Annotated in this window: 33 protein-coding genes and 1 riboswitch (1 of these 34 running past the window's edge); of the genes, 23 read left to right on the forward strand and 10 right to left on the reverse strand. The window is 67.6% G+C overall.

Translation table 11 applies throughout. From position 1 onward, the window contains the following. The 3 genes from ACFMO7_RS15480 to ACFMO7_RS15490 form a co-directional block, all read left to right on the forward strand. Positions 1 to 304, forward strand: a 304-nt coding sequence (locus ACFMO7_RS15480; RefSeq protein ID WP_376796394.1) for a glycoside hydrolase family 6 protein, incomplete at its 5' end; no start/stop codon positions are given. 389 nt (positions 305 to 693) lie between these two features. After that, positions 694 to 1,164 carry a hypothetical protein gene (locus tag ACFMO7_RS15485; protein WP_376796395.1) on the forward strand — a complete coding sequence of 157 codons (471 nt, stop codon included), beginning with the start codon at positions 694 to 696 and terminating at the stop codon, positions 1,162 to 1,164. 301 nt (positions 1,165 to 1,465) lie between these two features. Continuing rightward, the gene (locus tag ACFMO7_RS15490) at positions 1,466 to 3,535 is read left to right on the forward strand and encodes a PAS domain S-box protein (RefSeq protein WP_376796396.1); all 2,070 of its coding nucleotides are present in this window, start codon (positions 1,466 to 1,468) and stop codon (positions 3,533 to 3,535) included. A gap of 197 nt (positions 3,536 to 3,732) precedes the next feature. Here ACFMO7_RS15490 and ACFMO7_RS15495 read toward each other — a convergent pair whose 3' ends face one another. Further along, positions 3,733 to 5,046: a multicopper oxidase family protein gene (locus tag ACFMO7_RS15495; protein ID WP_376796397.1), complete on the reverse strand. Its 1,314-nt coding sequence runs from the start codon at positions 5,044 to 5,046 to the stop codon at positions 3,733 to 3,735. A gap of 563 nt (positions 5,047 to 5,609) precedes the next feature. On the opposite strand from ACFMO7_RS15495, the gene ACFMO7_RS15500 reads away from it, so the two are divergent. Continuing rightward, entirely contained in the window at positions 5,610 to 6,272 is a 663-nt protein-coding gene (locus tag ACFMO7_RS15500) for a DoxX family membrane protein (protein ID WP_376796398.1), read from the forward strand. Positions 6,273 to 6,547: 275 nt separating this feature from the next. Here the strand turns inward: ACFMO7_RS15500 and ACFMO7_RS15505 are convergent, their stop codons facing one another. Together ACFMO7_RS15505 and ACFMO7_RS15510 are read right to left on the reverse strand one after the other, a co-directional pair. Beyond that, on the reverse strand, positions 6,548 to 7,267 hold the full coding sequence (locus tag ACFMO7_RS15505; RefSeq protein WP_376796399.1) for a response regulator transcription factor: 720 nt from the start codon (positions 7,265 to 7,267) through the stop codon (positions 6,548 to 6,550). Between the two features lie 72 nt (positions 7,268 to 7,339). Continuing rightward, positions 7,340 to 8,779, reverse strand: coding sequence for a sensor histidine kinase (locus ACFMO7_RS15510; protein ID WP_376796400.1), 1,440 nt, complete (start codon positions 8,777 to 8,779; stop codon positions 7,340 to 7,342). Between the two features lie 386 nt (positions 8,780 to 9,165). Between ACFMO7_RS15510 and ACFMO7_RS15515 the strand changes: the two genes are divergently transcribed. From ACFMO7_RS15515 to ACFMO7_RS15545, 7 genes are all read left to right on the forward strand, one after another. Further along, positions 9,166 to 10,041: a class I SAM-dependent methyltransferase gene (locus ACFMO7_RS15515; protein ID WP_376796401.1), complete on the forward strand. Its 876-nt coding sequence runs from the start codon at positions 9,166 to 9,168 to the stop codon at positions 10,039 to 10,041. Between the two features lie 288 nt (positions 10,042 to 10,329). After that, on the forward strand, positions 10,330 to 12,156 hold the full coding sequence (gene uidA, locus ACFMO7_RS15520) for a beta-glucuronidase (RefSeq protein ID WP_376796402.1): 1,827 nt from the start codon (positions 10,330 to 10,332) through the stop codon (positions 12,154 to 12,156). Positions 12,157 to 12,632: 476 nt separating this feature from the next. Further along, entirely contained in the window at positions 12,633 to 14,168 is a 1,536-nt protein-coding gene (locus ACFMO7_RS15525) for a DNA mismatch repair protein MutS (protein ID WP_376796403.1), read from the forward strand. Next, the gene (locus tag ACFMO7_RS15530) at positions 14,165 to 15,700 is read left to right on the forward strand and encodes a DNA mismatch repair protein MutS (protein ID WP_376796404.1); all 1,536 of its coding nucleotides are present in this window, start codon (positions 14,165 to 14,167) and stop codon (positions 15,698 to 15,700) included. Before ACFMO7_RS15525 ends, ACFMO7_RS15530 begins: the two co-directional genes overlap by 4 nt. Before the next feature lie 1,312 nt (positions 15,701 to 17,012). Then, positions 17,013 to 17,076: riboswitch (Fluoride riboswitch) on the forward strand. A gap of 99 nt (positions 17,077 to 17,175) precedes the next feature. After that, positions 17,176 to 18,219, forward strand: a complete 1,044-nt coding sequence (locus ACFMO7_RS15535) for an AAA family ATPase (RefSeq protein ID WP_376796405.1) — start codon at positions 17,176 to 17,178, stop codon at positions 18,217 to 18,219. Next, entirely contained in the window at positions 18,216 to 19,625 is a 1,410-nt protein-coding gene (locus ACFMO7_RS15540; RefSeq protein ID WP_376796406.1) for a DUF58 domain-containing protein, read from the forward strand. The genes ACFMO7_RS15535 and ACFMO7_RS15540 overlap by 4 nt, the downstream gene beginning before the upstream one ends. Further along, the gene (locus ACFMO7_RS15545; RefSeq protein WP_376796407.1) at positions 19,546 to 21,075 is read left to right on the forward strand and encodes a DUF4129 domain-containing protein; all 1,530 of its coding nucleotides are present in this window, start codon (positions 19,546 to 19,548) and stop codon (positions 21,073 to 21,075) included. Before ACFMO7_RS15540 ends, ACFMO7_RS15545 begins: the two co-directional genes overlap by 80 nt. A 99-nt stretch (positions 21,076 to 21,174) precedes the next feature. On the opposite strand, the gene ACFMO7_RS15550 is transcribed toward ACFMO7_RS15545, so the two are convergent. The 4 genes from ACFMO7_RS15550 to ACFMO7_RS15565 form a co-directional block, all read right to left on the reverse strand. Then, a complete protein-coding gene (locus ACFMO7_RS15550) occupies positions 21,175 to 23,862 on the reverse strand; it encodes a family 78 glycoside hydrolase catalytic domain (RefSeq protein ID WP_376796408.1) in 2,688 nt (895 codons plus the stop codon). Positions 23,863 to 24,018: 156 nt separating this feature from the next. Then, complete coding sequence (locus ACFMO7_RS15555) at positions 24,019 to 24,969, reverse strand: carbohydrate ABC transporter permease (protein WP_376796409.1); 951 nt, start codon at positions 24,967 to 24,969, stop codon at positions 24,019 to 24,021. Between the two features lie 62 nt (positions 24,970 to 25,031). Then, positions 25,032 to 25,916: a carbohydrate ABC transporter permease gene (locus tag ACFMO7_RS15560; RefSeq protein WP_376796410.1), complete on the reverse strand. Its 885-nt coding sequence runs from the start codon at positions 25,914 to 25,916 to the stop codon at positions 25,032 to 25,034. Between the two features lie 236 nt (positions 25,917 to 26,152). After that, entirely contained in the window at positions 26,153 to 27,484 is a 1,332-nt protein-coding gene (locus tag ACFMO7_RS15565; protein ID WP_376796411.1) for an ABC transporter substrate-binding protein, read from the reverse strand. Between the two features lie 581 nt (positions 27,485 to 28,065). On the opposite strand from ACFMO7_RS15565, the gene ACFMO7_RS15570 reads away from it, so the two are divergent. From ACFMO7_RS15570 to ACFMO7_RS15595, 6 genes are all read left to right on the forward strand, one after another. Then, positions 28,066 to 29,343 carry an ROK family protein gene (locus ACFMO7_RS15570; protein ID WP_376796412.1) on the forward strand — a complete coding sequence of 426 codons (1,278 nt, stop codon included), beginning with the start codon at positions 28,066 to 28,068 and terminating at the stop codon, positions 29,341 to 29,343. A gap of 325 nt (positions 29,344 to 29,668) precedes the next feature. Continuing rightward, positions 29,669 to 30,997 (forward strand): MFS transporter, encoded by a 1,329-nt coding sequence (locus ACFMO7_RS15575; protein WP_376796413.1) that lies wholly within the window; start codon positions 29,669 to 29,671, stop codon positions 30,995 to 30,997. A 119-nt stretch (positions 30,998 to 31,116) separates the two neighbouring features. Further along, a complete protein-coding gene (locus tag ACFMO7_RS15580; RefSeq protein WP_376796414.1) occupies positions 31,117 to 31,932 on the forward strand; it encodes a putative hydro-lyase in 816 nt (271 codons plus the stop codon). Between the two features lie 106 nt (positions 31,933 to 32,038). Further along, complete coding sequence (locus ACFMO7_RS15585; RefSeq protein ID WP_376796415.1) at positions 32,039 to 34,141, forward strand: hydantoinase/oxoprolinase family protein; 2,103 nt, start codon at positions 32,039 to 32,041, stop codon at positions 34,139 to 34,141. Then, positions 34,135 to 35,733: a hydantoinase B/oxoprolinase family protein gene (locus tag ACFMO7_RS15590; RefSeq protein WP_376796416.1), complete on the forward strand. Its 1,599-nt coding sequence runs from the start codon at positions 34,135 to 34,137 to the stop codon at positions 35,731 to 35,733. Before ACFMO7_RS15585 ends, ACFMO7_RS15590 begins: the two co-directional genes overlap by 7 nt. Before the next feature lie 154 nt (positions 35,734 to 35,887). Continuing rightward, positions 35,888 to 37,687 (forward strand): NB-ARC domain-containing protein, encoded by a 1,800-nt coding sequence (locus ACFMO7_RS15595; RefSeq protein WP_376796417.1) that lies wholly within the window; start codon positions 35,888 to 35,890, stop codon positions 37,685 to 37,687. Here the strand turns inward: ACFMO7_RS15595 and ACFMO7_RS15600 are convergent. From ACFMO7_RS15600 to ACFMO7_RS15610, 3 genes are read right to left on the reverse strand one after another with little or no spacing between them, the layout of a single operon-like run. Continuing rightward, entirely contained in the window at positions 37,624 to 38,976 is a 1,353-nt protein-coding gene (locus ACFMO7_RS15600; protein ID WP_376796418.1) for an MFS transporter, read from the reverse strand. The two genes, ACFMO7_RS15595 and ACFMO7_RS15600, sit on opposite strands and share 64 nt — an antisense overlap. A 26-nt stretch (positions 38,977 to 39,002) precedes the next feature. Continuing rightward, on the reverse strand, positions 39,003 to 40,148 hold the full coding sequence (locus ACFMO7_RS15605) for a rhodanese-like domain-containing protein (RefSeq protein WP_376796419.1): 1,146 nt from the start codon (positions 40,146 to 40,148) through the stop codon (positions 39,003 to 39,005). After that, entirely contained in the window at positions 40,136 to 40,831 is a 696-nt protein-coding gene (locus ACFMO7_RS15610; RefSeq protein WP_376796420.1) for an ArsR/SmtB family transcription factor, read from the reverse strand. Before ACFMO7_RS15610 ends, ACFMO7_RS15605 begins: the two co-directional genes overlap by 13 nt. A gap of 519 nt (positions 40,832 to 41,350) precedes the next feature. Between ACFMO7_RS15610 and drmD the strand changes: the two genes are divergently transcribed. The 6 genes from drmD to ACFMO7_RS15640 all read left to right on the forward strand — a co-directional run. Next, positions 41,351 to 44,656: a DISARM system SNF2-like helicase DrmD gene (drmD, locus tag ACFMO7_RS15615; RefSeq protein WP_376796421.1), complete on the forward strand. Its 3,306-nt coding sequence runs from the start codon at positions 41,351 to 41,353 to the stop codon at positions 44,654 to 44,656. 268 nt (positions 44,657 to 44,924) lie between these two features. Continuing rightward, positions 44,925 to 49,340: a type IIL restriction-modification enzyme MmeI gene (locus ACFMO7_RS15620; protein WP_376796422.1), complete on the forward strand. Its 4,416-nt coding sequence runs from the start codon at positions 44,925 to 44,927 to the stop codon at positions 49,338 to 49,340. A 350-nt stretch (positions 49,341 to 49,690) separates the two neighbouring features. After that, positions 49,691 to 53,392 carry a DISARM system helicase DrmA gene (gene drmA, locus ACFMO7_RS15625; RefSeq protein ID WP_376796423.1) on the forward strand — a complete coding sequence of 1,234 codons (3,702 nt, stop codon included), beginning with the start codon at positions 49,691 to 49,693 and terminating at the stop codon, positions 53,390 to 53,392. Continuing rightward, a complete protein-coding gene (gene drmB / locus ACFMO7_RS15630; RefSeq protein WP_376796424.1) occupies positions 53,389 to 55,395 on the forward strand; it encodes a DrmB family protein in 2,007 nt (668 codons plus the stop codon). The genes drmA and drmB overlap by 4 nt, the downstream gene beginning before the upstream one ends. Before the next feature lie 1,007 nt (positions 55,396 to 56,402). Then, positions 56,403 to 56,609 carry a hypothetical protein gene (locus ACFMO7_RS15635; RefSeq protein ID WP_376796425.1) on the forward strand — a complete coding sequence of 69 codons (207 nt, stop codon included), beginning with the start codon at positions 56,403 to 56,405 and terminating at the stop codon, positions 56,607 to 56,609. A 262-nt stretch (positions 56,610 to 56,871) separates the two neighbouring features. Further along, on the forward strand, positions 56,872 to 57,671 hold the 5' portion of the coding sequence (locus ACFMO7_RS15640) for a protein kinase (protein ID WP_376796426.1). 1,393 nt of this gene lie beyond the right edge of the window; the window shows 800 of its 2,193 coding nt (coding positions 1-800); its start codon is at positions 56,872 to 56,874; its stop codon lies beyond the right edge, outside the window.

Below are 57,671 nucleotides of genomic sequence, written 5' to 3' on the forward strand. Positions count from 1 at the left end.
GGGGAACTGGTGCAACCAGCCGGGCGGGATAGGAGCGCGCCCGCAGGCCAACCCGGCGAGTGGGTTTGACGCCTTTGTGTGGATCAAGCCGCCCGGGGAGTCGGACGGGTCGAGCAGCCTGATCCCGCAGGGACCCAACAATCCGACGGGCAAGGGCTTCGACGAGATGTGCGACCCCAACTACGGGGGCAATGCCATGAACAACTATCAGCCGACGGGAGCGATGCCGAACGCGCCGGTGGCAGGGGCCTGGTTCCAGGCGGGCTTCGATACCCTGGTCCAGAACGCCTATCCTCCCTTCTAGTCGTGCGCACAAGGCACAACAACCCCGGAAGAGTGCAGATACAACTCTTTCTCCCGGGGACTCCTCGTTCGGTCAGAGGCGGGTGCCGTGGCTGACTCCTTCGGTGCAGTCACGGCACCATCCTTTTTGGTAGACGCGCCCCGCACGCTGGCTGCCGCCCTGATCCTCCCGATCCTTTTCGGACCGCTCCCCCCGCCTGCCCTGGCCCTTCTTTTCCCTTCCCTGAGCCTGATCTCGACGCTTATCATTTATCGTGTGAACGGAAGTGGCCTGCTCCGCCGGAGAGGGCAGGACAGGGCGCGGCAGACCTGGCTGACTGCTCCACGTCCTTCCTCCTCTTTCCGGCGGCAAGTAGAAAAACAAGCGAAAAAGGAGAAAGAATGCTTATCATGAGATTAAGGGTGCTGGGACCAGGGCGCTGGCTGGCTTCCATGGTCATCTTGTCTCTCTCCCTCTTGCTGGTGGCCTGTGGTGGGCCTGGCTCAAGCTCAACGGCCTCGTCCACCGCTCCGGCTGGGGCCCAGACGGTCGAAATCACTGAGACGGACTTTGCGATCCGCTCTTCGCTCACGACCTTCAGACCTGGCGTCCCCTATCACTTTGTGATCCGCAACCAGGGAGTGGTCGCCCATGAGTTTCTGATCATGCCGCGCTCCGAGGGAGCGATGGGCCAGCATGACGCCATGGAAGAGATGCATCACATGGCCCTGGCCATGGTTGACAACATCCCGCCGGGGGCCAGCGTCACCCTGGACTATACCTTCCCGTCCAGTGCAGCAGGCTCGCGGCCCGAGTTCGCCTGTTATCTCCCCGGCCACTATGAAGCCGGCATGAAGCTGACAGTGGCTGTGGCTCGATAGGGAGGGGGGGAAGGCCGGAAGGCGCCGGCCCGTCCCGCGGTCTGGCCAGCCGCCAGACCGCGCCTGCCGGAGCTGGCGGCCCCCTGCCTTGTCGCTGGCAGGCGGCGATGCTATAATCCTGATGGGGAGAGCTTTGAGTGCAGATGCAGGCAAAAAGCGGAAAGAGCGGCACCTGCGCGCCGAAGGTGGCCCTGAGCATCTTCGGGCCGAAGTGGCTGACAGGTTGCCGGCTCAGCGACCTATCTCGCCGGGCTGGGCCGGGCCGGTGCTCGCCTGGTGAGCGAGCGGAGGAGCGTGAGTAATGGACGATTCCCAGGGAGTCCCGGGACCAGAAGCAGGAACAGCTCAGTCTCTGCCGGTGGGCTTTCCCCCGGAGCTGGTTGACGTCTCTTCGCCGCTCTTTTGTCAGTTCCTCGATCTGCTGCCCGATGCCCTCATCGTCGTCGACGAGCAGGGGCGTCTCGTGCAGGCCAACGCCCAATCGAGCGTTGTCTTTGGCTACAGCCGGCAGGAGCTGCTCGGCCAATCTCTTGATCTCCTGTTGCCGGAGCGCTTCCGTGATATCCATCGTCTCCACGCGGCTCACTACTTCAAAGCCCCGCGCCTGCGCCCGATGGGGATAGGACTGCACCTCTTCGCGCTCCGCAAGGACGGCGGCGAAATCCCGGTCGAGATCAGCCTCAGCCCTTTGCGCCTGGGGGACCGGCTCTACGTGATTGCCGCCGTGCGCGACATGACGGCCCAGCGTCGGGCCGAGCGCGAGCGGGCCCTCCTGCTGCAGAACCTGACGGTGCAGGGCGAGCTGCTCAACCAGGCTTATGATGCCATCATTCTGCGCGATCCTCTCGACCGTATCCTGCTCTGGAACCGCGGAGCCGAGCGCCTCTACGGCTGGTCTGCCCAGGAAGCCCTGGGGCGTATCAGCACCCGCCTGCTCAGAACCGACGTGCCAGGCGGAGAGAACGCTGTACGCGCGGCGTTGGAGCGTGAAGGCCAGTGGGAAGGCGAGCTGACCCAGGTCTGCCGCGACGGGCGTCTAGTGGTGGTGGAGAGCCGTCAGGCGCTCGTGCGCGACCAGCAGGGCCAGGTCCTGGCGACCCTCGAGATCAATCGCGACATCAGCGAGCGTCGTCGGCGCGAGCGCGAAGCGCGGGCCATGCTGGCCGGGCACCTGTCGCTGCTGGAGCAGCTCTTCGAGGAGATGCCCTTTGCCGTAGCGCTGGTGGCCGGTCCGACAGCCCGGCTGCTGCTGGCCAACCAGGCCGTGCGGAGAGTCTGGGGAGCCGAGTGGGAAGCGGGTCAGCCCTTTCTTGCTTTCCTGCGCTCCCACAAGATCGCCATCAGCGATCTGCGCGGCAAGGAGCTGGGTCCCGAGGAGCTGGTGACGCTGCGCGTTCTGCGGGAGCAGCAGGCCATCTCGCTCTACCAGGAGCAGATCCGGCGGGCCGATGGCTCGCTCTTGCCGGTGCTGGTCAGTGCCCTGCCGCTGCGCCTGGCCCCGGAGGCCCTGCAGGGCGAGCGGCTGCGCCAGGTCGCGGCGGAGGAACCCCTGGCCCTGGTCATTCACCAGGATGTCACCCCCTTGAAAGAGGCCGACGAGCTGAAAGATGAGTTCATCAGCATCGCCGCCCACGAGCTGCGCACCCCGCTGGCAGCTCTGACCGGCTACGCCGAGATGCTGCTGCGGCAGACCGAGCGCGGGCACGGCCCCCCGCTGGCCCCCTGGCAGCGCGAGGCCCTGGAAGAGATCCAGCAGGGCACTCTGCGCCTGGCGGCTCTGACCGAGGAGCTGCTCGACCTCAGCCGTCTGCAGGCCGGACGCCTCCAGTTGCAGCGCTTGCCTGCGGACGTTGTGCCCCTGGTCCGCCAGGTGGTGCGTCGTCTCCAGCCGACGACCACGCGCCACCAGTTGGAGGTCGAGGCCCCGGCGCAGCCGCTGGTGGCCCTCATCGATCCTCACCGCCTGGAGCAGGTGCTCACCAACCTGGTGGAGAATGCCATCAAATACAGTCCCCAGGGCGGTCCGGTTCGCCTGCGCATCTGGCCAGACGGCCAGCAGGCCGTAGTGATTAGCGTCGAGGACCATGGCATTGGCATTCCGCGTCATCAGCAGGGCCAGATTGGCGGGCGCTTCATGCGAGCCGAGAACGCGCGCGCCTGGGGCATCGAGGGGACGGGTCTGGGCCTCTACCTGGCACGCGCTCTGGTGGAGCAACACGGGGGACGGCTCTGGTTCGAGTCGGAGGAGGGCCGGGGCTCGACCTTCTTTGTGCGTCTGCCGCTCCTGTGCGAGGAGGGTGGCGATCAGTTGGAGTCGGGTGACACAGGGGGTGAGGCCGCGGCCTCGCCCAGCCCGGAAGCGGGAACTTGACGGAGGCTGGGCTAAGCCGCTCGCTCTGGCCTCCGCCAGTCCAGACAGCGCCTGGAGCAGGCGCCGCTGGCCACCCTGTGGCCAGCCTCCCTTGCGGCAGGCTGGCTACCTTTCCCTCCCTCTGCTCCAGACGCTTCTTCGCTCGTCGGGATGGACCGCCTCTGGCGGCTTCAGCGTCGGGCGGGTCGGCGGCTGGCCTAGCGGTCGTAGATCACCAGCATCACGAGACCACCCATCTCGCTGGCGTTCTGTCCCGGATTCATCAGGTGCGAGAGAATGTGGCAGTGGAAAGGATAGATGCTGCCCGGGGCGGCCCAGGCCGTGAAGATCAGGTCATAGGTCTCGCCAGGGGCCACCTCCAGCGTGTCGCGCTGGTAGGGCTGCGTCAGGGGATGGCCATCCTGGGCAATCACTGTGAACGTGTGCCCGTGCAGGTGCATCGGGTGCGTGGTCAGGGTATCGGCGCCAATCAGGCGCAGACGCACGCGCTGGCCGTGCTTGACATGCAGCGGCGGCACATCGGGGAAGCTCTTGCCATTGATCACGTAGTAGCCGCCGGGCAGGGTGCCGATGAAGAGCGTCCTGTCGATGTCGACCTGGGGCGCTGCCTGCGCCTGGGGCGAGCCGGGACGTGGGTCGACGATGAAGGCCCCGTAGCAGCCGCCGGCCACCTCGTTCAGGTCGTTGTAGTGGCTGTGGTACCAGTGCGTGCCCACGTCCTGATCATGAACGGTGAAGTCGTAAACGTAGCTCTGGCCGGGCTGAATGGGCTGCTGGCCGATCCCTGGGACACCGTCCTGCTGGCTGGGCACCTCTAGCCCGTGCCAGTGGATGCTGGTGGCTTCGTGGAAATGGTTAATAAAGGTGATGCGCACGTGGTCGCCAGCCGTCACGCGGATCATCGGTCCCGGCACGCTGCCGTTGATGGTGTAGGCTGGCACCCAGGTGCCTTTGACGACTTCCCACAGCATTTGTTCTGCAACCAGGGTGAAGTGTTTGGCCCCGTCGGGATCGCGTACGTAGGTGGCGAGCTGGTTGCCCTGGCTCTGGGTGGCCCGCGGCAGGGCTGCCGTCGTGGCGGTGGCGTTGGCATCCTGCCCGCTCATGTTCATGTTGCCCATGCCGCTTGAGGCGGCGCTCTGATCCTGGCTGCTGGGGCTGCCAGCGCTGGCCAGGGTGCTGCCGAGGCCGAAGCTGAGCACGGCCACCATGATCACCAGGGCCCCTACAAGTACTGCCAGTGGGACCATCGCCCGGCGCCAGGGATAGGCGGACCCGGACCGGGGCCGGCGGCGACGCACAAAGATCACCTCCTTCCCTCCCGCGGCAAGCTGACGATAAATCTCCTCGCGATAGTTCCCCGCCTCTAGAATGAGCGGCCGGGCTTCCTGCGCTGCGGCTGTCGCGGCGCTGGCGGCTGGGGCCTCTTCCTGCGCCGCGGCGGCTGGGACCTGCTCCTGACACGAAGCCTCCGGCTGCCTGGGTAGCGCACTTTGCTCTTGGGCTGCCATGGTCATGCTCTCCTCTTCTTCTATCGTTCACAGGTGATGAGTTGGCGTGTTCTTTCTGTTGCTCCTGAGCTGATGGACCTGAAGACCTGGGCCGGTGCGGCTCTCCTTGCCGACCCACCTCCAGGTCGCTGCCAGAACAGTAGCGCGCTCAGTTGTCGGCTGGCTCACAACCTGCTCTGTTCTTCTCTCAACGGCCTCACAACTCTCCCCCTTTCCTGGTCCCCCTGCAGCAGAGGGAGCGAGCAGCGGTGCCGCCCTGCCTGCCGCCAGCTCACCAGCTCTGGCCTGGAAGAGGAATGTCTTATAGTCATGGTCACTGAAGCGCTCGCCTGCCGCGGGAAGGTTGGGGTGAGCCGGCCGGGGTGGCCAGCTCTGGTCGGCATGGCGGAGGACCAGGGGGTCGTGATGGCTCTGTGAGGGAAGCGGGGGGCGCCGTGAACTGGCCGTGAGCCGGGCGGGCTATAGTCTCTGCAGAGGCAGATGGAAGGCGAGGAAGAGGAGGAGAGAGGGAGAGAGAAGCATTCGGAGTTATCGCTCACTGTTTCTGGAACAGGAGGGAGAGCATGAAAGTGATCAGCGCTTTAAAGCCACGGACAGTGACCCAGATCCCTGAGCCGCCGGTGGCGCGCTTCCTCTTCGCCGACACGCGCATGGCCTGGCTCTGGCTGCTGGTCCGTCTCTACGTCGGCTACGAATGGTTGACCGCGGGACTGGAGAAGCTCACCGGCTACAACTTTGCCTTTGGGGCCGGCTTTGGCCAGCGCGTCAGCAGTCCCTGGGTCTTTAGCGGGCACGACGGCGTCGCCATCCAGGGCTTCGTGAAAGGGGCTTTGGCCCTCAGCAGCGGAGCGCATCCGGCGGTCCAGGGCTGGTACGCCGCCTTCTTGCAGCAATTTGTCCTGCCCAACGCCGGCCTCTTCGCCTACCTGGTGACCTTCGGCGAAGTTTTGGTTGGGCTGGGCCTGATCTTCGGGGCCCTGACGGGTATCGCTGCCTTCTTCGGCGTCTTCATGAACCTCAACTTCATGCTGGCGGGGGCCGTCAGCATTAACCCGGTCCTGGGCACGCTCGGCCTGCTGCTCATGCTGGCCTGGCGCATCGCCGGCTACTATGGACTGGATAGCATCCTGCTCCCGCTGCTCGGCACTCCCTGGACCGGCTCGCTGCTGAGCCGTCTGCGCGCGCAGCGCACGCAGCCGCTGGAAGCCGGCTCAGGCAATCGCTGAGCGCTGCCTGCCGGCTGCGGCGGCTGGGGGGGAGAGGGCCTGCCTGCTCGTCCTTTCCGCCTGCCCTGCTCTGGGCGACTGCTCGCGGTCCAGGAGTGGTAATCCAGGCTGGGCAGGCGGGGCCTCTGTTCAGACCGGGGCAGATCGGGACGGAGCAGAGAAGCCAAAAGGAGCCAGACGCTACGGTGTCTGGCTCCTTTTGGCTTCTCTGGCCTGCTCGCTTCCTCTGCTCTGCTCTGACTGGAGGCCGTGGAATGCAGGTCTGTCTGGCCGGATCAGGTCGACAGGTCCTCGGGGGCGGCCAGCATATAGCCCACCCCGATTTTCGTGCGGATATAGCGCGGGTGGGCCGGGTCGTCCTCGAGCTTGCGCCGCAGGCGATTGATATTCACCTGGAGCATATGGCTCTCTCCCACGTACTCGGCGCCCCAGACGCGCTCGAGCAGCAGGTCCTGGGTCACCACCCGCCCGGCATGCTGGGCCAGATAGGCCAGTAGGCGATACTCGGTAGGCGTCAGAGCGATCTCGCGCCCAGCCCGCGTCACGCGGTGGCGCGTATCGTCGATCGTCAGGTCGCCCACGCTGATAATCGAGCGCAGCCCACTGATGCGCTCCCCGCTGCTGAACTGGGCGCGGCGCAGCACGGCGCGCACGCGCGCCAGCAGCTCTTCGATGCTAAAGGGCTTCGTCAGATAGTCGTCTGCGCCCAGGTCCAGGCCGCGCACCTTATCCTGATCCTGGCCGCGCGCCGTCAGCAGGATAATCGGCACGCCCGAGAACTCGCGCACACGCTGGCAGACGCTGAAGCCGTCGAGGCGCGGCATCATCACATCGAGCAGCATCAGGTCGGGCTGCTGCTCGCGCATCAGAGCAAGCGCCTGCTCGCCGTCGCTGGCGGTCAGCACGCCGTAGCCTTCCAGCTCCAGGTTGCGCGAGACCAGGCGCAAGAGGTGAGGATCATCGTCCACGCAGAGAATCGTCGTCTTACGCACCATACTCCTGTCTTCCTTCCTTCTACCTCTGACTGACAAGCGCGCGAGAGGAGGTGAGACGCGCGGGGCGGCAGCTCAGCCAGTCCGGTCCTGGTTTGGTCCCTCATCTGTGGGAGCGGCTGGCAGGGCCGGCAGCCAGAGATAGAGGCGGCTGCCCTGGCCCGGCTCGCTCTCGGCCCAAATCTGGCCGCCCTGCAGCTCAACCAGGTACTTGCACAGCGTCAGGCCCAGGCCCAGGCCACCGGCCTCGCGCGCCAGGCCGGTACTGCCGCGATAGAAGCGTTCAAAGATCTGCGAAAGCTGCTCCGGGGGCATCCCGCGGCCCTGATCGCTGACGCAGATCTCCACCGCGGGCGCCGGCTGCTCCGCTGCCCCGTCCGTCGGAGGCGGGATGATCCGCGGGCGCAGGGTCAGGCGAATCTCGCCACCCTGGGGCGAGAAGCGAATAGCGTTCTCCAGCAGGTGATCGAGAACCTCGCGCAGGCGGCGGCGGTCCGCCAGGACCGGGGGCACGCCCGAGGCCGGGGCGCCGCTGGCATCCTGAAGCACGACCTGGAAGGAGAAAAGCGAGGCCTGCTCTGCCGCAAGCCCCTGCTCGGCGGCCAGCACGGCCTCGCGCGCCACGCTGGCCGGGTCAACGGCGCTTGGCTCCAGATGCAGCAGGCCCGCCTCCAGCTCGCTCAGTTCGAGGAAGCGGTTGCAGAGCAGCGTCAGGCGCTCGCCCGCCTCCAGGATGGCCTCCAGAAGCTGGCGCCGCTCCGTCAGGGGCAGGCGGCGCTCGTGGCGCAGCAGCGTCGAGGCCGAGGCGCTGATGATGGCCAGCGGGCTGCGCAACTCGTGGCTCAGCGTGGCGAGCAGCTCGCCCTGTGGACCAGCGGGCGCCCCTTGACCTCTCATTCCCTCGCTGGTACTGGCCGGCGGCAGCGAGAGCGTTCGTCCGGCCAGCAGCTCGCTCAGGAGGGCCTGGCGGATCAGGGCCGCCAGCAGGGACTGGTTCGCCTCGATTGCTCGCCCGCTCTGCTCCTGCCAGCGTGCCAGAGGCTGGGGCCGGCCCTCCCTGCCTAGCAGGATCAGCAAGAGCCATCGGCTCTGTGACAGGCGCTCTGCCTGCTGAGCCAGCAACGGCAGCGACAGCAGAAGCCAGCAAGCGTCGGCGGTGTAGACGCTCTGCCAGGGCAGACTCTCGGCGGCGCCAGTGGCGAGCATTGGGTTGCCCGAGCCAGCAAGGCTGACAACGGCGCGGGCGCGCTCCTCATCGCTGCGCTGCAGGGCCAGCAACTGCAGGGCCTCCGCCCTCTGCCGACCCTCCGCCAGCGTATAGCGCTGCAGAAAGAGCGCCCCGTACTCTGCGCCGGTGCCCTCACGCAGCACCTGCAGCATGGCCGCCGCGACCTCGCTTAGCGGGGCCGTAACCAGCGCCGGCCACAGCCCCAGCAGCTCCCGCTGGAGCGCTACGGCCTCCGCGGCCGGTTCAACTTCATCGGTGTGCCACGGGGGGCGATCGCCATAGCTCATAGTGGCTCCTTCAGGGGCGGCGCACGAGCGCCTCGCTCGGAAGCAAGAGTGTAACAACCAACCTTGTCGGGCGCCTTGCGTCGCCTTGCTTTGCGTTGCAGTGCCTTGCGTTCTCTTCATTCTAGCAGAGGCTGGCTCACGGGGCCGTCACGCTCCTGCCCTTCTCCCTCACAAAAGGATCACAGCCCTCGGCCCTCTGTCGCCCTCAAGGCTGTCCGGTTCCGGCTGGGCCGCATTACCAGCCGAAAGGTACTGCTGCCATCCTCTTGTTCCCGTCTTGTCGGCATGATACCATGCTAACAAGGCCAGACCATGCATCTGCGGAGAGAGCTGTCGTTGGATCACATCAGATCGATCAGGCATGACCCGAGAGGAAGGAGCCGTGAATGAGCGTGCAGAGCGAGAGCGAGGCCCAGCAGGGCCATAATACCTACGTCATCGACTCCGAGCAGGCTGCCGAGCTGGCCCGTCTGATGCAACAGGACCGGATCTTGACCGAGGCTCTGGGGGGACTCTTCCCAGAGGGGCAGCAGCTTCCCGAAGATGGGAGCTTGCTCGACCTGGCCTGTGGCCCGGGCGGCTGGACCCTGGAGGTGGCCTATCGCTATCCACATGTCGAGGTGGTCGGCGTTGACATCAGTCCCCCGATCGTCGAATATGCCAACGCTCAGGCCCGTTCGCGCCGGCTGACCAACGTTTACTTTCGCGTCATGAACGTGATGGAAGCCCTGGATTTCCCCGACTCCTCCTTTGATCTGATCAACGGGCGCCTGATGTGCGGCTTCATGCGTCCCGAGGCCTGGCCGCGGCTGCTGGCCGAATGCCGGCGCCTGCTCAAGCCGGGCGGGGTCCTGCGCCTCACGGAGATGGAGCCAACGCTGACAAGCAGTCCGGCCTTCGAGCGCTTCGCCGCCCTCGGCTCGCTGGCCATGAAGCGCGCCGGTCAAAGCTTCTCCCCCGATGGGCGCCACTTCGGCATCACCCCCGTGCTGCCTCGCCTGGTGCGCCGCGCCGGCTTCGTCGACGTCCGCCTGCGTCCCACCGCCATCGAGTGGTCGGCGGACACGCCCTACCACTATCCCTTCTTCAAGGATTACCTGGTCTTTCTCGACCTGATTCAGCCGTTCATGGTGCGCACAGGCGTGGCCAGCCGCCAGGAGCTGGCCCACCTCTACCAGCAGGCCGTGGCTGAGATGCAGCAAGACGATTTCTGCGCCATCTGGACCTTTCTGACGGTCTGGGGCCACAAGCCGGAAGGCTGATCTCACGAGCACGCTGGCGAGCTGAGCACGCTGGCGGGCTGACTCTTCGCCCGGCTGGCTCCGGCTCCCATGAGCCAGCCAGATCGAGCAGGGAGAGAAAAGGGAGCAGAGGGATTGAGCAAACAGGGATGGAGAGAACTACCGGCTACCTGCCTGGCCTGGGAAGCTGGCTACGGGCGGACCCTTGCCGCCGGTAGCCGCTTCTGAGGGGTCGGCGCTCCGGCCGGCAGCGCTCAGCTCAGCGACAGAGAAAGAGAAGAGGAGAGAAGAAGGAGAGAACTGCCCATCATGCTCTACCCCATGATGACCGCCACGCGGGAGGTCGTTGATCTCAATGGTCTCTGGCGGTTTCGTCTGGACCCGGGCCAGGGTCTGGCCGAGCGCTGGTATGAGCGGCCCCTGCGCGAAGCCGTGCCCATGCCGGTACCCGCTTCCTTCAACGAACTCGGCGAGGAAGTCGCTTATCGCCAGCACGTGGGGCGTGTCTGGTACGAGCGGGAGCTGATCATCCCGCGCCGCCTGCTGGAGCAGCGCCTTGTTCTGCGTTTTGGGGCCGTGGCCCATGCCGCCCAGGTCTATCTCAACGGGCAGCCGCTGGTTGCCCATCGGGGCGGCTTCACCCCTTTCGAGTGCGAGATCAACGCGCTGGCGCAGCCGGGCAAGAACCGGCTCACCGTACTGGTTGATAACACCCTCGACTACAGCAGTCTGCCCGTGGCCCACTATCGCGAGGAGCAACTGCCCGACGGCAGTCGCCTGGTTACCAATACCCCCAACTTCGATTTCTTCAACTACGCCGGCATCCACCGCCCTGTCAAGCTCTACACAACGCCCGCCACCTACATCCGCGAGATTATCCTGACCAGCGCTCTGGCCGGGAGCGCCGGCCTGATCAGCTACCGTATCGAGGTAGCCGGTCCCGCGCGGGAGGCCGTCGCCGTCCGCCTGACCCTGCTCGACGCCGAGGGACGGACCGTCGCCCGGGGCGAGGGCCAGCAGGGACAACTGCGGGTGCCCGACGTGCTGCCCTGGGAGCCAGGCCATCCCTATCTCTACACCTGCCTGGTTGAACTCTGGCAGGGCGACGAGTGCCTTGACAGCTACGAGGAGCCATGTGGAGTGCGCACGGTCGCCGTTGAAGATGGGCAGTTCCTTCTCAACGGCAAGCCCTTCTACTTCAAGGGCTGCGGCAAGCACGAGGATTTTCCCATCCACGGACGTGGCTTCGACGAGGCGGTCTGCCTCAAAGATCTCAACCTCTTGCGCTGGCTGGGGGCCAATTCCTTTCGCACCTCGCACTACCCCTACGCCGAGGAACTGATGCGCCTGGCCGACCGTCTGGGGCTGGTCGTCATCGACGAGGTGCCGGCGGTCGGCCTCCACCTCAACCTGGGTCCCAGCCCTGTGGCCGCGCGGCGGGCTACCTGGCAGACCCTGGCGACCGCCGCCCAGCATGAGCAGGCCCTGCGCGAGCTAATCGCGCGCGACAAAAACCATGCCTGCGTCGTCATGTGGTCGCTGGCCAACGAGCCGGCCTCAGAAGAAGAGGGGGCGCGGGCCTACTTCGAACCCCTGCTGCGCCTGGCGCGCGAGCTTGATCCGCAGCGCCGTCCCCTGACGATCGCCCTGCAGATGCTGGCGACGCCCGCTAGCGATACCGTGGCCGACCTGCTCGATGTCATCGCCCTGAACCGCTACTATGGCTGGTATGTGCATGGGGGACGCCTGGAGGCCGCGCGGGCCTTGCTGCGAGCCGAGCTGGAAGCCTGGATGAAGCGCCTCCCGGGCAAGCCGATCCTCTTGAGCGAGTACGGGGCCGACGCCATCGCCGGCTTCCACGACGAGCCGCCAACCATGTTCTCCGAAGAATATCAGGCGGCCTGTCTGCGGACCTATCATGAGGTGCTCGATGGCTGTCCCGCCGTTGTCGGTGAGCATGTCTGGAACTTCGCCGATTTTCAGACAGAGCAGAGCATCACACGCGTGCAGGGCAATCGCAAAGGGATCTTTACCCGGGACCGGCGCCCCAAGCTGGCAGCCCATCTCCTGCGGGAGCGCTGGCGGGCCATTCCCGATTTTGGCTACAAGCGCCGCCCGCCCGCTAGCCCGGCTTGACGTTCCTTAAGGCTCGGGGCTATACTAACAGCGTCACCCGTCTCTGGCGAGCAAGCAAAAAAGAAAGAGACGCCGGTGTCAGACAGAGCACAAGTGTATAGCGATGAGGCCCGCTAAGCGCCAGCTCGTTGACGCCCTCCTCCGCTGATGGAGAGAGAGGAGAGGAGGGCCGCGAAGCCTGGCTGATGGCTTCTACTCACGGCCTTGAGCGCCGGTCCCTGCCGGCGCGCGGTGAGGCTGGTGCGTAGGAGCTATTTTTATTGAGGCCACCTCGTGACCTGCCCTCACCTATGCGGGGCGCCTGCCTGGCCGCACCCTGCCGCTCCGCAGTGCCCGCTAAGCCCGCCCAAGGCCTGGCCGTGACCCTGATCCGACGATCCTTCTGCCTTTCTCCTCTCTCGCCTCCTCTGGGCCGGAAGGCATCCTGGCTCGGGAAACGGGGGAGGAGCAGTCCATCCCGGAGGCTTGCCAAAACGATGGTCTTTCGCAGCATCCTGTTTGCTGACAGCGAGCAAGGTCGCCAGGCTGAGGCCAGCCCTCAGCCTCCCTGCTTCAGCGACCTTCAGCTTGAGCGCCTCATCGAGTCGATCATCGCCCCCAAAGCCGATTATCAGCTCGAACCATTCTTCCACTTTCCCCTGCGCGATCTCGACCTCATTGCCTACCGCCAGGAGGTCATGCGCGATCTCGAAAAACCGGCGATCTTCGCTCTCTTCGAGGACTTTTCGCGTAAGATGCGCGATATGCATAGGTGTCGGGAGCAGGCCGAGAAGCTCTACTACCGTCGCCAGCAAGAGCGCTGGTGGCTGGATGCCATTGATCACTACTGTCACGCCCTTCTCGGCCTGGAGCAGGAGCTGAGGCTGCTCCCCGTCGAGTCGCGTGGCCTGCGAGCCTTCCAGGGCTACCTGCGGGACTATCTGGCCTCGCCCGCTTTTCTGGCCCTGCAGCGCGAGACCGAGGCACTCAAGGCGGCTCTGGCCCAGGTGCATTACTGCCTGCGCATCAAAGGCGAGACGATCACGGTGCAAGCCTACGCCGGCGAAGAGGACTACAGCGCCCAGATTGAGGAGACCTTCGCCCGCTTCAAGCAGGGGGCAGTCAAAGACTACAGCGTCAAGCTGATCGAGTGGCAGGAGATGAACCACGTCGAGGCTCAGATTCTCGAGCTGGTGGCTCGTCTCTATCCCGCGGTGTTCGCCCAGCTCACCGACTACTGTCGCCGCCATCAGCACTATCTCGACGCGACCATCGCTACCTTCGAGCGCGAAATTCAGTTCTACCTGGCCTATCTCGACTATATAGCCGCTTTCCGCCGGCGGGGTCTGCCTTTCTGCTATCCTCAGCTCTCGCTGGAAGACAAGACAAGCGTGGCCGAAGATTGTTTTGATCTGGCCCTGGCCGGCCTGCTCCAGCGAGAGCAGGGTCAGGTTGTCTGTAACAGCTTTGCCCTTGAGGGGCGGGAGCGCCTCCTGATCGTCACTGGTCCCAACCAGGGCGGCAAGACCACCTTTGCCCGCGCCATAGGCCAACTGCACTACCTGGCCGCCCTCGGTTGTCCCGTGCCGGCGCGCAAGGCCCGCCTCTTTCTGCCCGACCGCATCCTCACCCATTTCGAACGAGAGGAGAGGATCGAGAACCTGCGCGGCAAGCTCGAAGACGATCTCGTACGCCTGCGCGCCATGCTGGAAGAGGCCACGCCGGCCAGCCTCATCATCCTCAACGAGATTTTCAGCGCCACCACGCTGGAGGATGCCCTCTTCCTCTCGCGCCAGCTTCTGCAGCGCCTGTTGGCTCTGGATGTGCTCGCTGTCTGGGTGACCTTTCTTGACGAGCTGGCTTCCTACAGCGAGCAGACCGTGAGTATGGTGGCGGAAGTGGATCCAGAAGATCCGGCCCGCCGCACCTTTCGTCTGCAGAGGCGGCCAGCCGACGGCCTGGCTTATGCTCTGGCCCTGGCCCAAAAATATCGCCTGACCTATGCCTGTCTCAAGGAGCGTCTGCAAGCATGAAAGCTCATCTTCTCTATCGCGACCGCGACCTTGACAGCGCGCAGCCCTTGCCGTCGCAGGCTGCTGATCTCATCCAGGATTTGGCGCTAGAGACCCTGCTAGGGGCGATGGCCCGTGGCGATCGCTTCCTGTTCGAAGTCGCCAGGCGAGTCCTGCTCTCCAGTCTGACCAACGACCTGGAGACTGTGCTCTATCGGCAAGCTGTGCTCAAGGACTGTCTGCGCCAGCCGGCCCTGATTCGCTCCCTCTACCAGCTCACCATCGAGGCCCTGGAGAGTGAGCGCAAAGCCACCTTCATCTTTTTCAAAGATCCTGGTCTGATCCTGATGCGCTCGGTCCAGATTCTGGAGCAGCTCTTGGCAGTCTTGCGCAGGCTGCGCGCCCTGGCCGATGAGCGGGCAGAAACCTTCGATTCAGAGGGCTTTCGCGAGCTGTGGGCCATGCTGCGCCGCGAGCTGAGCGATGCCTATCTGGAGCGCATCGCTCAGCACCTGCGTGAGCTGCACCTTCGCCATGGGGTCCTGTTGAGCGCGCGTCTGGGCCAGGGGAACAAAGGTCGTGATTACACGATGCGCCGCCCTGCCGCGCCGCAGGGTACCTGGTTCGCCCGCCTCCTGGGTCTGGGCGGGCGCACGGCCAGCTATACCTTCCACATTCCTGAACGCGATGAAGCCGGAGCCCGCGCCCTGACCGAGCTGCGTAACCGTGGCCTCAACCAGGTAGCCAATGCTCTGGCGCGTTCTACCGAGCACATTCTGAGCTTCTTCGAACTGTTGCGCCGCGAGCTGGCTTTTTATGTTGGCTGCCTCAACCTGGCAGAGGAACTGACAGCCCGTGGCCTGCCGATCTGCTTTCCTACGGTGGCCTCCCCGGAGGAGGAACAGCGCTCATTCGAGGGACTCTACGATCCCGCTCTGGCCCTCACTCAATCAACGCCCATCGTCGCCAACGATTGCCAGGCTGATGGCAAGCGCCTGATCATCATTACGGGGGCCAACCGTGGAGGGAAGTCGACTTTTCTGCGCAGTCTGGGCCTGGCCCAACTCTTACTGCAGAGTGGCATGTTTGTGCCAGCGCGCGTCTTCAGGGCCAGCCTCTGCTCGGGCCTCTTCACCCACTTCCGCCGGCGTGAAGATGCCGCCCTCAGGCGCGGCAAGCTTGAGGAAGAGCTAAGCCGCCTGAGTGCCATCGTCGACCAGGTCAGGCCGCGGGCCTTGCTCCTCCTCAACGAGTCCCTGGCTGCCACCAATGAGCGCGAGGGTTCTGAGCTGGCGCGCCAGATCGTGACAGCCCTGGTCGAGCACGGTGTGACGGTCTGCTACGTGACCCATCTCTATACGCTGGCCCACGACTTCGCCAGCCAGCGCGAGCGCCGGCCCGAGATGCTCTTCCTGAGGGCCGAGCGTTTGCCGGACGGCAGGCGCACCTTCCGCATGGTAGAGGGGGAGCCGGAAAGAACAGGCCACGCGCGCGACCTCTATGCGCGGGTCTTTGCTTCGGCCTCGCCAGTGACCGAGGAAAGACTCGCCTGAGCGGCAAAAGGTCCCTTCCCTGTCCCGGTCTGAAGAGCTGGCGAGCAAGCAGACGAACAGGGAGAGGCTGGGCCGGCTTTGGGGAGGACCAACGTGCGGCTGGGAGCCGTTGCCACCTGGGCAGGAGAGGAAGGGGAGAGCCGCCTCCCAATGGCCCCAAAGAGACGGCTCCCCTATGAGCAACCGCGGCCCATGAAAAAAGGCTTCTACTCAGCATGGACCCCTTTTCCATGCCGGGTAGAAGCCATCAGCCTTGCGGCGATAAGCGGGCTTCATCGCAAGTTGCTATATTCCTCACGGGAAGAATAGCATACCAGCCGCAGGGTGTCAAGGGTGCTTTCGGGCTATCTCTCAGGCAAGACGGGCGGCTTCCCTTTGAGAAGTGCCGTGAGCTATCAGGCTGATCTGTCGAACCCTTCGCTTCGGCGGTAGAGATAGAAGGTGTCTTCCCTGTTAGAGGCTGATTGAGGAGATTGCTTGACATGAAGGAGCACGTTGCCGTATGATGCCTGGATAGACACAAAGATAGCCTGCCAGTCAAACCGGCATGTCTGCTGCTCCTGCAAGTATCAGGTCGTCTGGTGTCCCAGATAGCGACGGGAGGCGCTGGTAGGGAAGAGAGGCGACAGCCCAGTTGAAACAGACCATTGTTGAGGTGTGCCAGGAACAGCAAGAGACGTGTTGAGTTTGGAAGGCAATGCCGATCCGATCACGGGCATCCCCCGCTGAAGGCAGAGCCGCGGGTTCGGTGTCCATCGGCATGATGCGGTGGCGAGGGGCGGCTTACAGAGCCTGCTGCCAGGCTGCCAGAAACCACCCCGTCATTCACGTGGGGGATGGATGCCGTAAAAGTGCTGTCGATGGTGGTTGGGCGATGGGACAACGGTGCTCTTCCGGGCAGGCGGAAGAAGCTGGGAGGAAAGGGCCGTTTTTGAATCATCAGTATGCCAGTCAAGTGTGTTCCGGCTGTGGCTCGGTCGAGCGACAAGACCTCTCCGAAGGCCGGCGTTCCTGGGCATGCGGCTGGTCGCTTGACCGCGACTGAATATCCTTGCTTGTGCTCGGCGGAGCGTTCAGGCGCGTTCCCGAGAGGTTCTCGACGGGCGAGCCGGTTCAGGTTCGCAAGAGGGACGGGTCGATCGAAGAACGAGCGCGCGCCAACCAGGAACTGTTGGCCTGCGCGGAGAAGCTCCCCCGTCCCGGTCCCGGAGGCGGCTCCCTTCCCCGGGGAAAGGGACCAGGATCAGGCCGACAGCGGTTGGCTGGATGGATGGCTTTGATCAGACATTCCGGTGACTGTCGATAGCACAACTGAGAGCAAGGCGATGAAGCTCGCCTTATACGCGTCGGTTGGCGCTGATAGCTTCTACATCCCTCGGCAGCCAGGGCTGTAGAAGCTTTTTTGATGGTGCCAGATCCTTACTCAGGCGGACGCTCCAAAGGACGAAAAACAGAACGAGGAGATGTATTGCTCTATGAACGACGAATCTGCCGCGCCGGTCAGTGCACGTCTGCAAGCCCTGGCGGCCAGGCTGCGGGCCAACATCGGGCGCGTCATTGTTGGAAAAGAGGCCCTGATCGATCTCCTGCTCGTGGCCCTGCTCAGCGACGGGCATGTCTTGCTAGAGGATGTGCCCGGGGTCGGCAAGACGCTGCTGGCCAAGGCCCTGGCGCGCTCGCTGGGCCTCAGCTTTCAGCGCATTCAGGGCACACCCGACCTCTTGCCCGGCGACCTGACCGGCATCACCTACTTCGAGCAGCCCAGCAGCACCTTCGTCTTCCGTCCCGGACCCCTTTTCAGCCACGTCGTCCTGGTCGACGAGATCAATCGCGCGACGCCGCGCACGCAGGCCGCCCTGCTCGAGGCAATGGCCGAACGGCAGATCACGGTTGAACGCGAGACAAGGCCCCTGCCGCGGCCCTATCTTGTGCTGGCGACCCAGAACCCCATCGAGCTGGAAGGGACTTTTCCCCTGCCGGAGGCCCAGCTCGACCGCTTTCTGCTGCGCCTGCCGCTTGGCTATCCGACGGAAGAAGAGGAACTGGCGATGCTGCACCGCTTTAAGGCGGCGGAGCCGCTGGAGGAGCTGGAGCCGGTCGCTGGAGCGGAGGCCATTCTGAGCGCCCAGCAAGAGATCCGTCATCTCTACTGGCAACCAGAGGTCGAGCGCTATCTACTGGCCCTGGTGCGAGCCACGCGCAGCCATCCGGCCATCAGTCTGGGCGTTAGCCCGCGCGGCACGCTGGCCCTGCAGCGCGCCAGTGCCGCCTATGCCGCTCTCTGCGGACGCGACTACGTCTTGCCAGACGACATCAAGTATCTGGCTCCGATGGTCCTGGCCCATCGCCTGGTCCTTACGACGCGGGCCCGGCTGCAGCGCCAGGAGGCCGCCCAGGTGCTGCAAGAGATCCTGGAGACGATCCCGGTGCCCGTCGAAACCCTCAACCCAACGACCCGCTCCCGGGGCTGGGGTCTCGGCCAGCACCCGGGCCTGGGAGTGGGAGGCGAGCGCTCATGAGCGATGGTTCCCACCCCCAGGCGACGCAGATGGCGCGTGAAACCCTTCTCAAGCGGCGTCCCTGGTACGGGCTGGCCGTGACTCTCCTGCTGCTGAGCGCCGTCAGTCGGCAGCCACTGGTCTTTCTGGCCGCCCTCTTTGCCCTGGTCTGCGGCCTGGTGCCGGAGCTGTGGTATCGGCGTTCCTTGTGGCGCCTGCGGCTGGACCTGGAGCTTGATCGGAGCGCCGTCCCCCTCGGTCAGGAGGTCACGCTGACGCTGAGGGCCGAGAATCGCAAGCTTTTGCCCTTGCCGTGGCTGGAGGTCGAGATCGAGATCCCCAGGCAACTGCCTCTCTTGAGCGGGCGCAGCCTCCCCAGTTACAAGGCCAATCGCGCCCTGCTTGTAAATGGGCTGGCGATCTGGGGGTATCAGCGCGTCAGGCGTCGCTACCGTCTGCGCTGTCCCCAGCGCGGCGTATACAGCCTGGGGCCGCTGCTGGTGCGCACCGGTGATCCCTTTGGCTGGCTTATCCGCCAGGAACTGCTTGAGCGGCAGGTGCGGCTCCTCGTCTATCCCCAGGTGCTCCCCCTGGCGGACTTCGGGCTGACAACCCTGGCTCCCCTCGGAACGCAGACCTCGCTCTTGCGCCTGCTCGAGGATCCTCTGCGCTTCGCCGGCGTGCGCCCCTATCAGCCGGGCGACGACCCGCGCTACCTCCACTGGAAAGCGAGCGCCCGCGGGGCTGGCCTCTATCGCAAGCTCTTTGAGCCGGCCAGCACGGCCCGTCTGCTACTGGCGCTGAACATCAATACCTTCCGCGAGCCGTGGATGGGAATCGATGCCGGGCTACAGGAGCTGCTCATCAGCCTGACGGCCTCGCTGGCTGTCTGGGGGCTGCAGGCCGGCTATCAGGTGGGACTGCTCGTCAACAGCCTGCTGGCGCCCTGGGACGAGCGCCAGACCGGGCCAGAGGAGGGGCGCCAGTTGGTACGCAGCGACCAAGCCACCTATCATGCGCGCGTGGCTGTTCCCTGCGCCCGTGGTGACGAGCAGGAGCTGCTTCTGCTGAGGACGCTGGCGCGCCTCCTGCCCTATATGGGGGCTGCCATCGATCCGCTGCTGGAGCCTGAGAGTCTGCCGCTGCCAGCAGGAGGAACCCTGCTGCTGATAACGGCGGCCTCGGTGCTGCAAGAGAGCACGGTTGAATGCCTGCTAGAGCTGCGCCGTCGCGGGCTAGCGCCTCAGCTTGTGTTGGTCGGCGAAGAAGACGAGGTCGCCGCGGCGGCCGTGCAGAAGGCCGCCGGGCTGATCCCCGTACGGCATCTCCAGGGAAAGGAGCAATGGCATGAGTTATGCCAGATGGCTGGCGTCGAAATGGAAACCAGGAGGCAGCCACGGCCAACGTGCTCCGACGAGCTGGCTTGAGTGGCTGGCCCTACCACTGAGCGTCTCCCTGATGGAGGCCCAGCCGGTCAGCTTACTGTTGCAGGTGGGCGCCAGGCTTTTGGAGAGTGGGCCGCCGCCCTGGCCGCTCTCTTTCCCGCAGAGCGACTGGCTGGCGTTTCTGGGGGAGCTGCTGCTGCTCTGGTGGGCCTGGGCCGTCGAGACCTGGACCGGGAGCCAGCCGGATCGGACTCGCTGGCGGGCCTTTGCGCTGCTTCTCTCCTTGCTGCTGGCTCTCCTCTCTGGCTGTGGACTTCTGCTGCCGCGTCTGCTGGCCGGGCAGGATCTGGCGCTTGGCCTGCTCGTCGCCTTGCTGCTGGTCTGGCTCTGGCGTCGGGCCTTGACCTGGAGCCGGCTGGGCTTCGAGCATGAGGCCCTGGCCCGCTCCTTCCGCCTCAGCTTCCTGCTCTTGCTGGCCATCCTGGGGCTGGCGCTGCTGGCCTCCTGGCAGGACCTGCAGGCCGCTCTCGCTCTGGCCTGGCCGCTCTTCTTCTTCTCCGGCCTGCTGACGCTCTCGCTGGCTCGCCTGAGCGCCTTGCGCCGTCAGCCACGCGCGCAAGGACTCCCCGGTGACCCGCTGCGCCCCTGGCTTCTCGTGTCGGTGCTGCTCTCCCTCCTGATCTTGCTCCTGGTCGCGCTGCTGGAGATGCTCTTTTCCTTCACTACATTTCAGACACTGGTTGCCTGGCTGACGCCTGGTCTTGCCCGTCTTTGGGACTGGCTGAGCGAGGGACTCCTCTGGCTCCTTGTGCTCCTTCTGACGCCCTTCTTTGACCTGGCGGCCCTGATCGTGGCCGCGCTGCAGCATGGAGGGAGGCTTTCCGCGCCAGGACTGCTTTCTCCGGCCAGGCTGCATCAGCAATTGCAGAGGCCAGCGTCGGGATCTGGCTGGCTCGTGCCGCCGGCCTTTCTCCTGGCGGGTCGCCTGCTCGTGCTCTTCCTGCTCGTGCTCGCCCTCCTCTGGATGGTGCGTCGCCTGCTGCGCCTCGGACACTGGCGAGCCGCGAGGCCCGAGGTCGACGAGGAACGGGAGATGCTCAATCCGCTGAAGGTTCTTGGCGAGCGGCGGCGGGCGAGAGGGCGAGAGCGCGCCAGCTCTCTCGCCGTGGAGGCCCTGCCCCCGACCTCGCTGCGCTGGCTCTATCGGGCCTGGCTGGAGGCGCTGGCTGCTCGAGACCAGCGCTGGGTACGTCATCCCGCCGAGACAGCGCTCGAATATCTGGAGCGCCTCCGCCGCCAGTTAGGGCACGGCGAGATGACCAAGGGAGAGCCGGAGCTGAGCGAGTTTGGCGAGCACTTGACAAGAGCCTACCTGGAGGAGCGCTATGGCAATCGCCCACCATCGCCCGAGCGCCTGCGCTTCCTGCGCCAGCGCTGGGAGCGGCTGGCTGTCCGCCTGCGGAGGCAGCAGGGCCTTCGCTCCCAGCGCTGAGCCGTCTCCTGGCTGGCTCACCAGGGGAAGGCCGGGCGAAGCTGGACACTCCAATCTCAAGCGAGCGTCCCGTCGGACGGCCCTGGTCCCGACGGCTGGCTAGCCCTGTCGGGAGTCGGTGGGAGGATAGGGCACGCGCCAGCGGTGGCTCCCCGAGCCGACCTCGGCCTGGGGAGCATCGGTGCCGGGCAGCACGATTCTGGCCGTCGTATTCGGGGGGACAACGACCTGCAGCTCGAAGGTCTCATCCTCGATCTGCCACTGGACCGCGGCCAGACCATAGGGCGTTTGCAGACGGGCCGCGGCGTACGTCAGCCCGCCGCCGGGCACGGGGCGCACCAGCAAGCGACGATAGCCGGGGGCAGCGGGCGCCAGGCCGGCCACCGTCCGCTGCAGCCAGTCCGCCACCGAGCCGAGGGCGTAGTGATTAAAGGAAGTCATTTCTCCGGGATTGAGCGAGCCATCGGGCCGTAGACTATCCCAGCGCTCCCAGATGGTGGTCGCGCCCATCGTCACCGGGTAGAGCCAGGAAGGGCACTCGCGCTGGAGCAGCAGGCGAAAGGCCACCTCCGCAGCTCCGACGCTGCAGAGGGCGTCGCAGATGATGGGCGTGCCCACGAAGCCCGTACAGATATGGTAGCCCTCGGCCTCCACCAGCTCGACCAGGCGCCGGCCCGCTGCCTGGCGCAGCTCTGGGTCGCGCAACAGATCGAAATGCAGGGCCAGCGCGTAGACCGTTGGCGCATCGCTCAGGATCTGCCCATCGGGACGAACGTAAGCTTGTTGGAAGGCCGTTCGCACGCGGGCCGCCAGCCGGCGGTAGCGCTCTTCCTCCGCGCGCCGTCCCAGCACCCCCGCCGCCCACGAGAGAACCTCTGCCGAGCGAGCAAAGTAGGCCGTAGCCACGACCTCCGGGGCCGCGCGCGCCGCCGCCGGTTGCTCCGGCGGAGCAGCGGGGTCCAGCCAGTCGCCGAACTGGAAGCCAGACTGCCACAGGTAGCTCTCCCCGGCCAGGCGAGCGATCAGATCGACCCAGGCACACATACTGGCAAACTGGCGCGCCAGCAGCTCGCGGTCCCCATAGCGCTCATAGAGCGTCCAGGGGACCAGCACGGCCGCATCGCCCCAGGCTGCCGCCGGGATGGGCTGCTCGCCCGGCAGTCCCGGAATGCGCCTGAGAATGTCGGGCACCACAAAGGGCACGATCCCCTCCGCCGTCTGCTCGCAGGCCAGGTCGCGCAGCCACGAAGAGAGGAAGCCGGCGCAGTCATAGAGAAAGCAGGCCGTCGGCGCAAAGACCTGAATATCGCCGGTCCAGCCCAGGCGCTCGTCGCGCTGAGGGCAATCGGTTGGAATGGACAGGAAGTTGCCGCGCATGCTCCAGACAACATTTTCATGGAAGCGGTTGAGCAGCGGCTCGGAGCACTCGAACCAGCCGCTGCGCTCCAGATCGGAGTGACAGACCACGGCCTGGATATCAGCCGGCTGCAGCTCGCCCGGCCAGCCTTCAACCTCGGCATAGCGGAAGCCGTGGAAGGTGAAACGCGGCTCCCAGGTCTCCAGGCCCTGGCCGCGCAGAATATAGCGGTCAGTTGCTCGGGCCGTACGCAGCGGGCGCGTGCACAGCTCGCCCTGCTCCAGCACCTCGGCGTGGCGCAGGGTGAGCTGCTGGCCCGCCGCGCCGCGCACGCGCAGACGTAGGCGCCCAACCAGATTCTGCCCAAAATCAAGGATGGTGCGCCCGCTCGGCGAGGTCAGGATGGCCTGGGGAGCGAGCAGAGCGGTGCGCCGAACCGGCGGAGCCTCGGGGGCAGCCAGGCGCCCGAGATCCCAGTCCAGGAGGCGCACGCCGTGCCAGTCATGGTCGGCATAGCCCGGCTCCGACCAGCCGTCCTTTTCCTGGCGCGCATCGTAGACCTCGCCATCGTAGAGATCGCTGGCCCGAATGGGACCCTCGCAGGCGCGCCAGCTCAGATCGCTGACCACGCGCTCGCAGCGCCCATCGGCGTAGTGCAGCTCTAGCTGAGCCAGTAAAGCCAGGCGCTCGCCATACAGATTGCGCCGCCCGCCGTGAAAACCGAGACGCCCGCGATACCAGCCATCGCCCAGCATCACCCCCAAGGCGTTGCGCCCCTCGCGCAGGAGCGCCGTCACATCGTAGGTCTGATAGAGCAGTCGCTGATCGTAGCTGGTCCAGCCGGGGGCGAGGACCTGGTCGCCGACGAGGTGCCCGTTGAGCTGGGCCTCGTAGACGCCCAGGGCCGTGATATAGAGGCGCCCCGCGCGCAGCCCCGGCGCGACCTCAAACTCGCGGCGCAGCAGCGGAGCCGGCTGAGGCCGCTCGCTCTCCTCATCCCAGTCGGGGGTGATAAAGCGAGCCTCCCAGTCGGAGGGCTGCAGCAGCCCAGCCTCGACCGGCACCAGCTCGCTCCAGGGCGAGCGACTGCCGTCGCCTCCCTCCACTCGCACACGCACGGCCAGACGCTGGCGCGAACGCAGAGGAGGGAACGGCCAGGCCACCAGATGCGACTCCCCCGAGCGCACCAGCCCGCTGCTGGCCCAGAGGCGCCCGCTCTCCTCGTATGCCTCAAGCTCGTAGGCGGCCTGATGCCAGTTCGCCAGCGCGGTCTCTACCTGCCAGCTCAGGCGGGGCCTGGGGGTCCCAATTCCCAGGGCCTCCCGCACGTGCTCGAAGCGCACACGGCACACCCGTACCTCAGCGTCCGCGCCGGCTCCCGCGAGCGGCGCCGTATCCTTCCCCTTGCCAGATCCTTGGCGATCGCTCATGCTCACTCCTTCTGGTCTCTTTATTTAAAGGTAAGATGGATGGATGGGTGGATAGATGATAGGCGAACAGACAGACAGACAGGCAGACAGATAGGCAGACAGGCCAACCGATAGCCTTAGAGATCGCGAAAACCAGGGGCCGCTCCCAGCGGGGGCCTAGCCCTTGAGCGCGCCGGCGGTCAATCCCTTGATGACGCGCTGGTTGAGCAGCAGGTAGAGCAGAAGCGTAGGAAAGACCGCCAGGCTCACCGCCGCGAAGGTCGGACCCCAGGCTACCTGGCCATATTCTCCCGAGAAATTCAGCAGGCCGGTCTGAATAGTGCGCAGGCTGTCGCTGCTGATGAAGGTCAGCGAGAACAACAGATCGTTCCACAGAAAGAAGAACTGGACCAGGGCCACCGTGACCAGCCCGTTGCTCACCAGCGGCACCGCCACGCGGAAAAACACCTGGGCGAGGCCGGCGCCATCCAGAATAGCCGCCTCCAGCAGCTCGCGTGGAATGGCCTTGAAGTAGCCGGCCATCAGAAAGACCGTCAGCGGGAGACCGAAGCCGGTATAGGTAATGATCAAGGCCCAGCGCGTATCGATCAGCTGCAGGTGAAAGTAGATAGTAAACAGCGGCAGCAGCAGGATCTGCAGCGGCACCATAATGCCCGCCAGAAAGAGCAGCAGCACGGCATTGCGCCCGCGCCAGCGCATCACCTCCAGGGCGAAGCCGGCGGGCACGCTGAGGAGCAGAATGAGCGCCAGCGAAGGGAAGACCGTCAGAACGCTGTTCAGGAAGTACAGACCAATGTTGCCGGTGGTCCAGGCCGCCAGGTAGTTCTGCCAGTGCAGGCCCTCGGGCAAGGCCCACAAGGGCCTCAAGGAGAACTCGGCGTTCTCCTTGAAAGACGAGAGCAATAGCCACAAAAGCGGATAGATCTCAATGACCAGCAGGAAAGCCAGCAACAGGCGCAGCGGCAGGCGCCGCAGCCAGCGCCAGCCTGCCCGTCCCGACCGTCCCGCCCGCCCCGCCCGCCCCGGCGATCCCGGCCGCGTGCCCCCTCTGGCCCGCCAGCCCGTGGGGGCCTGCTGGAACTGTCGTTCGGCCACATCGGTATGCATGGCTGAGAGCTTCCCCCCTCTCTGATTGATCGTCTGCCTGTTGGCCTGACTGACGGCTTCACTCAGGCCACATCGCGCCGGGCCGAGCCGAAGATGGTCACCGTCACCAACAGGCTCAGCAGTGCCAGGGCTGTGGCCAGCGTGCTGCCATAGCCGTACTGGCCATAGGAGAACGCGGTATTGAACATATAGAGTGTCAGAGGCGTCGTCGCCTGGCCGGGGCCGCCGCCGGTCAAAGCCAGGACGCTATCGAAGACCTTCAGCGTCCCGTTGATGCTGAAGATCAGGGCCGAGAGCAGAATAGGCAGCAGCAGCGGGAGCACCACATGCCAGACCAGGCGCAGGCCCGAGGCGCCATCGACGCGGGCGGCCTCCAGCAGCTCTGCGGGGATCTCCACCAGGCCGGCGTAGAGCAGGACGGCATAGAAGCCCATAGCCCGCCAGATATCCATGATGGCCAGCACCCAGAAAGCCGTTGACCCCTGGCCCAGCCAGGCTTGAATCCAGCCGTCGAGATGCAGCAGCGCCAGGGCAGCGTTGATCAGGCCATACTGCGGCGCAATGGCGAAAAGCTTGGCAAAGAGCTGCGCCACGGCCACCGTCGGCAGAACCACCGGGAAAAAGACCAGCGTGCGCACCAGGGCCGAGGCCCGGCGCAGATAGAAAACATAGAGCAGCGCCAGCAACAGGCCGAGCAGAATCTGACCCGCCGTGACCGTCACAGCGTACTTCAAGGTAAAGAGTAGAGCCTGCCAAAAAGCGCCGTCGCTCAGGAGCTGCCGGTAGTTCTGCAACCCGACGAAGTGGAAGCCGCCGATAACGTTGCCTTCGAAGAGCGTGTAGGCCAGCGACCACAGGATGGGCAGCAGCACCACGCCGCTGTAGACGAGAAGGGCCGGCCCCACCATAAGGAGCGTGGCCCGTCGGTCGCGTAGTAAGCGTTCCATAGCGACAAGAGCACTCTCCTGCGATTACTCTTGCAACGAGCGAACGAACAGATCAACACCGAAGACAAGGACTGGCCACCGCGCGAGGCGCCGAGGCGCCGGCGGCCGGCCGAAGGAATGCGCCGGAACCTTGCCGGTGGCGGGCAGAGGCGCCGGGGAAGGGGCGTCCCCAGCGCGGGCAAGGCCCGGCGCATTGCGGCGCTCACACCAGGATCGCGCGCCTGCCACTGCGGATCCTAGCCCTGGTCGAGCGCCTGCTGAAGGGCGGCCATAAAATCATGGGGCGACATGGCCCCGGTCACAAGCGGAGCAGCATTCTGCTGCGAGAGCGTGGTGGCCTTCGTCGAGAAGAGAGCCTCGAACCAGAGCACCGGCTGCCGGACAGTGGCGATCAGATCGAGGACCAGCCGGGTCAGCGCTGGAACGCTGGCGGGCTGCTGATGGACCACGAAGCCGGTGACGGCCCCTTCCTTCTGCAGCGCCACGTCGCCGTAGCGGCGCGCCACGTAGGCCAGCCAGTCGCCGGCGGCGCTGTTGTATTTGGCCTGATTGACCGAGGTCGTCTGGCCGGCGTTCATTGGGGCCTGGCTGCGATCGCCGCTGCCCCCAGCCACGTTCGGGAAGGGGAAATAGCCAATAGCGTCAGCCCCGATCTTGTTGCGCGCAGGGTCGTTGAAGTCGCGCAAGGCCCAGCTTCCCATGTAGAAGATGGCCGCCTTCCCCTGCAGGAAAAGATCCTCAGCGGGGTCGTAGTCCAGCTCAGCGACGCCCTTGCCGAAATACCCTTGTTTGCCAAGAGCGGCCACCGCCTGGGCCGCCTCCACGTAGCCGGGATCGGTCAGCCGGGCCTGCCCGTTCTTGACACGTCGCAGGGCCTCTGGCCCGTACTTGCGGAAAAGGTAGTTGCCGATCAGGCGCGTCAGGGGCCAGCCCTGAACCCCCGAGGCCGCAAAGGGCTGCACGCCGCGCTGCTGCAACTGGGCCGCCAGGCTCACCAGCTCGTCCCAGGTCTGAGGCGGCTGCAGCCCATAGCGCCCGAAGAGAGTCTTGTTGTACCAGAAGCCTTCGATGTTCAACTCGAAAGGCAAGGCCAGGAGCTGATTGTTGAAGAGCTGCTTGACGATCGTGACGGCGGCGGGCACGAGCTGGTCGAGGACCCCCAGTTGCTGGAAGGCCTTTTCCAGGTCGAGGACCTCGCCGTTTTTCTGAAGCTGAACAAGGGTGTCGACCGGAGGACTGTTGTAAAGCAGAGGAAGGGCTCCCTGCCCGGCCAGCAGCTGCACCTTCTGATAGAGGTTGGTTTGAGCAATATAGTCCACGGTGAAGCTGACGCCGGCATGGCTCCTGGCGTACTCGCTGGTAATCGTCTCCAGCACCAGCGGCCAGCCAGTGCCGGCTTGCTGAACGGAAAGGAAGTGGATGGCCAGGGAACTGGAACCGCTGCCTCCCCCACCCGCCTGGCCACCACAGCCACTGAGCAGGGCGGCTAGCCCAAGCGTGGCGCCTCCAGCCAAACGCACGAACTGGCGCCGATTCAGCAGCGCGTTGAGATCGTCTGTCGTCCGCATAGGCATGAATCCTCCTCTGGATTGCTGGCCACCATAGCCATCAGGAAGGAGGCAGAGCGCTGGTGCTCGCTCTGGTCGGCCCCCCGTTTCCGGCCTCCTCGCTCTGGCTGCCGTCGGGAGAGGCCCCCGAAAAGAACACCCTCGCCCGCGCTCGCTGCACCCGCCACACTGATGCGCGCCGATTCCTGGTGCTGATCTCCCTGTCCCCAGGCCGGCTCGCCGGTCACGCCGGCCCCGGCCCTTCTGGTGCCCTCCTTTGAGCGCTCGCGGCCTCTCTGCCGCCCGTGCCGATCTTCTGCCTGTCACTGGAGGCCCGCCCGGGCTGCCCCAACCCTGGCGGGTCAAAATTTAAGTAAGTAAGTAAAGTTAGTAGATAGTATAGCGAGAAGGGGCGGGCTTGTCAATGGGCGCCCGCCGGCGCCGGCGGAGGCCCTGCCCTCTCCTGGATCGTGCCCGACAGGCCCTCGCTGAGCGGCTGAGCGGAAGCGAGAGGCCATAGAGCGGGCTGCCGCAGCCCGGGCCTGGGCTTGACGCCTGCTGGTTTTTGCGCTACCATTTTCCTTACTAACTTAAGAAAGGGGGTGGCAGGACTGGCAGCGACGGGACAGCCTCGTAGGGCGGCGGATCGCTTCTTGATCCGCGGGATCAACCAGAGCCTGGTCTTGAATCTCATTCGGGCCTATGCGCCGATCTCGCGTCCGCGGCTGGCGGCCCTCTCTGGCCTGAGCCAGGTAACGATTATTAAGATCGTCAATGCGCTGCTGGAGCGTCAACTGGTGCTGGAGCGCGAGGGCATGGAGTCGACCGGTGGGCGGCGGGCTGCGCTGCTGGAGCTGCACCCGGAGGGGGGCTTTGCCATCGGCCTGATCCCGCAGCCCGATTCGCTGACGGCGGCCATCGTCAATCTGACCGGGAAGCTGGTGGCGGCCCGCCAGTGGTCGCTGGCGCTGGCCGGCCAGCAGCAGCAGGCGCTGGATCTGATGGCGGCCTGCGTCGAGGAGCTACTCGCCGAGAGCCTGCTGCCGCGGGGGCGCGTCATTGGGTTGGGGCTGGGCCTGAGCGGCTTGATCGATAGCGAGGGGGGGGCTTGCCTGCAGTCGCACATTCTCGGCTGGAAGGAGCTGCTGATTCGCGAGCCGTTGGAGCAGCGGCTGGGCCTGCCGGTCTTCGTCGATAACGATGTCAACTGTCTGGCCATCTCGGAGAAGCTTTTTGGGCTGGCGCGGCCTTTCAATCACGCTCTGGTGGTGGCCATTGGGCGCGGTGTGGGCCTGGGCCTGATCCTCAACGGCGATCTCTATCGTGGCGCCTTCGGGGGGGCGGGCGAGTTCGGTCATACGGTGGTGGCTTTCGATGGGCGGCGCTGCAACTGTGGTAAGCGTGGCTGTCTGGAGACCTATGTCTCGGAGGCCGGTATTGTCCAGAATTATCTGGAGGCTGTTCAGGGGGCGAGCGCGGTCCCGCTGCAGCTTGATCCGGCCTGGCCGCAGCCCGCGCCGGCGCTGAGCGAGGTCATTGCCCGCGCCAGGGCGGGCGAGGAGGCGGCGCGGGCGGCTATTGGGCGCGCCGGCCTCCTGCTGGGGGTGGCCCTGGCCAATCTGGTCAATCTGCTCAATCCCGAGTGCATTCTGCTCTCCAGTCCCGATACCTCTCTGGGCGTCAGCGACCTGCTCCTCGATTCGCTGCGCGCTACCTTTGAGCAGCATGTCTTTGCGCAGATGGGGCGCGACCTGCGTTTTCTGACGGTCAAGAAGCCGGGCTATGAGACCTGGGCCAGGGGGGCTGCCAGTCTGGTGCTGCGCCACTTTTTCGCCCCGCCGGCCCAACTGCGGGCCGAGCCAGGACTGCCCGAGGGCTGAGGGGAGGAGCGCGGCGCGGCCCTATGGGGGGAAGATGATCCCTGGTTGTCCTCCCGCTGGGCTGGCCTTCTGGCCCTGGCTCGGGTACTGTCTTCTCTATATACAGGCAAGCTGAGCAGCAGGGGGCGGAGATGGCCGGGCTGGCCCGGCCCGGGCCGCCGGACCGGCGGGCCTCGCCTCAGGGACGCCAGAAGGCGCCCTCCTCTCTCGCTCTTGTCCCGCTCGTGCGCTCCGCTTCCCTCGCTGGCTCCCTGGCTCGCTTGTGGCTGATCGCCCGTAGCGTAGCTCCACCCTTATTTGCTCCTATGCGGGAGGACCCACTGCCATGAACCTTGAGCAAGGGCACAGTAGCAGCAGCCTCGCTACCCCCCAGCGTAGTCGTCTTCTCTCTCTGGACTGGTACCGCACTCTGCGCGGCTCCTCCAGGCATGCCTTCTGGGCCGCTTTTCTCGGCTACGCCCTCGATGCCTTCGATTACCAGATCTTCTCCTTCGTGCTGACGGCCACGGCGGCGGCCTTTGGCCTGACGACCGGCCAGTCGGGCCTGATTGCTACAGTGACGCTGGTGGTCTCGGCCTTCGGCGGCATTCTGGCCGGCGTCTTCGCCGATCTGATCGGGCGCGTCCGGACCCTGATGTTGACGATTGCCGTCTATTCGCTCTTTACTTTTCTCTCGGGCCTGGCGCCCAACTATGGCTTCCTGCTGCTCTTCCGTTCGCTGCAGGGCCTGGGCTTCGGCGGCGAGTGGGCCGCGGGGGCCATTCTGATCGCCGAGGTGGCCGACCCGGCCCAGCGTGGGCGCGTGCTCGGGATGGTGCAAAGCTCGTGGGCTGTCGGTTGGGGCCTTGCTCTGGTGGCCTATACGCTGGTGTTCTCTTTCTTCCCGGCCTCGATCGCCTGGCGCATCTCTTTCTGCCTGGGCATCCTGCCCGGCCTGCTGACGCTCTATGTGCGCTCGCGCGTGTCGGAGCCGGAGGTCTTTGTGCAGACGCGCGCCGCTGAGCAGCAGGCGTCCGGGGACCAGGCGCGCGCCTACAGTACGCGCCGCTCGCTGCTGCAGATCTTTCAGCCGGACCTGCTCGGGCGGACGCTGCCGGCCACCTTGCTGGCCATTGGGGCCCAGGGGGGCTATTATGCTATCTTTACCTGGCTGCCGACCTTCTTGAAGACGGTCCGCCATCTCTCGGTGGTGGGCAGCGCTCCCTATCTGGCTGTGGTCATTATCGGCTCGTTTGTGGGCTATGTGACCAGTGGCTACATCAACGACTGGCTGGGCCGCCGCCCGACCTTTGCCATCTACGCGTTCTGCAGTGCCGTCTTGATTTTCCTCTATACCCAGATTCCGGCGGGGGCCAACGGGCTGCTCCTGGTCCTGGGGGCCCCTCTGGGCTTCTTTGCTTCGGGAATCTTCAGCGGCTTCGGCTCCTTCCTGGCTGAGATCTTCCCCTCGCGGGCCCGCGGGGCCGGCCAGGGCTTCTGCTACAACTTCGGGCGCGGCGTCGGGGCCTTCTTCCCGACCATTATCGGCTTCCTGTCGGCGGCCATTGGCCTGGGCGGCGCCATCGGCTTCGGCGCCTGTGCCTACGCGCTTTGCCTGATCGCTCTCCTGCTCCTGCCGGAGACGCGCGGCAAGCGCCTGGTGGCCGTCGATTAGCGGAGTGGCTCCGGCCGATCGATGAGCCGGCTGGCTGACCGATCGACTGACCGACCGACCGACACTGACTGACTGGTTGATCGAGAGGCAAGCAGAGAAAGGAGGTTCTGACGGCTGCAATGCAGATGGAGGAACTGGCCCATTTGAGCGCGGCCGAGGTGCGGCAGGCGATCCGCGCGGGCCGCTGGCGGCGCCCGACGACCGGGCTGGCCCTGGGCTATGTGCAGGCCAATCTGGTCATTCTGCCTGCCGACTGGGCTGAAGAGTTTGCGGAGTTCTGTCGGCGCAATCCTCAGGCGCTGCCCTTGCTGGAGATGACGGCGCCCGGCGATCCCGAGCCGCGCCGCCTGGCGCCGGGGGCCGACCTGCGCACCGATCTGCCGCGCTACCGCCTCTATCGCGAAGGCCGTCTGGTCGAGGAGCGGGAGGACCTCCTCCCGCTCTGGCGTTCCGATCTGGTGGCCTTTCTGTTGGGCTGCTCGTTCTCGGCGGAGCGGGCCTTGCTGGAGGCCGGCGTGCGCCTGCGCCATCTGGAGGAGGGGCGCAATGTGGCTATGTATCGCACCAGCCGGCCCTGTCAGGCCACGGCCCGCCTGCATGGGCCGCTGGTGGTGAGCATGCGCCCGCTCAGGAGCAGTGAGGTGGGGCGGGCGACGGAGGTGACGGCGCGTTATCCGCTGGCTCACGGGGCCCCGGTACACTGCGGCGATCCGGCGGCCCTGGGGATCGCCGATCTGGCCCGCCCCGACTGGGGCGATCCTATCGACCTGGCCCCCGAGGAGGTGCCGGTCTTTTGGGCCTGCGGCGTGACGCCGCAGGCGGTGATCGCCGAGAGCCGGCCACCGCTTGCCATCACCCACGCCCCAGGCTATATGTTTATTACCGATTGGCGCGACCAGGATATCGACCAGCGCCCGGGCGCGGGCCTGTTCTGATCGACCGGAGTGAGAAGGGCAGGGCGGGCGCTGTCTGCGCTGCGCCGCGCTGGCCAGCTTGCTGCCTGTCGTTGTAGAGGAGAGAGGATTGTCGAGGAGCACAGTGATGACTGCTATTCTTGCCGGAGTTGATACGGGAGGCACGTTTACCGATCTGGTGCTCTTTCAGGAGGGACGGCTGCGCGTTCATAAGGTATTCTCGACGCCGCACGATCCGTCGCAGGCTATTCTGACCGGCCTGCAGGAGCTGGGGGCCTTGCCGCGCCTGCGCACGCTGGTGCACGGCTCGACGGTGGCCACCAATGCCGTGCTGGAGGGCAAGGGGGCCCGCACCGGGCTGATTACGACGGCGGGTTTCCGCGATGTGCTGGAGATCGGGCGGCAGACGCGGCCCAGCCTCTATAATCTGCGCGTGCAGAAGGTGCCGCCCCTGGTGCCGCGCGCGCGCCGCGTCGAGGTGCGCGAACGCCTCAATGAGCGCGGCGAGGTCCTTCTTCCCCTCGATGAGGGGTCGCTGGAGGAGGCTCTGGCCACCCTGGCCCGCGAGGAGGTGGAGGCGGTGGCGGTGGTGCTGCTCTTCAGCTTCGCCAATCCGGCCCATGAGCAGCGGGTGGCCGAGGCGGCCCGCCGGCGGGGCTGGTACGTCTCGGCCTCGGCGGAGGTCCTGCCGGAGTTCCGCGAGTATGAGCGCACCAGTACGCTGGTGCTCAATGCCTATGTGGGGCCGCTGATCGATCGCTACCTTGGCCAGTTGGAGCGGGCCTTGCCGGCGGGCACGGGTCTGCGTATCATGCAGTCCAACGGCGGCTCGATCTCCAGCGCGATGGCGCGGCGCGAAGCGGCCCGGACGCTGCTCTCCGGCCCGGCGGCGGGCGTGGTGGGGGCGCGCTTTGTGGCCCGCGCCTCCGGAATCGAGCGCCTGATCGCTCTCGATATCGGCGGTACGTCGACCGATGTGGCTCTGGTCGATGGGGCGATTACGGAGACGACCGATGGGCGCATTGGGGGCTATCCGACGAAGCTGCCGATGATCGATATCCATACGGTGGGGGCTGGTGGGGGGAGTCTGGCCTGGTTTGATCTGGGTGGGGCCTTGCGTGTGGGGCCGCGCTCGGCGGGGGCCGTGCCTGGGCCGGCGGCCTACGGGCGCGGCGGCACGGAGGCCACGGTGACCGATGCCCATGTGGTCCTCGGACGCCTGCTGCCGGAGGCCTTTCTCGGCGGCAGCATGCGCCTGGATGTGGCCCAGGCCCGCCAGGCTCTGGGGACTGTCGCCGCCCGCCTGGGGGCCTCGCTGGAGGAGGCCGCCCTCGGCATTGTGCGCATTGCCAACGCCAATATGGAGGCCGCCATTCGCCTGATCTCGGTGGAGCGCGGGCTGGATCCGCGTCACTTTACGCTGGTGGCCTTTGGTGGGGCCGGCCCGCTGCACGCCTGCGAGCTGGCGGCGGCCCTCTCGATTCCACGCGTTCTGATCCCGGCGGCTCCGGGGGTGCTCTCGGCCCTGGGGATGCTGGTGGCCGATGTGCTCAAGGATTATGTGCGTACCCTGATGGTGCCGATCGAGCAGGAGACGGCCCAGGCGGCGATCGAAGCGGCCCTGGCCAGCCTGGAAGAGCAGGGGCGGGCCGATCTGCTGGCCGAGGGCTTTGCTGCGGAGCAGATCCAGATTGAGCGCTATCTGGATCTGCGCTACGTGGGCCAGTCCTATGAGTTGACCGTGCCGTTCGGCGGCGACTGCGCCCGCGCGGCCCAACAGTTCCACCTGGCCCACGAGCGGCGCTTTGGCTACAGCGATCCCAACGAGCCGGTGCAGGTGGTCAATGTGCGCCTGAAGGCCCGTGGCCTGGTTGAGCCGCCGGTCCTGGAGCGTCAGCCGCTGCAGCCCGAGGCGCTGGTGGCGCCCCTGGAGCGGCGCCAGGTGATCTTCGCCGGGGAGCGGGGACCACAGGCTCTGGAGGCCGCCGTCTACGCCCGGGAGGCCCTCCTGCCGGGGACCCAGTTTGGCGGTCCGGCCATTGTGACGCAGTACGATACGACGACCGTGGTGCCGCCGGGCTGGCGGGCGCGGGTCGATGGGGTGGGCAATCTCTTGATCGAGCTGGCCGGCGATGGCCCGGCGCCTGCTCCGCGGCTCCTGCAGCAGCGCCGCCTGCCCGAGGGAGCGGCTCTGCCCCAGTTGGCTGAGGAGGGGACGCACGTATGGTAGATGCCATCAGTCTGGAGATTTTCCGCAGCGCTCTGACGGCCATTGCCGAGGAGATGGGGGCCGTGCTGATGCGCAGCAGCTATTCGCCAAATATTAAGGAGCGGCGCGACTTTTCTTGTGCGCTCTTCGATGCCCGCGGGCGCCTGGTGGCCCAGGCGGCCCATATCCCGGTCCATCTCGGCTCGATGCCGGATTCGGTGGCCGAGGCCCTGGTGGCCTTCGATCGCTTTGCTCCCGGCGATATCATCGCTCTCAACGATCCTTTCCTGGGGGGGACGCATCTGCCCGATATTACCTTGATTGCCCCGATCTTTGTGGAGGTGGAGGAGGAGCAGCGCCTGATCGGCTTCGCGGCGAACCGCGCCCATCATGCCGATGTGGGCGGGATGGCCCCCGGCTCGATGCCGCTGGCGACCGAGATCTACCAGGAGGGACTGATTATTCCGCCGCTCAAGCTCTGGGAGGCCGGCCAGCCGAATCGCGCCTTGCTGGCCCTGTTGCTGCGCAATGTGCGTACGCCCGATGAGCGCCGCGGCGATCTGGCGGCCCAGGTGGCGGCCAATCGGACGGCGGCCCGCCGCCTGCAGGAGCTGGTCGATCGCTGGGGCCTGGCCGCCCTCGAGGAGCATGTCGAGGCCCTGATCGCTTATGCGGCCCGCATGGCGCGGGCCACCATCGCCGCTATTCCCGATGGCTGCTATCGCTTTACCGATTATCTGGACGACGATGGCCTCTCGCCGGAGCGCATTCCGATCGCGGTGACGGTGACGGTGCGCGGCAGTGAGCTGACGGTCGACTTTACGGGGAGCGCTCCTCAGGTGCGCGGCAATGTCAATACGGTGGCCTCGGTGGCCCGCTCGGCAACCTACTATGTGGTGCGCTGTCTGATGCCGGAGGATGCGCCGATGAACCACGGGACCTTTGCCCCGGTGACGGTGATCGCTCCCCGGGGCTCGGTGGTCAATGCCCGCCCGCCGGCGGCGGTGGCTCAGGGCAATGTCGAGACCTCGCAGCGCCTGGTCGACGCTATCTTCGGGGCCCTGGCCCAGGCGCTGCCGGAGGTGATTCCGGCGGCCAGCCAGGGGACGATGAATAATATCGCCGCCGGGGGGATCGATCCGCGCACGCAGCAGCCCTTTGCTTACTATGAGACGATGGGGGGCGGAATGGGGGCCCGCCCGGGCCTGGATGGGCTGTCGGGGGTGCATACGCATATGAGCAATACGCTCAATACACCGGTGGAGGCTTTCGAGTACGCCTATCCGATGCGCGTGACGCGCTACGCTCTGCGCGATGGCTCGGGGGGAAGGGGCCTGGCCCGCGGCGGCGATGGCCTGCTGCGCGAGATTTGCTTTGAGGCGCCCGCCGAGGTGACGCTGCTGACGGAGCGGCGCCGCCTGCCTCCCTATGGCCTGCAGGGGGGCGAGTCGGGCCGCTGCGGCGAGAACTGGCTCTATCGGCGCGACGGCGAGGCCACGCTGCTGCCGGGCAAGGTGCATTTCCGCGCTGAGCCGGGCGATCGCCTGCTGATCGCCTCGCCCGGCGGCGGCGGCTGGGGCCAGGCGCCCGCCGACCACGGCCTCCTCGGCTGAATCCGCCCAGGCGGGTCCGGTCCGGTCTGGCGGCACGGCTCGGAACCGGCTGGGGCCGGCGATAGAGAGGCCCCAGCCAGCGGGCGTCAGGGCGGTCGGCAGATGGACAGGCAGGCCGGGAGGCCAGTCGTCATCTCCTGCAGGAGTGCCCACGATGAAACCAAATCTGCGTCTGAGACATGAGCGCGAGATGCGAGGCTGGTCACAGGCCCGGGTCGCCGAGGCGATCGGCTCGTCCGAGAAGAATGTCAGTCGCTGGGAGCGCGGCGTCTCTTCGCCCCAGCCCTATTATCGCGAGCGGCTCTGTCAGCTCTTTGGTAAGAGTGCCCGCGAGCTGGGCTTTGTCGAGGATGAGGAGGGGGGGACGGCCCCGCTCGCCGGGGAGACGGCGCCGGCGGGCCGCGGGGCTGGCTCCCTGCGGATCCTTGATCCGACGATTCCGCCCCTGCCGAACGAGGGGCGCGGCCTGGTTGGACGCGAGGGGCTGCTGGGAGAGCTGGTGGCCCAGCTCTGTGCGGGCCGCTCGCTGGCCCTCTGCGGCCTGCCGGGGGTCGGCAAGACGGCCCTGGCGGTGACGCTGGTGCATGATCCGCGCGTTCAGGCGCGCTTCGAGGCCGGGGTGCTGTGGGCTGGCCTGGGGCCGCGCCCCACCCTGTTGGAGCATCTGCGCCGCTGGGAGCAGGTCCTGGGGGTGCCCAGCCCCAGCGGCGAGCTGGCGCTGGCGGCGCGGGCCCGCGCCCTGCGCACGGCGATCGGCCAGCGGCGCTTCGTGCTGGTGATCGACGATGTCTGGGAGCTGGAAGCGGCCCTGGCCTTCAAGGTCGGCGGCCCGCAGTCGGTCTTGATCGCCACGACGCGCTTCCCGCGCCTGGCCCTGGCTATCGCCGGCGAGGGGGCGCGCACCATTCATGAGCTGGAGGGGGCCGATGGGCTGGCGCTGCTGGCCCAGTGGGCCCCGGAGGTGGTGGCCCGCGATCGGGGCGCGGCCTTGAGCCTGGTCGAGGAGGTCGGCGGGCTGCCTCTGGCGCTGACCCTGCTCGGGAAGTATTTGCAGTCCCAGGCCCATAGCGGCCAGCCTCGCCGCCTGCAGGCCGCCCTGGCGCGCCTGCGCAGCTCGCATCAGCGCCTGCACGTCAGCGAGATGCGCGGCCCATTGGAGCAGCCGCCGCATCTGGCCTGGGGCACGCCGCTCTCGCTGCAGTCGGCCATCGCCGTCAGCGATCAGCAGCTCGATGAGCAGGCCCGCGAGGTGCTGCGGGCCTTGTCGGTCTTTCCGCCGAAGCCCAATAGCTTCAGCGAGGAGGCGGCCCTGGCGGTGGCCCAGGCCCCGCCGGAGGCGCTCGATGCCCTGGTCGATGCCGGCCTGCTGGAGAGCTGCGGGGCCGGACGCTATATGCTCCATCAGACGATCGCCGATTATGCCAGCGCCCACCTGGGGGATACGCAGGCCGGCGAGCGCCTGGTGGCCTACGTGACGGGCTTCATCGAGCGCCACGCCGCTGAAGATGGGCTGCTTGAGCAGGAGAGCCGCAATATTCTGGCCGGCCTGCAGTACGCCTTTGAGAATGGCCGCCATGCCCGCTTTGTGCGCGGCGTGCTGGCCTTCGCGCCCTTTCTGCTGCGGCGCGGCTTCTACGAGCTGGCCCGCCTCTATTTGCAGCGCGCCTACCAGATCGCCATCTGGTCGAGCGATGCGCCGACCCAGGTGCGCCTCTTGCAGGGCCTGGGCGAGGTGGCCCTGCGCCAGGGCGACCTGAAGGCGGCGGGCGGCTACCTGCGCGAGGCCCTGCCGCTGGCGCGCGAGCTGCCGGATCGGACGGGGCGGCGCCGCCTGCTGCGCCTCTTGCGCTGGCTGGCTCTGCGCCAGGGCGATGGGGCGCGGGCCGCCGACTACGGCCGCGAGCTGGCAGCCCTCTCCGAGGAGGAGGAGGGGGAGGAGGGGTGCGCGGACTGAGGCCGCCTCAGGGTCTCGCGCATGAGCAGGGCCACGACCCATCCCGAGAGGAAGGTCAGGAGGGCGACGAGGCCGATGGCCCAGGGAATTGAGAGCAGGTCGGCCAGCAGCCCGGCCAGCAACCCCCCGAGGGCGTAGCCGCTGTCGCGCCAGAGACGGTAGACGCCGACCGCCGAGGCCCGCCAGTCCGGGGGGACGACGTCGCCGACGGCGGCCAGCAGGGTCGGGTAGACGAGAGCTGTGCCGGCCCCCAACAGGACGGCCCCCACCAACCAGGGCCAGAAGCCGCGCAGGAGCAGCATCAGGGCCAGCCCGCCGGCCTGCACCCACATCCCCAGGGCGATCATCCCCTTGCGTCCCCAGCGGTCCGACCAGGCCCCCGTCAGAAGCTGGCCCGCTCCCCAGACGGCGGGATAGACGGCGACCAGCCAGCCGATGTGGAGGGCATCAAGCCCGGCGGCGGCAAAGTAGAGCGGGAAGAGTCCCCACGAGAGTCCATCGTTGAGGTTGTTGATGAGGCCGGCCTGGCTGACGGCCAGCAAGGTGCGCTCGCGCCAGGAGACGCGGGCCACGATCTGCCAGAAGCCGGGCGCCGGCTGGCTCTGGCCCCGATCCCGGAGCTGGCTGGCCTCCAGGCGGGCGTGGCCCTGCGATTCGCCGACCCCCAGAAGCGAGAGGAGCAGGCCGCAGAGCGCCAGGAGGGTCCCCAACAGGAAGGGCTGGGGGCGCAGGGCGGAGGCGCTGGCCAGGAAACCGGCGGCCAGGGCGGCCCCAGAGACGGCCAGGTAGCCCGCCGCTTCGTTGAGGCCCATCGCTAGACCCCGCCGCCGCGGCCCCACCAGGTCGATCTTCATGATGACCGTGGTCGACCAGCATAACCCCTGGTTGATGCCCAGCAGGACGTTGGCGAAGACGACCCAGCCCCAGTTGGGAGCCACGATGATCAGCGGCGGCACCAGCAGGCCGACCAGCCAGCCGGCGACCAGGATGCGCTTGCGCCCGTAGCGGTCGCCCAGCCGGCCCGCCAGCAGGTTGGCCAGGGCCTTGATGAGGCCAAAGCTGATTAAGAAGGAGAGAATGGCCGTCTTGGAGGCCAGGCCGAAGTCCTGGACAGCCAGCAGCGGCAGGATGGCGCGCTCGAGGCCGACCAGCGAGCCGACGAAGGCGTTGATGATGACGAGGAGCGTGAATTGGTGCCAGTTGGCGCGCAGGCCAAGCTGCGGCGGCCCGCTCCCTGGCTGGCCCGGCTCCGGACCCGCTCCGGCGGACGACTTAACGGCTGACGGCACAGCGATTTCCTCCGGCTTCTAGCTCTTCAACGGCGACGGCGGGCCAGTGGCCGCTTTCGTTGGCGGCGATGATCTCCTGGTAGTGGGCCGGCGGCTCCGGCAGGCGACTGAGGAGCCGGTCCCGGAAGGCAGCGGGCGAGGCCAGCAGCGGCGCCAGCCAGGCGCGCACGGCTCCCAGGGTCGTCAGGACGGGCTGGCCGTCGAAGGGCAGCGGGCGCGGACTGTGGCCGGCCAGCAGCCAGGTTGCCTCGGGCAGGCTGAGCAGGCGCTGCAGGCTGGCGTAGAGCTGGTCGGCGCGGCGCCGGGCCTCCTGGCCGTCGGCATCCAGGTCCGGACGCCCCAGCCCCTCGGGAAAGAGGGTGTCGCCGCTGAAGAGCAGGGCCGGCTCCCCCGCCGGAGCGGACAGGAGATAGCAGGTGCTCTCGGGCGTGTGTCCGGGGGTGCACCGGGGGTGCACCGGGGGTATGCAGGGCCTGCAGCTCTAGCCGGCCCAGCGCCAGCCGTTCGCCGTCGGCCAGAGGCTGGAAGGGAAAGGCAACCCGCCGCTGGGCCGGCAGCAGGAGCCTGGCCCCGCTGGCCTCGGCCAGGAGCCGCGCCCGCGAGAGATGGTCGGCATGAATGTGGGTTTCCAGCACGGCAACAATCTGCCAGCCGCGCCGGCGGGCTTGCTGGAGATAGACGGCAGGCTCAAGAGAAGGGTCAAGCACAAGGGCGACAGCCCCATCGCTGATCAGATAGGAGAGGCAGCCCTTGCCGGTGCGCCGGATCTGGATGACCTGCCGCCGCTCTTCTTCCTTCCCCGGCCCCGGCTGGGTGGGGCCGCTTGAGCAGGGGAGCGGCACGAGGGCCGTGTTCCAGGCCAGGCTCCAGGCCCGCATGCCTCCCTCAAGCGAGTAGGCCGGCAGGCCGCGCGCGGCCAGAATGGCGGCGGCCCGCTGGCTGACCTGGCCCGACTGGCAGACGACAACGATCGGCCGCTCGCCCGGCAGCTCCAGGCTCTCCAGCCCCCCCGTCTGGCCGGCTTTGAGCGCCTCGTAAGCCTCGATATGCCGGCTGCCCGGGATCGACCAGGCAGCATAAGCGGCCCCGGGCCGCACATCAAGGATGGTCACCGCCTGGCCGCTCTCCAGCCAGGCACAGAGGGTCTCGACGCTGATCCTCAAAGCTGCCATGGGGACGAACTCCGTTCTTGAACGACGGGCAGGCCACGCTCGCGCCATTCGGGCACGCCAACCTCCAGGCGCCAGGCCCGAAAGCCGTGGGCCTGCAGCAGGGCCACGGCCTCGTCGGCGAAGAGACAGTAAGGGCCACGGCAGTAGGCGATGATCTCGTAGTCGCGGGGCAGCTCGCTCAGGCGGCCCTCCAGTTCGCTGACGGGCAGCGAGCGCGCCCCGGGCAGATGGGCACTCAGATATTCGTCGCGCGGCCGAACGTCGAGCAGGAGGGCGCGCCCACCCTGAAGCCGCTCCAGCGCCGCTTCGATGCTGAGGGCCGGCAACCGCTGGCGCTCGGGCAGCCAGGTGCTGACAAGCTGCCCCAGCTCGGCCAGGTGGGCTTCGCCCACACGCCGCAGGGCCAGCCAGAGGCGCACCACTTCGCCAGAGGCCAGCCGATAGCGCTGGTGGCGCCCCTGACGCCGCCCCTCGACCAGATGGGCGGCCCGCAGAATCTGCAGGTGCTGCGAGACGGTGGCCAGGGGCAGTCCGCTCTCGGCAACCAGCTCCTCGACCGTGCGCGCGCTCTGGGCGAGCAGGTCAAGCAGCTCGAGACGATGAGGACTGGCCAGGGCCTTGCCAACGCGCGCCAGTTGCTCGTAGAGCTGGTCCTTGAAGCGGCGCTTGCTCTCCCCGCGCATACCCTCTTCCCTCCCTCCCTTCCTTCCTGCTTTCCAAATCGATACATTGTCATTCAATAGATTAATTGAAGATTGGAGGATCGTCAAGGGCCTGGGCTGGGCTGGGTCTGGGCCGGCCCGCTCTGCTCCGCCTCCGGCGGTGGGGGCGGGCCGGCTCCAGGCGGGCTGAACCGGCTGGGGTGATCAAAATCACCCATTGTAGACAAAGATGGAGCATGTTATACTGTGAAACTGCGTTCCTGGCTGCGTACCACGATGACCGAAGCGAAGAACAGTCCAGGGATCGGTGACCGGCAGCCAGCCAGCCAGCCAACCAGCCAACTAACCAACCAGACAGGCAGGCAGACAGGCAGTCAGGCAGTCGAACGGTCCAGCAGGTGAGGGAGCAGCCGGCCGGCCTGCGGCCAGAGAGGGCCAGCCAGGGTGTGGTGCGGGGGCTGGGGGCGCGCGGGTCGGGTCGGGTCGGTCGTGGGGCGAGCGCGGGTCGGTCGCGGTCCCGGTGAGGAGGAACTTTCTACCATGACGGCTCTTGCCCAGAAGCCACCCGCCCCTGGCCAGCTTGTCGAGGTGCGCCAGCGCCGCTACGCCGTGGCCAACGTGCGCCGTGGCCTGACGCGCCCGCTGATCATCTACCGGCAGGGTATCCTCTTTGTTCGTTCCGAGGTAGTCAATCCGTATCAGGACTATCACCTGGTCAGCCTGACGTCGATCGAGGACGATGCCCTTGGCGAGGAGCTAGAAGTCATTTGGGAGCTGGAGCCGGGGGCGCGCATCGTGGAGGAGCGGGCCTTGCCCGAGCCTGACGGCTTCGATGCGCCCGAGCGCCTCGATACCTTTCTCAATGCGGTGCGCTGGGGGGCGATCGCCAGCGTCGACACCCAGGCCCTGCAGGCTCCTTTCCGCAGCGGCATCGAGCTGGAGGAGTATCAGCTTGATCCGGTGGTGCGCGCCGTCGAGATGCCGCGCGTCAATCTCCTGATCGCCGACGATGTGGGCCTGGGAAAGACCATCGAGGCCGGCCTGGTGACCCTCGAGCTGCTCCTGCGCCACCGTGCCCGCCAGGTGCTGATCGTCTGCCCGGCCTCGCTGCAGATGCAGTGGCGCGACCAGATGCGCGATAAGTTCGGCCTGGAGTTCCGTATTCTCGATAGCGAGCGCCTGCGCCGCCTGCGTCGCGAGCGCGGCCTCTATGTCAACCCCTGGACCCATTACCCGCGCCTGATCACCTCGATCGATTTTTTGAAGCGCGAGCGCCTGCTTAATCTCTTCAGCGAGGCCGTGGAGGCCCAGAGGGGGGAGGGGGAGGCGACGGCGGACGGGGATGAGCGCAGGCGCCCCCGCAGGCCGCCCTCGCTGCGGCCCTTCGACCTGCTGATTGTCGATGAGGCCCACAACGTGGCGCCCGCCGGGCGCGGCCTCTACGCCACCGACTCGCAGCGCACGCGCGCCCTGCGCCGCATCGCTCCCTACTTCGAGCATAAGATTTTCATTTCGGCCACGCCCCACAATGGCTACCCGGAGAGCTTTACGGCCCTGCTGGAGCTGCTCGATCCCCAGCGCTTCGCGCGCGGGGTGCCGGTCAATCCGAAGCAGTTGCATCAGGTGATGGTCCGCCGCCTGAAGTCGGATCTGCTGGCCTGGGATGGGGCCCCCCGCTTCCCTCAGCGCCGGCTGGAGCCGCTGGTTGTCTCCTATAGCGAGGAGGAGCGCCACCTGCATCGCCTGCTGCAGGAGTATGGCCGCCTGCGCCTGGCCCGCGCGCAGGAGGGCGAGGAGCGCTTCGCGACCGAGTTCGTGCTGAAGCTGCTCAAGAAGCGCCTCTTTTCCTCCCCCGAGGCGTTTGCCCTGACGCTGCGCCAGCACCGGGAGACGCTGGAGAGCCGCTACGCCCTCAGCTCCCCCCACTCGCTCTCCTCGGGACCGGCGGTGCGCGGCCGCCAGAGGACGGGCGTTCTGCGCCGCCAGCTTGAGGAGCTGGACGAGGAGAGCGACGACGATACGGCTCTGGAGGAGGCCCAGCAGGCGGCGATGGAGGAGGCCAGCCGCCTGCTCTCGCTGCCTACGCCCGAGGAGTGGCGCCTGCTCGATGAGCTGGTGAGGCTGGCCGAGCAGGCCAGCGCCCGGGCCGATAGTAAGGCCCGCGTCTTGATCGGCTGGCTGCAGCAGACGCTCTGCCCCTCCGGCCCCGGCTCGGCCTGGCTGCCCGAGCGCGTCATTATCTTTACGGAGTATCGGGCCACGCAGAAGTGGCTCTACGACCTGTTGAGCCGCGTGGGGCTGGCCCAGGGCAGGCGCCTGCTGATGCTCTATGGCGGGATGCCCCTGGCCGAGCGTGAGCAGGTCAAGGCGGCCTTCCAGGCCGATCCTCAGCAGTCGCCCGTGCGCATTCTGCTGGCGACCGATGCGGCCTCCGAGGGCATCGATCTGCAGAATTATTGCCATCGCCTGCTGCACTACGAGATCCCCTGGAATCCGATGCGCCTGGAGCAGCGCAATGGCCGCGTCGATCGCCACGGCCAGCGCGCCCCCGAGGTCAATATCTACCATTTTGTCAGCAGTAAGTATCGCGATGTGCCTGCGGGCGGCCTGGAGAGCTTCGCGGTGGGCGAGCTGGAGGATGATCTGGAGTTTCTGGCCCATACGCTGCGCCGCGTGGAGGCTATCCGCACGGATCTGGGGAAGGTGGGGCCGGTGATCGCCGCGCAGGTGGAGGAGGCCATGCTGGGCCGCCGCCGCTCTCTGGATACGCGCCAGGCCGAGCAGGAGGCGGCCCCGCTGCGCTCGCTGCTGCGCCAGCAGGAGCGCCTGGAGGAGCGCATTCATCAGCTCCATGAGCGCTTGCTGCAGAGCGAGCGCGAGCTGAATATTACGCCGGAGCATGTGCGGGCGGCGGTGGAGGTGGCTCTGGAACTGGCCAAGCAGCCGCCGCTGCGGCCGGTGGAGGTGCGCGATCCCTCGGGCCAGCGCCCGCCGCTGCCGGCCTTCGCCCTGCCGGCCCTCTCGGGCAGTTGGGCCGCCTGTAAGGAGGGCCTGGCCCATCCGTTTTCGGGCCAGGAGCGCCCGGTGGTCTTCGATCATCTGCTGGCCCGCCAGCGCGATGATGTGGTGCTGGCCCATTTGAACCATCGCCTGGTGGCGATGGCTTTGCGCTTGCTGCGCGCCGAGATCTGGTCGTCCGGCGGGCAGCGCAAGCTTTTCCGCGTGACGGCCCGCCTGGTGCGCGCTCCCCTCTCGGCTCTGCCGGTGGTGGTGGCCCATGCCCGCCTGGTGGTGCTCGGCGGCGATAGCCAGCGCCTGCACGAGGAGCTGCTGCTGGCCGGCGGGGAGCTGCGCCAGGGCCGCTTTGTCCCGCTGCCGCCCGCCGAGCTGGAGCGCTGGCTGGCTCAGGCGACGACGACTCCCGCCCCCGAGGCCCTGCGCTCCCGCCTGCAGCGGCTCTGGCCGGCCTGCGCTGAGCCGCTGCGCCAGGCGCTGGAGGCCCGCATGCAGGAGCGCCTGGTCGAGCTGCGCCGCGTGCTCCGGGAGCGCGAGCAGAAGGAGATCCGCGATACGCGCGCCGTGCTCCGCGAGCTGCGCCGCTCGATCGAGCAGGAGCTGGCTCAGCCTTCGGTGAGGCAGATGGAGCTGTTTTCGAAAGTGGAGTACGAGGAGTACGAGCGCAATTGCGCCGCCCTGCGCCGCCGCTTGCAGCAGATCGATCTGGAGCTTGAGCAGGAGCCGGAGCTGATTCGCCGCCGCTTCGAGAATCCTCAGCCGCGCCTCTTCCCGGTGGCCCTCTCTTTCCTGGTCCCGGAGCATCTGGCTTCGTCGGCTGGGCTGGGCTGAGGTGGCCGCTCTGGTCCGCTCTGGGCCAGCCAGGCTCCGCCGGGAGGGCAAACGGCGTGTCGGCCGCTTGCCTGGCTCTGTTGTGTCTTCTGGCCAGGGCTCCCTGTGGCTCGCGGGGGGAGCCGCTTGTCTGGCTGCTTTTTGTCCGGCTGGCTGATGGGCTGGCGGGGCGGTCGGTGGCTGGCTGGCTGCCTGGCTGCCAGGCGGCCCGCGGCGCGCCCGCCTGGGCCTGCTATCCGCCGGCATGTTCAGGAAAGGTGGCTGTTGTATGTCGGTTGCTCGTCAGCATGCTGAGTGGCTGTCGTTGTTGGAGGTTTCCGGCCCCTTTTTGAGTCTGGAGGTGGTGCAGCGCGTCTTTCCGCAGGGTCTGGATAGTCCTCCCGCTGAGGGGGAGCTGCGCCGCGCTCTGCGGGCGGCTTATGAGGAGTGGGCGGCTCCCGAGTCGGGCTGGCGCGTGGAGCCGCGTTTGCATGAGTTGTGGCTGCGCTTTGTCTTGAGGGAGGTCCTGGGCTGGCCGCAGGAGTGGCTGGCCGAGGGGGAGGGGCTGCCCGCCGGGCTGGAGGCCCCGGCCCCCGATCCGACCTGTACGGAGGTCCTGCGCCCCGATCTGGCCCTGCTGGAGCCGGAGGGGGGCCGCCCGCGCCTGTTGGTGCAGTTCTGGCCGCCGACGCAGTCTCTGGAGAAGGCTCCTCCCCGCGCGCAGTGGCTGGCTTCGCCGGCGACGCGCATGATGGAGCTGCTGCATGCCTGCGGGGTGCGCCTGGGCCTGGTGACCAATGGGGAGCGCTGGATGCTGGTCCATGCGCCGCGCGGGGAGACGACCTGCTATGTGACCTGGTCGGCCCCGCTCTGGTTGGAGGAGCCGCTGACTCTGCGCTCCTTCTGGGCCTTGCTCTCTCCGGCCCGCCTCTTCGGGGTGCCTCCGGAGGAGACCCTGGAGGGCTTGCTCGATCAGAGCGCCGCCTATCAGCAGGAGGTGACGACTCAGCTCGGCTACCAGGTGCGCCGCGCTCTGGAGGTGCTGGTGCAGTCGCTCGATGAGGTGGACCGCGATATGGAGCGCTCGCTGCTGCGCTCGGTCTCGGAGGAGGGCTTGTTCGAGGCGGCTCTGACGGTCATGATGCGCCTGGTGGTGCTGCTGTCGGCCGAGGAGCGCGGGCTGTTGTTGTTGGGTCATCCGATCTATGATCAGCATTATGCGGTCTCGACGTTGCAGGCTCAGTTGCGCGAGCTGGCCGATCAGGTGAGCGAGGAGGTGCTCGAGCGCCGCTTCGATGCCTGGAGCCGCTTGCTGGCGACTTTCCGCCTGGTCTTCGCCGGTTCGCCTCACCCGGAGCTGGAGCTGCCGGCCTACGGCGGCTCGCTCTTCGATCCGGATCGCTTCCCGTTCCTGGAGGGCCGCCCGCAGGGGTCGCTCTGGTATCAGACGCCGGCCCGGCCGCCGCGGGTCCATAATCGGACGGTGCTGCATTTGCTGGAGGCTCTGCAGTTTCTGGAGGCCCGCGGGCTGGATGGCTCGCTGGAGCGCCGCCGGGTCTCGTTCCGCGCTCTGGATGTGGAGCAGATCGGCCATGTCTATGAGGGCTTGCTGGATCATGGGGTGCGCCGGGCCTCGGAGCCGATCCTCGGTCTGGCCTGGCCGCGCCGCCGCGAGTGCGAGCTGCCGCTGAGCTGGCTGGAGGAGCGGGCCGCGGCGGGCCGCGAGGCGCTGCTGGCCTCTCTGGCGGAGCGGACGGGGACCGAGGCGGCCGTCCTGGCCCGCGCGCTGGATCGCCCGCCGGAGCAGTGGCCTTTCCGCCTGGATCAGTTGCGTACGGCCTGCAATAACGATGAGGCGCTTTTTGGCCGCGTCTGCCGCTTCGCCGGGCTGCTGCGGACGGATACCTTCGGGCGGCCGCTGGTGATTCTGCCTGGCTCGTTCTATGTGACGGAGGGGCCGGAGCGCCGCCTGACGGGGACGCATTATACGCCGCGCTGGCTGACGGAGGAGCTGGTGCGCTCGGCTCTGGAGCCGCTGGTCTATGAGGGGCTGGCCGAGGGGCGCCCGCGCGAGGAGTGGCGCCTGCGCTCGCCGCGCGCTATTCTGGGGCTGCGGGTCTGCGATTTTGCTATGGGGTCGGGGGCGATTCTGGTCCAGGTCGGCCGCTTTCTGGCGGAGAAGCTGCAGGAGGCCTGGCGGGCGGCGGAGGAGGCGGAGGCCCTCCAGGCCCGGGTGGAGGCCCGGCCCGCCCGCCGCCTGTCGCTGGCCGGGGAGCCGCTGCCGGCGGGGGATGAGGCGCCGCCGGCGCCCGCCGCCCTGCCCCCGGAGGCGGCGGCCCTGCCCTCGCTGGCGGCCCTGACGCCCGAGGGGCTGCCGCGCTCCCAGGAGCTGGATGAGCCGCTGCCGGCGGAGGCGGAGGAGCGGGAGGCGCTGGCGCTGCGCCTGGTGGCGGAGCATTGTCTCTATGGGGTGGATCGCAATCCTTTGGCGGTGCAGATGGCGCAGGTCTCGCTCTGGCTGGTGACGATGCGCCGCGGGCGCCCGCTGCCTTTCCTGGGCCATGCTCTGCGCTGCGGCGATGCCCTGCTGGGCCTCCATCTGCGGCAGGTGCTGCGCTTTTCGCTGGCTGCCGATTCGCCCGAGCAGCCCTGGCTGGGGGAGTTGCTGCGCCAGGCTCTGGCCCTGGCCCTCGAGCGGCGCCGCCGCATCCACGCTCTGGCGGAGACGGATCTCTACGCCGTGGCCCTCAAGCAGCAGTGGCAGGAGGAGGCGGAGGCGGCCCTGGCTCTGCTGCGCCTGGGGGCCGATCTGCTGGTGGCGCTGGAGCTGCTGCCGGAGGAGGAGCGCCGGCGCCAGGCCGGCCGTCTGCTGGATGAGTATCATGTGCTGGTGACGGGCCTGCAGGAGGTCTGGCACCAGCCGCTGACGGCCCTGACGCGGGCTGCGCAGGAGGGGGCCTACGAGCGGCTGCGCGCGCTGGTCGATGCCCTGCTCGGGGGCCGCCGCCCCTTCCACTGGTGCCTGGAGTTTCCCGAGGTCTTTGTGGAGGATCTGGAGGGGAGCCTGGATGAGCCGCGGACGGGCTTTATGGCCCTGGTCAGCAATCCGCCGTTTATGGGGGGCCAGCGCATTACGGGGGCCTTGGGGAGGCCCTACCGCGAGTATCTGGTGCGCTGGCTGGCCGGGGGCCGGCGCGGCAGCGCCGATCTGTGCGCCTACTTCTATCTGCGGGCGACGGAGCTGGTGCGCCCGGGCGGGCTGTGCGGGCTGCTGGCGACGAATACGATCGCTCAGGGGGATACGCGCGAGGTGGGCCTGGAGCAGATCGTGGCCCGCGGCTGGTCGATCGTGCAGGCGGTGCGCAGCCGGCGCTGGCCGGGCGAGGCCAGCCTGGAGGTGGCCCAGGTCTGGCTCTACCGCGGCTCCTGGGGCGGCCCCTGCCGGCTGGATGAGCGCCCGGTCGCGGCCATCTCGCCGTTTCTGACGGCGGGCGAGGAGGGCCAGGGCCGACCCTACCGCCTGGCCGCCAACGCCGGCAAGTCCTTTATCGGCTCGTACGTGCTGGGGATGGGCTTCGTGCTCTCGCCGGAGGAGGCCGCCGCCCTGCTGGCCAGGGACCCGCGCAACCGCGAGGTGCTCTTTCCGTACCTGAACGGCGAGGACCTCAATTCGCGCCCCGACCAGTCGCCCAGCCGCTGGGTGATCAATTTCCACGATTGGCCCCTGGAGCGCGCCGAGCAGTACCCCGCCTGCCTGCAGATCGTGCGCCAGAAGGTCAAACCGCAGCGCGAGCGCCAGAATGACAGGCAAGGCAAGGAAAAATGGTGGCGTTTTTTGCGCACTCGGCCCGAGCTGCACGCCGCCATCGAGGGTAAGGAGCGGGTGCTGGTCATTGCTTTAGTTACAACGCATCTTGCTGCTGCTTTTTGTCCTACCGGATGGGTCTATGCTCATAAATGCTGCGTTTTCGTATTAGATAAATGGCAGCATTTTGCGCTCATCCAGTCCAGCATTCATGAGATCTGGGCCCGCTCATACTCTTCTACTCTCGCCCGCGCGCTCAATTACTCGCCCTCCGACTGTTTCGAGACCTTTCCCTTTCCGGAGGAGGAGGGCCTGCGCGGCCTGGAAGAGATCGGCCAGCGCTACTACGAGCGGCGGCAGGCCATCATGCGCGCCTGGCAGGTGGGCCTGACCCAGCTCTACAACAGCTTCCACGACCCCCGAGACGAGCGGCCCGAGATCCTCGAGCTGCGCGCCCTGCACCGCCAGATGGACCAGGCCGTTGCCGGCGCCTACGGCTGGTCTGACCTTGACCTGGGCCACGGCTTCCACCAGACCCCCCAGGGCCTGCGCTACACCCTCAGCCCCGAGGCGCGGCGGGCGGTCCTGCAGCGCCTGCTGGCCCTCAACCACCGGCGCTACGCCCACGAGGTTGCCCTCGGCCTGCACAGCGGCGGCCCGGCCAGGGGCAAGAGCGCCGCCCGCCCCGGCGCCCCCAAAGGCGAGCGGCCCCGGCCCGGGTCGGGGCCGGAGCCGGGACCGGAGCCGGGGCCACCCGCGCGGCGCCTGCGCGAGTCCGCCGCCGCCTACCAGGTCGGGCCGCTCATCCCCATCGGCGAAGCCGACGGTCCCGCCGGCCCCGCCGGCCGGCCGGGCGACGACGACCAGGGTGAGGCCGCCCCCAAAGCCGCCCGCGGCTAAGCCCGGCCTGGCCCAGCCCAGCCGGGCGGCCCGGGCCGGGCCAGGCAGGTCCGGGCCGCCCGCCGCCCGGCGCATCTACATGAAAAACTCTTCATGTTACTCGATATATTTCCTTTCGTTAATGGGAATAGAAGGGAGGAGCCGGGGTTCGGTCTCACAACCGACGCCCTCTTTCAAAAGCGCTGGCCGGTCTATGGCCCAGGCCTGAGCGAGCCAGTGACATCGTTCACCACTGCTGCGTCCGCCCCGGCGCTCCCTTTCTACTCCAGTTCACCGTCGTTCTGCGCGGCGCCGGCCCCTCGGGCGGCCAGAGGCAGGCGGGCTGAGCGGGCCGGAGAGGAAGGCACAGCATGACCACACCCGACAACCACAAGGAAAAGGAAGAAGAAGCAGCGGCGGCAGCCGGAGAAGAGCGGGGGCGGCGGGAGCAGCCTGCCGCCGGGGCCGGTTCCGACGGAGGGCCGGTCGCGGCCGGGGCGGCGCCCCCGCCCAGTCCCGAGCAACTGCGCCAGCAACTGCAGCAGCTCATCATCAACGACCTGCTCGGGCCGGCCGGCGGGCCGGAAGAAGAAGTCGAAGACGACCGTGTCAGCGAGCGCTACCTGTTGGGCGTTTTGGCCCCGCGCGGGGCCCGCACCCAGCCCGAGCAGCTTGACGACCGCTCCCCGCTCGAAGAGAGCGGAGAAGAGGCCAGCGGCCAGGAGAGCACCCTCTACAGTCCCAGCCTCTGTCCCTCCTCCATCGGCCTCAGCTTCACCGTCGACGGCGGAGCCGAGGCCCTGCGAGTGGAGGCCGCCTGGGGGCACTACCAGCGGACCGAGAGCCAGCACCTGCCCGAGGGAGCCAGGCGCTCGCGCCAGGTCTGGAAGCGCCAGCCGCGGCGCGGCAGCACCCTGCTCCCCCTGCGCATCGGCGAACTTGGCCCCTGGGCCCCCTGCGACGAGCAGCCCGACGTCCTCGTACGCGGCCTGGCGCGGCGCATCGGCCAGCGCTGGCTGGTCTCCCTCTTCCTCGTCAACCAGCAACAGGAGCCGAAGCGTCTCAGAGACAGCGCCTGGCTCTTCCAGCCCGAACTGAGCGTCAGCGCCCCCGACGGCAGCCCCATCTTTCGCCAGAGCCTCTTCGAGAGCCAGCAGCCGGCGGCGGGCAACCGCAGCGACCCCGAAGAGCAACAGATGGCCATGCTCTACCGGCAGCACCTCACCTTTGCCATCGGCCACAACATCAGCGTCCATGCCGACATCCTGCCCGGCGATCCCACGCGCGCCACGCGCCTGAGCACCAGCGTCATCCCCGTCTACGAGGTCCCGCCGGTTGAAGCCCCCAGCCCCGAGGACCTCCCCGAGCTGGGGTCCCTGCTCCTCGACATGAAAGCCCTGGCCGAGCTGCCCCCGGCCGACTATCGCGCGCGCCTGCTGCCGCTCGTCGAAGCCTACAACGCCTGGATCGAGCGCCAGCAAGCCAGCCTGGACGAACCCGCCAGCCTGCTCGGGCCGCACCGGCCAGCCGCCGAGCGTGCCCTGGCCGAATGCCGGCGGGCCAGCGAGCGCATCCGAGCCGGCATCGAGCTGCTGGCCAGGGACCAGCACGTCCAGCAAGCCTTTGCCTTCATGAACGAAGCCATGTGGCAGCAGCGCCTGCACAGCCAGTGGGCCGAAGCGCGGCGCCAGGGCCGCAACGACCCGCTAGAAGCCTACGACCGGCCCGAGGGGCGCAGTTGGCGTCCCTTCCAGCTCGCCTTCATCCTTCTCAACCTGCCGGCCCTCAGCGACCTGCGCCATCCCGAGCGCAGCGCCGACCCCCAGCAAGCCATCGCCGACCTCCTCTGGTTTCCCACCGGAGGCGGCAAGACCGAAGCCTACCTGGGCCTGAGCGCCTACACCTTTGCCATTCGCCGTCTGCAAGGAGCGGTTGGCGGCCGCGACGGAGAGCACGGAGTCGCCGTCCTCATGCGCTACACCCTGCGCCTGCTCACCCTGCAACAATTCCAGCGCGCCGCCGCCCTCGTCTGCGCCTGCGAACTCATTCGCCGGCGGGAGCCGGAGCGCTGGGGGCAGGTGCCCTTTCGTCTGGGCCTCTGGGTAGGCCAGCGCACCACCCCCAACACCACCGAGCAGAGCCAGCAGGCCATCGAGCACGCCCACCGGCGCTCCTCCCTGGGGAGCCTGGGCGGCATCGGCAGCCCGCACCAGCTCCTGGCCTGTCCCTGGTGTGGCTGCCCCATCGAGCCTGGCAGAGACATCCGCACCGAAGCGGTCGGCAGCGGGCGCGGGCGCACCTTCATCTACTGCGGCGACGTAGCGGGCCGCTGCCCCTTCTGCCGGCGCCACAGTCCCGAGGGCCTGCCCATCCTGGTCGTCGACGAAGAGATCTATCGCCAGCCGCCGACCCTCCTCATCGCCACCGTCGACAAATTCGCCCAGCTTCCCTGGCGCGGCGCCACCCAGATCCTCTTTGGGCAAGTCAGGAGGCGCTGCGAGCGGCATGGCTTCTGGGGACCGGACCTGCCGGACCACGACAGCCATCACGCCATCCACAAAGGCCCCTACGCCCCCCTGCCGGCGGCGCGCACCCTCAGCCACCCGCCGCTGCGCCCGCCCGACCTCATCATTCAGGACGAGCTGCACCTCATCTCGGGGCCGCTCGGCTCCCTGGTCGCCCTCTACGAGAGCCTCATCGACCGGCTCTGCACCTGGGAGATTGACGGCCGGAGCGTGCGGCCCAAAGTCATAGCCGCCACCGCCACCGTGCGCCGCGCCAGCGAGCAGATCCATGCCCTCTTCCTGAGGCGGGCCGCCCTCTTCCCGCCCGCCGGCCTCAACGTCGCCGACAACTTCTTCGCCCGCCAGCGTCCCGAGAAGCCCGGGCGGCGCTACCTGGGCATCTGCGCCAGCGGGCGCCGACTCAAAGCCGTGCTCATCCGCGTCTATGTCGCCTGTCTGGCGGCCGCCCAATACCTCTACGAGCGCCACGGAGCCAGCGTCGACCCCTGGATGACCCTCGTCGGCTACTTCAACTCCATGAACGAACTGGGAGGCATGCGGCGCCTCGTCGAAGACGACGTGCGCTCGCGCCTCGAGCGCATGGACAGGCGGGGCCTCGCCCGGCGCCGCCCGCTCATACTCGAAGAACTGACCTCGCGCAAAAGCTCGGTCGACATCCCCAACGTCCTCGACCGACTCGAGCGGCCCTTTCTGCCCGGCCCCGGCCAGGCCAGCCCCGAGCGGCGGCCCATCGACGTCCTCCTGGCCACCAACATGCTCTCTGTCGGCGTCGACATCAAGCGCCTGGGCCTGATGGTAGTCAGCGGGCAGCCCAAGACCACCGCCGAATACATCCAGGCCACCAGCCGTGTCGGGCGGGCCGCCCCCGGGCTGGTCTGCGTCGTCTTCAACTGGGCGCGCCCGCGCGACCTCTCGCACTACGAAGCCTTCGAGCACTACCACGCCACCTTTTACCGGCAAGTCGAAGCCATTTCCGTCACCCCCTTTGCCGCGCGGGCCCTTGACCGCGGCCTCACGGCCCTCCTGGTCGGCTACCTGCGCCTGCTCGGCGAAGAATTCAACGCCAACGAGGGGGCCCAGCGCGTCGGCCTGCCGGACTACCGTCTGGCCTTTCAGCGCTACAAGCGGGCCGCCCTCAGCGACCTGCCGGCACGGGCGCGGGCCGTCACCGGCGACCCCCGCTGTGGCGAGCTGGTCGAACAGATGCTGCGCCAGCGCCTCGAAGCCTGGACGGCGCGCGCGCGCGAGCAAGAAGGCTCCGGCTCCCTGCTGGGCTACATCGACCAGGCCAGCGAGCAGCGGGTTGGCCTGCTCAAGCACGCCGGGCAGGGGTCCTGGAACCTCTTCAGTTGCCTGGACTCGCTGCGCGACGTCGAACCGACCGTCAAGCTCATTCTCGACACCAACGAAGACCAGCCGGCCGACGAGGACCTGCCCGAAGCCGGAGCGGAGAGCCTGGCCGAGGGCGAGCCACCCGGCGGAGGCCGGACCGACCTCACCAACGGCGTCAGTCCATCCCTGCCAGTAGAAGGAGCACCTGAGGAATGAGTGGAAATGGAGCGAGCCAAAGCAACCCCCAGCCGCCGGCGGCCCACCTGCAGCCGAAAGGCCGCCGCTGGCAGCGCGTCGGCGAACTGCGCCCCAGCCAGTTTCTCTTCTCCTACGGCATCGGGGCCATCGTCGACCTGCCCTATCTCTCCGTCCTTGTCCTGGGGCTAGAAGAGTGGGAGAGCACCCTGCCCTACGGCCGGCCAGGCGGCGTCGAAGTCATCCACGAGGAGCGCCTCCTCCAATCGGTGCGGGCCGTGCTGGGGCCGCAGGTAGAGCGCCTGCAGGCCCTGCCGCGCGCCCCCGAAGACGAAGGCCCCCCCAACCCCTTCGACACCAGCGCCCTGGTCGGCATCCCCGTCACCTCCTTTCCGCGCTGGCTGCTCTGCCCGGCCTGTCGCACCCTGGCCTCCCTCAGCTCGAACCTCTTCGCCCTGCGGACCGACCCCTTCCATCCCGACCGCGCGCGCTACGTCCACTCCCACTGTCCCCGGCGCCCCAAGCCGCCGACCGTTCTGCCGGCCCGCTTCCTGCTGGCCTGTCGCAACGGCCACCTCGACGACTTCCCCTGGCACTACTACCTGCACCAGGGCAAATCCTGTCCCTACCCGCGTTTCAAGCTCATCGAGATCGGCGTCAGCGGAGAAGTCACCGATATCCAGGTACGCTGCGAAAGCTGCGGCGCCCAGAAGCCCATGTCCGACGCCTTTGGCCAGGAGGCCGCCAGATACCTGCCGCCCTGTCCCGGGCGCCATCCCCACCTGCGCCAGCGAGAAGACTGCAGCGAGCAACCGCGGGCCATCCTGCTGGGGGCCTCCAATAGCTGGTTCTCCCTGCGCCTCTCGACCCTGGCCGTGCCGGAAGCCCAGGACCCGCTAGAGCAGCTCGTCATCCAGCACTGGGCCTTGCTCTCCAAGGCCACCAGCGAGCAAGAAGTGGCCCTGCTGCGGCGCATCGGCCAGCTCGCCGGCCCCTTCGAACCCTATAGCGATGGCCAGATCTGGGCCGTGGTCGCCCAGCGCCTGCGCGCCCAGGAGGCCGAAGAAGCAGGCCAGGAAGCGAGCGGCCGCCACAGCCGGCCCTTCCTGCTCAAAGTGCCGGAGTGGCGGATCCTCAGCCAGCCGCAGAGCGCCCCCGACACCGACGACTTCCGCCTCAAGCCCGTGGCCGTCCCGGAGGGCTACGCCGGCATCCTGGAGCGCGTAGTACTGGTCGAACGCCTGCGCGAGGTCCAGGCCATGATCGGCTTCACGCGCATCGAGGCCCCCGATGAACTGCTCGACCTGGGGGCTGCCGGTCCCCAGAGCAAGCCGCAGCGCGTCAGCCTGAGCCGGCGGCGGCCGCGCTGGGTGCCGGCCATCGAAGTGCGAGGCGAAGGCATCTTTCTGCAGCTCTGCGAAGAGCCGCTCAGAGCCTGGGAAGAGCGCCTGGCGCCCACCCTCTACAGCGCCGACTTCCTCAAGGCGCACAGCGACTGGCGGCGGCGACACGGCCTGGCCGCCGAGCCACTGACCTTCCCGGGCCTGCGCTACGTGCTCCTGCACTCCCTGGCCCATGCCCTCATCCGTCAACTGACCCTGGAATGCGGCTATGGGGCGGCCAGCATCCGCGAGCGAGTCTACGCCCTGGGGCCGGAAGAAGAAAACGGGCCGATGGCGGGCATCCTGCTCTACACCGCCGCCCCTGACAGCGAAGGCACCCTGGGCGGCCTGGTCAGCCTGGGGGAGCCGCAGCAGCTTGGGCGCCACCTGCGCGCCGCCCTCGAGCAGATGCAGGTCTGCACCTCCGACCCGCTCTGTGCCGAGCACACGGCCCTTGGCGATGGCTCCCTGCATCAGGCCGCCTGCCACGCCTGCCTCTTCCTGCCCGAAACCTCCTGCGAGCGGGGCAACAAATATCTCGACCGCAGCCTGCTCGTGCCGACCATCGTCCCCGAGCGGGCCCAACTGGCCTTCTTCGGCGACCTGCTCCAGCAGCGGCTGCCGGAGCAGGGCCAGCCCTAGAGCCGCTCCTCGGCCAGCCAGCCAGCCAGCCAACCGGCCTGGCGGGTGGGCGGGTGCCGCTCTGGCGGCGCGCCCACCGCCCGCCCACCCGCGGGAGGCCGCGGCTCTGCTCGCCGCGCCGTCTGCGCCAGCGCCTCTGGCCGGCGAGCAGCCGTCCAAAGAATCGTCGCAGCCTGCCCGGTCCGGCTCGCATCCCAGACCAGGACCGGGGCGAGAGCGGCCCGCGAGCCGCCCGCCACGGCGCCGGAGCCGTCCCGGCCAGGCAGAAGAGTCGCATTCCGGCCGGCGGGTCCGCGCCGCCGGCCTCGGACCCTCGCTGCTGCCTGGACCACCAGGTTCCTGCCGGCCGCGCGCCGACTCCCCCCTCGACGATCCGAAGCTGGCCCGTGCCGCCTCCCAGAGGCAGCGGCAAGCGACTGTCGATAGGCACCGGCCCCGGCCCAGAGCGAGGCGAATGAGAAGCACACCTTGCCCGCCTGTCAAGCGGCATGCCGGGCTGCTATCCTCCAGATAGGGAAAAAGCGGCGTCAGACCCCTTGCTTTAAGCAAGAGGAGTGGCGGGCCTGAGACTCCCATCGACCAGCGGCCTGACAGAGCGGCCACTCCTGACCAGCCCATCAGCCCAAGAGAGGAGCAGCAACATGGAGCAGCAAGAGCTTGCCGATCGGGAGCCAGTCCCGGGCAGGTCGCCGGGCTGGCGAGCCTCAAACAGCAGGACGATCTTCGCACGGAAGCGGTGAGCGGCCTCCTCCCCGAAGGGCAGATCCTCGATCTGGCCCGAGGTCCCGGCGCAACGGCTGAGCCATGCAGGTCCCCTTTGACCGTCCGGCCCTTGAAGCCATCGACGTCGACCTCAGTCCCGGCCTCATCGACTTCCCCGCGCCCCGGGCCGCAGCCGTGGCCTGTGACCAACCTGGCCTTTGCCGTTGGAGAGATCAGACAGCCGCTGACCTTTACCGACGCCTGCCTCCTTTGACCTCATCAACGGGCGCTCCCTCTTCAGCGTCATGACATCGACGGCCCGGGCCTCCCGCCTGAGCGAGCGCCGACGCCTCCACAAGCCTGGCGGCATTATCTGCCTCACCGAGACCGAAGAAGGGCCGCTGAAGACCAGCCAGCCGGCCAGCCAGCCAACCAGCGCCTCTTCGCCCTCGGCCAGGCCGCCCCAGGCGGGCCGGCGTCGGCGAGCGCCCGATTGGAACGCCGCTGCCTGACGCGTTCTTCTCTATCAGCAGATCATCGCCGAGATGCAGGCCAGGCAGGCCGACGACTTCTCTACCCTCTGGAGCTGGCTCGCCGTCTGGGGCGTCAGCCGGCCTGACCAGCCGGCCGGACCAACCAGAACCAGCCAGAGTCGGGGGAGAAGTCAGAGAGGGAGCCGGACCAACCACTCTGGAGAGGCAAGATGCTCGCCGGGCGGCCCGCCGGACCGACCGCCGCGGCCGCCGCCCATTATGCCATCCTGGAGAGAAGCCTATGAGCCAGACCTTTTCGCAAGAATCCTTCTGCGATCACTGCGGGGCAGCCAACCCGGCGGGTGCCACCCACTGCTGGCACTGTCAGGAGCCGCTGGCCACCTCCCAGGCGGCGCCGGGTGCCCTACTCGTCGGACGCTATCGCCTGCTGCACGAATTGGGCCGGGGCGGCATGGGCACCGTCTTTCTGGCCGAAGACCAGCGCCTGGGGGCGCGCCAGGTCGCGCTCAAGCGCCTCTACAAGCGTCGTCTCAGCCCCGAAGAGTGCCAGGAGGCCGAACAGGCCTTTCAGCAGGAGGCCGGGCTCCTGGCCAGGCTGCGCCATCCCAGCCTGCCGGCCATCCACGACTACTGGAGCGAGCCGGATGCCAGCTATCTGGTCATGGACTACATCGAGGGCGAGACCCTGGAGGCCATCCAGCAGCACGCGGGCCAGCGGCCCCTGCCTCTGGGGCAAGTCCTCGACTGGGCCCGTCAGCTCTGTCAGGTACTGATCTACCTTCACGAGCAGCAGCCCCCGATCATCTTCCGCGACCTCAAGCCAGCCAACATCATGCGCCGTCGCAGCGACGGTCGCCTGCTGCTGATCGACTTCGGCATCGCGCGCCACTTCAAGCCGGGCAAGGCTCATGACACTATCGCCCTTGGCTCCCCGGGCTTTGCCGCCCCGGAGCAGTATGGGCGAGAGCAGACCACCCCGCGCAGCGACCTCTACGCGCTCGGAGCCGTGCTCCACTGCCTGCTCAGCGGGCATGATCCCAGCGAGCAACCCTTTCGCTTCGCGCCCCTGGAGCAGCTCAA

This window comes from Thermogemmatispora sp. (assembly GCF_042408735.1).
In the GTDB taxonomy this organism is placed as follows: domain Bacteria; phylum Chloroflexota; class Ktedonobacteria; order Ktedonobacterales; family Ktedonobacteraceae; genus Thermogemmatispora.

What these genes read in the sequence shown, in the direction of transcription:
- ACFMO7_RS15485 (WP_376796395.1), top strand. Translation starts at nt 694, where the DNA reads ATGAGATTAAGGGTGCTGGGACCAGGGCGCTGGCTGGCTTCCATGGTC.
- ACFMO7_RS15490 (WP_376796396.1), top strand. Translation starts at nt 1,466, where the DNA reads ATGGACGATTCCCAGGGAGTCCCGGGACCAGAAGCAGGAACAGCTCAG.
- ACFMO7_RS15495 (WP_376796397.1), bottom strand. Translation starts at nt 5,046, where the DNA reads ATGGCAGCCCAAGAGCAAAGTGCGCTACCCAGGCAGCCGGAGGCTTCG.
- ACFMO7_RS15500 (WP_376796398.1), top strand. Translation starts at nt 5,610, where the DNA reads ATGAAAGTGATCAGCGCTTTAAAGCCACGGACAGTGACCCAGATCCCT.
- ACFMO7_RS15505 (WP_376796399.1), bottom strand. Translation starts at nt 7,267, where the DNA reads ATGGTGCGTAAGACGACGATTCTCTGCGTGGACGATGATCCTCACCTC.
- ACFMO7_RS15510 (WP_376796400.1), bottom strand. Translation starts at nt 8,779, where the DNA reads ATGAGCTATGGCGATCGCCCCCCGTGGCACACCGATGAAGTTGAACCG.
- ACFMO7_RS15515 (WP_376796401.1), top strand. Translation starts at nt 9,166, where the DNA reads ATGAGCGTGCAGAGCGAGAGCGAGGCCCAGCAGGGCCATAATACCTAC.
- uidA (WP_376796402.1), top strand. Translation starts at nt 10,330, where the DNA reads ATGCTCTACCCCATGATGACCGCCACGCGGGAGGTCGTTGATCTCAAT.
- ACFMO7_RS15525 (WP_376796403.1), top strand. Translation starts at nt 12,633, where the DNA reads ATGGTCTTTCGCAGCATCCTGTTTGCTGACAGCGAGCAAGGTCGCCAG.
- ACFMO7_RS15530 (WP_376796404.1), top strand. Translation starts at nt 14,165, where the DNA reads ATGAAAGCTCATCTTCTCTATCGCGACCGCGACCTTGACAGCGCGCAG.
- ACFMO7_RS15535 (WP_376796405.1), top strand. Translation starts at nt 17,176, where the DNA reads ATGAACGACGAATCTGCCGCGCCGGTCAGTGCACGTCTGCAAGCCCTG.
- ACFMO7_RS15540 (WP_376796406.1), top strand. Translation starts at nt 18,216, where the DNA reads ATGAGCGATGGTTCCCACCCCCAGGCGACGCAGATGGCGCGTGAAACC.
- ACFMO7_RS15545 (WP_376796407.1), top strand. Translation starts at nt 19,546, where the DNA reads ATGAGTTATGCCAGATGGCTGGCGTCGAAATGGAAACCAGGAGGCAGC.
- ACFMO7_RS15550 (WP_376796408.1), bottom strand. Translation starts at nt 23,862, where the DNA reads ATGAGCGATCGCCAAGGATCTGGCAAGGGGAAGGATACGGCGCCGCTC.
- ACFMO7_RS15555 (WP_376796409.1), bottom strand. Translation starts at nt 24,969, where the DNA reads ATGCATACCGATGTGGCCGAACGACAGTTCCAGCAGGCCCCCACGGGC.
- ACFMO7_RS15560 (WP_376796410.1), bottom strand. Translation starts at nt 25,916, where the DNA reads ATGGAACGCTTACTACGCGACCGACGGGCCACGCTCCTTATGGTGGGG.
- ACFMO7_RS15565 (WP_376796411.1), bottom strand. Translation starts at nt 27,484, where the DNA reads ATGCGGACGACAGACGATCTCAACGCGCTGCTGAATCGGCGCCAGTTC.
- ACFMO7_RS15575 (WP_376796413.1), top strand. Translation starts at nt 29,669, where the DNA reads ATGAACCTTGAGCAAGGGCACAGTAGCAGCAGCCTCGCTACCCCCCAG.
- ACFMO7_RS15580 (WP_376796414.1), top strand. Translation starts at nt 31,117, where the DNA reads ATGCAGATGGAGGAACTGGCCCATTTGAGCGCGGCCGAGGTGCGGCAG.
- ACFMO7_RS15585 (WP_376796415.1), top strand. Translation starts at nt 32,039, where the DNA reads ATGACTGCTATTCTTGCCGGAGTTGATACGGGAGGCACGTTTACCGAT.
- ACFMO7_RS15590 (WP_376796416.1), top strand. Translation starts at nt 34,135, where the DNA reads ATGGTAGATGCCATCAGTCTGGAGATTTTCCGCAGCGCTCTGACGGCC.
- ACFMO7_RS15595 (WP_376796417.1), top strand. Translation starts at nt 35,888, where the DNA reads ATGAAACCAAATCTGCGTCTGAGACATGAGCGCGAGATGCGAGGCTGG.
- ACFMO7_RS15605 (WP_376796419.1), bottom strand. Translation starts at nt 40,148, where the DNA reads ATGGCAGCTTTGAGGATCAGCGTCGAGACCCTCTGTGCCTGGCTGGAG.
- ACFMO7_RS15610 (WP_376796420.1), bottom strand. Translation starts at nt 40,831, where the DNA reads ATGCGCGGGGAGAGCAAGCGCCGCTTCAAGGACCAGCTCTACGAGCAA.
- drmD (WP_376796421.1), top strand. Translation starts at nt 41,351, where the DNA reads ATGACGGCTCTTGCCCAGAAGCCACCCGCCCCTGGCCAGCTTGTCGAG.
- ACFMO7_RS15620 (WP_376796422.1), top strand. Translation starts at nt 44,925, where the DNA reads ATGTCGGTTGCTCGTCAGCATGCTGAGTGGCTGTCGTTGTTGGAGGTT.
- drmA (WP_376796423.1), top strand. Translation starts at nt 49,691, where the DNA reads ATGACCACACCCGACAACCACAAGGAAAAGGAAGAAGAAGCAGCGGCG.
- drmB (WP_376796424.1), top strand. Translation starts at nt 53,389, where the DNA reads ATGAGTGGAAATGGAGCGAGCCAAAGCAACCCCCAGCCGCCGGCGGCC.
- ACFMO7_RS15635 (WP_376796425.1), top strand. Translation starts at nt 56,403, where the DNA reads ATGACATCGACGGCCCGGGCCTCCCGCCTGAGCGAGCGCCGACGCCTC.